The sequence below is a fragment of the Actinomycetota bacterium genome (genome assembly GCA_016700055.1).
GTDB lineage: Bacteria > Actinomycetota > Acidimicrobiia > Acidimicrobiales > Ilumatobacteraceae > Kalu-18.
This window is the reverse complement of record CP064997.1, coordinates 1,143,385-1,200,429: the sequence shown is the minus strand read 5'-3', so window position 1 is coordinate 1,200,429 and position 57,045 is coordinate 1,143,385. Positions and strand designations below refer to the sequence as shown.

Genomic DNA, 57,045 nt, shown 5'->3' with positions numbered 1-57,045 from the left:
GGGCGCTCCAGGACGAGTCGGGAATTTCCACTACGGCGATAGGTAGAATACCGGCCGTGGCTGCGAGCGGCTCACCCTCTCCCTCCCAACTCGACCCGGGAGCCTTCACCGCCACGGTGTCGGCGATCACCCACGCGTTCGGTGACCCCACGCGCCGGGCGATCTACCTGTTCGTGCGGGAGCACTCCCATGCCGACGCCACCGCCGCGTCCGGCGATTCAACGGGGGTGACCGCGGCCCAGGTCGCCGAGACGTTCGGCCTGCATCCGAACGTCGCCCGCCATCACCTCGACAAGCTCGCCGCCGGGGGCCACGTCGAGGTCGCCGTCGCCCGCCTCGCCGGCGGTGGCGCCGGACGGCCGTCGAAGCACTACACCGCGGTCGGCGAAGACCCCGCCCGTGAGTTCCCCGTGCGCAGTGACGACCTCGTGCTGTCGCTGCTCGGCAAGGCGCTGGCCCTGCTGCCGAGCGCCGCCGCCGAGGCGATGGCCGAAGATGTCGGCCAGGAGTACGGCCGAGCGATGGCGGCCGGGTTGACCGGGGCCGACCTCGCCGCCGGGCAGCGCAACCTGCGCTCGGCGATGCAGGCAGTCGCCGACGCCCTCACCGCGCATGGCTTTGCCGCCCACACCGACCAGCGCCACGATCAGCTGCGGATCGTCAACCAGCACTGCCCGTTCGGCAACGTCGCCATCGAGCATCCCGTCATCTGCGCCGTCGACCGAGGGATGGTGAAGGGCATGCTCGCCGCGTTGTACGGCGATACCGACGTGAGCACGCAGATGTCGCGCCCCCAGGGCGACACGTTCTGCGCGACGGCCGTCTGAGGGGTCCCCCGCCGGTAGCGTTCGCGTCGTGGACGTTCGCATCGGCATCACGCACGCAGCTCGTGAGATCGCCCTCGAGGTGGGCGAGGACGGGCGTGAGGCCGCCGTCGCGGCCGTCGAGGCGGCGCTTGCCGGCGCCACCGACGTGCTCTGGCTCACCGACAAGCGGGGCCGCCGCACCGGGGTCACGGCGGCGAAGATCGCGTACGTCGAGCTCGGCGCCGTCGACGGAGACCGCCGCATCGGCTTCGGGAGCTGACTCTGGACCTGCTCGCCCGTCGGCTGCTGTTCGTCACCGGTAAGGGTGGCGTCGGCAAGACGACGGTCGCCGCGGCGCTCGCCCAGCTTTCCGCCATCTCGGGCCGGAGCACCCTCGTGTGCGAGATGGACGCGAAGGGCTCGCTCGCCGCCGCGTTCGACCATCGGCCGTTCGATTTCACGCCTCGCCAGGTGATGCCGGGGCTGTCCGGGATGGCGATGAACACCGAGGACTCGCTCCGTGAATACCTGCGCCTCTTCGTGCGCATCCCCCTCGTCGCCCGCATCGGCCCGCTCGCCCGCACGTTCGACTTCGTGGCCGACGCCGCGCCCGGCGTGAAAGAGGTGCTCTCGGTCGGCAAGCTCGCCTACGAGGTGCGTGAGCGCCACTACGACCTCGTCGTCGTCGATGCCGAGGCGAGCGGGCACATCGTCGGTCAGATCACCGCGCCACGCGCGATCGCCGAGCTGGTCCACGTCGGGCTGATCCGCGAGCAGACCCAGTGGATGAACGACCTGCTCGAAGACCCCGCCGTCACCGGGGTGGTCGTCGTCACGACACCCGAGGAGATGCCCGTCACCGAGACGATCGAGCTCATCGGGAGATTGCGCTCGCAGACGCGGGTCGCGCTGTCGGCGATCGTCGCCAACCGCGTGCTGCCCGAGCTCTTCGGCCGTCGCGACGAAGAGGCGTTCGCGCGCCTCGGCGAGGAACCGGCGCGCCAGGTGCTGCGCGACGCCGTCGGCGACCAGGTCGACGCCGTGCTCGACGCAGCACGCCTGCTCGTCGCCAGGCGGCGCGGAGGGGCCGAACACCTTGAACGCCTCGCGTCCGAGCTCGCCGGGGGGCCGCCGGTGCTGTTCGTGCCCGAGCTGTTCACCAGGACCACCGGTCCGCGCGCCGTGCAACAGGTGGCCGAGGCGCTCGCCGCCGAGCTCGACATCGAGGGCGGCGCGGCTGGAGTGGCGAGCTGATGGCGCGGCGATCACGACCAGCGGTGGCGGCCGGGCTCGACGAGCTGCTCGCCGCGAAGGAGATGGTGCTCGTCTGCGGCTCCGGCGGGGTCGGCAAGACCACGGTCGCCGCCGCACTCGCCGCGCAGGCGGCGATCGAGCTCGGCGGCCGCGTGCTGGTGCTCACCGTCGACCCCGCCAAGCGGTTGGCCAGCGCGATGGGGCTCAAGTCGTTCGGCAACGTGGAGACGCGCGTCTCGCTGGAGGGCCTGGTCGAGGACGGGCGCCAGGTGCGCGGCGAGCTGTGGGCGGCGATGCTCGACACGAAGGCGGGCTGGGACGAGCTGATCCGTCGGCATGCACCGGACGCGGCGACGCGCGACGCGGTGCTCGCCAACCCGCTGTACCAGAACATCACCGGGCGGTTCGTCAACAGCCACGACTACATCGCGATGGAACGGCTGCACGAGGTGCATCGCAGCGGGTCGTATGACCTCGTCATCGTCGACACTCCGCCGTCGCGCAACGCGCTCGACCTGCTCGACGCGCCGGCGCGCATGGCGGAGTTCTTCGGCAGTCGCCTGCTGCGCTGGCTCACCGTGCCGTACCGCAGCCGGATGCTGACGCTCGCCTCCAAGCCCTTCTACCAGATCGCCGATCGGGTGCTCGGCTCGCACTTCCTCGAGGACATCGCCGAGTTCTTCATCCTGTTCCAGCGGATGGAGTCCGGTTTCGTCGAGCGCGCCCGGGAGGTGGAGCTGCTGCTCACCGACCCCCGCTCCACCTTCGTCGTCGTCAGCACGCTCGAGGCCGCCCCGGCGCACGAGGCGTGCTACTTCGTCGACGAGCTCGACCGCCGGGGCCTGCCTCTCGGCGCCGTGGTGCTGAACAGGGTGCTGCCCGACGCGATCCGCGCCCCTGGCGCGACGCGGGCGGCGAGGGAGCTGGCCGCGGCGCTCGACGCGGGATCGCTCGCCGCCGACGCGGCCCGGGCGGCCGGCATCGACGCCGACGCCGCCGAGCGCATCCTCACCGAGGTGGCGGCGCGCTTCCACGACGTCGCGGTGGTCGCGAAGGGCGAGGCGGAGCGGCGCAGCGAGCTCGCCTCCCTCGCGCCGGTCGTCGCGTCGGCCCCTGCGCTGCCGAGCGACGTGCACGACCTCGAGGGGTTGTTGGTGCTCGGCGATCATCTCTGGCGGGGGTGAATTCAGGCAGACTGAGCGCCCATGGCCACGCTCGTCGAGCTCCTGCGTCAGCACACCGACCTGTCCCGCGAAGAGGTCGAGCACGTCCAGGCGCTGACGAGCGAATGGGGCATGTTGGCCGATCTCAGCTTCGCCGATCTGTTGCTGTACGTCCCGACGACCGATGCCCGCTGGCTGGTCGCCGGGCAGGTGCGCCCGGCCACCGGGCAGACGATCTACACCGCCGACTGGGTCGGGAGCTGGGCCAACGAGTCGGAGAAGCCGCTGCTGTCACGCGCCCGTGAAGAGGGCGCGATCGTCGAAGGTGAGATCGAGGTCGAAGACCGCGCCGAGCCGGCGCGCATGCTTGCCATCCCGGTGCGCTTCGCCGGCCGCCCGATCGCCGTGCTGACCCGCGAATGGTCGACGCGCTCAGGACGCCAGCCCGGTGAGCTGGAGCGCACGTACCTCGCCCTCTTCCAACGGTTCGCGGCGATGATCGCCGAAGGGCTGTTCCCCTATTCCGGGCGCACCGCCGACTCCAGCGCCGCGCCGCGCGTCGGCGACGGCGTGCTCGTGCTCGACGACGACGCGAGGGTGCGGTACGCGTCGCCAAACGCGGTATCCGCCCTGCACCGGGTGATGATCGGCGCGAACGCCGTCGGCGAGACGCTGGCCGAGCTGGGGTTCAACGACAGCCCGGTCCGCCAGGCGTTCGAGCGCCGCGAGCCCGTGATCGAGGAGTTCGACCAGACGGCCGAGGTCACCTTGTTGACCCGCTGCCTGCCGATCCTGTCCGGGGGGGCGGTCACCGGCGCAGTGATGCTGCTGCGCGACGTCACCGAGCTGCGCCGGCGCGACCGCCTGCTGCTGTCGAAGGACGCCACCATCCGCGAGATCCACCACCGGGTGAAGAACAACCTGCAGACGATCTCGTCGCTGTTGCGCCTGCAGGCCCGGCGGCTGTCCTCGCCAGAGGCGAAGGCCGCCGTGCAGGAGTCCGTCCGGCGCATCCGCACCATCGCGCTGGTCCACGAGACGCTTTCGCGCGACCCCGGCGAGAACGTGGCGTTCGTCGAGATCTGCAGACCGCTGATGCGCCTCGCCGAGGAGAGCCTGCAGAGCCCGGACCGCCCGGTGCGGTTCGTGCTGCACGGAGACGGCGGCAGGCTGCCGGCAACGATCGCCACCCCGCTCTCGGTGGTGCTCACCGAACTGCTGCAGAACGCCGTCGACCACGGCTTCCCCGAGGGCAGCGACGGCGGCACGGTGGTGGTGCAGCTCGACTCCGGCGACGACGAGCTACGTGTCCGGGTGGTCAACGACGGCCGGGGCCTCGAACCCGGCTTCGACCTGAACGACGCGACGAGCCTCGGCTTGTCGATCGTGCGCACCCTCGTCACCACCGAGCTCAACGGCACGATCGAGATGAGGGCCGGTTATCCGGACGACTTCGTCGCTGCCGGGATGGACGAGCACCGCCGCGGCGACGGCGCGGTGGTCGACGTGCGCGTGCCGGTGTGAGCGCGCGGGCCTCAGCCTGCGGCGCGAGCGCGAGCCACCATGCGGCGGCGGATGTTGCGCCGCTCCTCTTCTGACATCCCGCCCCAGATCCCCGAGTCCTGGTTGGTGTCGAGCGCGTACTGCAGGCAGTCGTCGTGCACCGGGCACTCGGCGCACACCTCCTTCGCGCGTTCGATCTGCACCAACGCCTGACCCGTGGTGCCGACCGGGAAGAACAGGTCGGGGTCGGTGTCGCGGCAGATGGAACGGGTCCGCCAGCCGTAGTCGGCATTGGCGAGCGCGAGCATGGAAGCGAGGATCGTCACGGTGGGGCTCCCGAGTAGGAATCGAGGCGGACGCTGGATTGTGACTGCGTTCACGTTCTCCGCTGCACAACGGCGCGGAAAATGTTCTTGCAGGCTGCAACGAAACCTAAGATGACCGAGCCCGACCTCGCAAGGGGCTAGGGGCACATTTTCCGTGACATTGACATCTTGTGAAGACCGTGTCCGTACACAGCCCCCAGATCATCGCTCATCGTGGCGCGTCTCGCGCCGAACATGAGAACACGATCGCCGCGTTCCGGCGGGCCGGCGCCCTCGGCGCCGATGCCGTCGAGCTCGACGTTCGCGCGCTGGCGAGGTCCCCTCGTCCGCTGGCCCCGCCGCTCGTCGTGCACCATGACGCCTTGCTGGCCGACGGGCGTGCTCTCGGCGATCTCGGCGCCGGCGACGTACCTGCGCACGTGCCGACGCTCGACGCGGCGCTCGACGCCTGCTCGCCGCTGTGGGTGAACGTCGAGATCAAGAACGCCGAGGGTGAAGCAGGTTTCGACCCGACGGACGGCATCGCCGACGCGGTGGTGGCCGCGCTCCGCGCCCGGCCCGAGCCGGCGGCGACGTGGCTGATCTCGTCGTTCCGCATGGAGACCGTGGATCGGTGCCGCGCGGTGGAGCCCGAGATCCGCACCGCTTGGCTCACCGTCGGCGGCCCTGAGCTGGCGACCCGCCGCGGCATCGACTCGGTCGTCGAATTGGTGCGTGAGCGTGGGCACCAAGCGCTGCACCCGTTCTACGCCTACGTCACCGCCGAGCTCGTGCACGCCTGTCACGACGCCGGGCTCGCCCTCAACGCGTGGACCTGCGACGAGCCCGAGCGCATGCAGGAGATGGCCCGGTGGGGGGTCGACGGCATCTGCACGAACGTGCCCGACGTGGCGCTCGCCGCACTCCGCCGGCCGGGCGGGTCCCGCGCCGAGGGGCCTCAGGACTGAGCAGGCCCCCACGGCGGCAGCGTGCGCGCCGGGAAGGCGAGGCGCACCGCGTCGGGAACGTGGTGCAGCTCCAGCCGCTCGGTCTCGCCCAGGTAGTCGCCGTCCACCTGGTAAGGGAACCGCCGCTGCGAACCGGTGACCGGCTCGATCGACACGCTGCGCACGTCTTCGTGCAGGGCGAGGTGCGCGTTCGGTCGCACACCCCCGCCGCGCAGTGCTCCTGCCAGCGAACCGAGGATGGCGGTGGCCCGCATCGTGTTGAACGTCACCACGACGAGCGCCCGGTCGAGAGTGGCCGCGGGGGAGAGGTCGAGCGGGCGGTTGCCGAGGAAGGTGTACGGGCTCGTGTTGAGCACGATGGAGAAGTAGCCGTCCTCCACCACCTCGCCGTGGTCGGGCACGACGCGAAAGTGCGGTGAACGGCGGTCGTACGTGCTCAGCCAGGTCTTCAAGGCCGCCCAGACGAAGAGCGGATGCCCCGCCCAGCGCTTCATCGACGCCCGCTTCTCGACGGCCTTCACCACCGCCGCGTCGTAGCCGACGCCGGTGTGGAAGCAGAAGAAGCGGCCGTTGACCCGCCCGAGCCCCGTCGGGCGGATGGCGTCGGGGGCATTCAGCCCGACGACGAGCAGCCTCGCCGCGGCGACGGGATCGTTCGGCATGCCGAGGGTTCTCGCGAACACGTTCGTGCTGCCGCCGGGCAGCACGCCGAGAGCGGTGTCAGTGCCGGCGACCCCGGTGGCCACCTCGTTCAACGTGCCGTCCCCGCCGTATGCCACGACCAGGTCGACGCCGCGGCGGGCGGCGTCCTGGGCGAAGCGGGTGGCATGGCCTCTGCGGCTGGTCTCGACGATCGCCACGTCGTGCCCGCGGGACAGCACCTGATGCACGACCACCGTGTTGCGGGCCGTCACCGACGAAGCGAAGCTGTTGACGACCAGGACTATCCGCAAGGTGGCCGACGGTACTAGAGCGGGTTGGGTGCCACGACGGCCGGTCGGCAACAATGCTTCTCATGAACGTGATCGTGTGCGTGAAGCAGATCCCCGATCCGGCCGAGCCGGGCGCGTTGGATCCGGCCACCAACACGCTCCAGCGCTCCGGCAAGCTCATCCTCGATGAGTCCGACAGCTACGGGGTCGAGATGGCCCTGCAGCTCGTCGATGCCGCGGGCGGGGGCGAGGTGAGCCTGGTGTCGATGGCGCCGAACGGCGAGGTGTCCGGGATGCGTACGGCGCTCGCCATGGGCGCCGCCAAGGGCGTGCTGGTTTCGGACCCGTCCCTGCAGGGCTCCGACGCCCTCACCACGGCGAAGGTGCTCGCGGCCGCCGTGCAGCGCCTCGGCGGTGCCGACCTCGTGATCGCCGCCACCGAGTCGAGCGACGGCTACACCGGCACCGTTCCCGAGCAGATGGCCGAGGTGCTCGGCCTTCCCTCGGTGACGTTCGCGAAGAAGGTCGCCATCGAGGGCGCCACGTTGAAGGCCGACCGCCAGACCGAGGCCGGCTTCGACGAGGTCACCTGCGCCCTGCCGGCGGTGATCAGCGTCACCGCGGGCGTCGTCGAGCCGCGCTACCCGAGCTTCAAGGGGATCATGGCCGCGAAGTCGAAGCCGGTCGACACCGTCACCGCCGCCGACCTCGGTGTGAACCCTGTCGGGTGGGACGGTGCCGGGCAGAAGATCACGAACGTCGGCCAGGCCGAGGCCCGCGCCGCGGGCGAGATCATCGAAGACGACGGAGAGGCATTCGGCAAGATCGTCGAGTTCCTCGAGAACATGAAGGTCATCTGAGGAGCGAGCAGACCATGGCGATCAACAACATCTGGGTGTTCGCGCAGGTCGCGAACGGAGCCCCCACCTCGGGCACGCTCGAGCTGCTCACCAAGGCCCGCTCGCTCGGCGGCACCGTGTCGGCGTGGGTCGGCGGCGACGCCGCAGCCGCCGCGGGTGCACTCGGCGAATACGGCGCGTCGAAGGTGTACGCCACCGGCGATCTCGCCGGCAAGCTGCCCGGCGCGGCCGTGTCGGCGGCGATGAAGGCCACCATCGACGGCGGCGACGCCCCCGACCTGGTGCTGTTCCCGCAGACCTACGAGGCCCGCGACGTGCTCAGCCGGCTGTCGGTGAAGCTCGACAAGACCCTGCTCACCAACAACGTCGAGCTCTCCGTCGACGGCGACTCGGTCAGCGTGACCACTCCGATCTTCGGCGGCAACACACTGGTCACCACCACCTTCACCGGGTCCGGGCCGCACCTCGCCGCGTTTCGGCCGAAGAGCTTCACCCCCGAGCCCGGCGGTGGCTCCCCGGCAGAGGTCGTCGCGGTGGCGGTGCCCGAGCTCGGTGCCTCCGGCTCGGCGACGGTCACCGCGGTGCACGTCGAGGAGACGACCGGCCCCAAGCTGGACGAGGCCGACGTCGTCGTCGCCGGTGGCCGTGGCCTCGGCGAATCCGAGAAGTTCGCGCTGATCGAGACGCTGGCCAAGCTGCTGAAGGGCGCGCCGGGCGCGTCGAGGGCGATCGTCGACGCCGGTTGGGTGCCGTACAGCTACCAGGTCGGCCAGACCGGCAAGGTCGTCAAGCCGAGCCTTTACATCGCCGCCGGCATCTCCGGCGCCACCCAGCACATGGTGGGCATGAAGGGCGCGAAGAACATCATCGCGATCAACAAGGACAAGGAAGCGCCGATCTTCGGCATCGCCGACCTCGGCATCGTCGGCGACGTCCACAAGGTGCTGCCCAAGCTGATCGAGGCACTCCAAGCCCGCTAGCCAACCGGTCGAAGCAGTCCGCTCAGGCGGCGTCGTGCGCGCTCACCGCGACCGTCAGCCCGTCGGCGGGGTCGTGCGCGGCCAGCTGTAGCGCCCATCCGAGGCTCGCCTCGCCGGCGTCCCACCACCACCACGTCAGCTCGCCGGCGAGCTCACCGAGCTCTTCCGCGGCGACCGGCCAGTGCTGCGCGACCCCGCCGATCGCAGCGAGGGTCCACCAGGCCGCGAACCGGCCGAGCGCGGCACCCCGTCTGCGGCCGTGGGCGCCACCCGACGCACCGGCCCAGGCGAGCCAGGCGAGGGCTGCCGCGGGCGGGAGCCGGGCCGCGCGGGTGCCGGCGGGCAACCCCAGCGCGCCCAGCGCGTCGGCAAGGCCACCACCCTCGACCGCGACCACCTCGACGCGCCCGTTCGACGACGCCGTCCACGGCTCCAGCAGCTGGCGCACGGCGGCATGCAGCTCGTCGTCGTCCACCCGCTCGGCGCCGGCACCGGCGACCGGCTCGACCGCCGCGAACTGCGCGGCCGGCGGCAGAGGCGGCGAGGGGAACTCGGCGCCCCCGGTGGTGTACTCGGCCAGCGCATAAGCAGGTTCCCACGGCGCCAGCGCGTAGGGCAGGTCGAGCACGTCGGGCAGGCCGGTGCCGTCGACGGTCTCGCCGCGCAGCACGCACTCGTGGGCGACGAAGGCCGCCCGGGGGCCAGGTGGCAGGTGTGGCGCGAGATCGCTCCAGCGGTGGTGCTGCGCGACCACCTCGGTGAGTGGGCCGATCGCGAACCGGCCGCTCCCCTCGTCGACGACGCGTGCGGCCCACTCCGCCGGCGCGAGCAGCGCGAGGCGGTACTCGGCGAGCGTCGCCGCCGGCCACAGCTGGCGACCCGTGTGCACGGCCCAGCGCGCGCGGTCGCGCAGGCGCAACAGCCCCTCCCAGTCGCGGTTCGTGCAGCGGGCGTCGACGAGGTGCACCAGCGCGTCGAGGTCGGCGCGGGCGACGAGGTCGTCGAGGGGTTCGTCTACACCATCGGCCACGGGTACCTGCGGCCCGCGGAGTCGATCGGGAACACCGGGTGCTCGAGCACCAAGCGTGCCCTCTCGCGCATCGCGGCCACCTCCTCGTCGTCGAGCAGCGTGCACATCGCGAGCGGCGCAGCGTCGGCAACCTGGCGTACTGCCGAGAGCAGATCCGCGGGGATCGGCTCGCCGCCGAACTCCCAGATGACGGTGCGCAGCTTGAAGTCGCTGGAGAAGCAGAGCCCGTTGTCGATCGCCCACACCTTGCCGGCGGTGTCGACCAGGCAGTGGCCGCCCTTGCGGTCGGTGTTGTTGGCGACGAGGTCGAGCACCGCGATCGCGCGGAGCTGATCGTGCAGCTCGGGCCGCTGCTCGTACATCGTGAAGTAGTGCTCCTCGAACACCGCGTCGACGAACCACTGCAGTGAGCCCTCGCCGAGGGGACCGTCGCGCAGCACGGTCGGCGGCACTGCGTGCAGCCCCATCGCCTCCGACAACAGGTACGCGGCGACCTCGCGCTTGTGCAGCCCCGGGGGGAAGTCCCACAGCGGGCGTTCACCGCGCAGCGGCTTGTAGATCGCCTGGCAGGAGCCCTCGCCGAGCGTCAGGCCGACGAGGAACGTCGCGTTGGAGGCCCACGGCATGCGGCCGACGAGCTCGATCTCGCCCTCGCGAAGCAGCGTCGTCGGGTCGAGCGTCATCGCCGGTCGTCCTCAGTTCATCCGCGGGCAGTGGTGGCCGTCGGGGTCGATCGGCAGCCCGCAGAAGATGCATCCGGGTCGCCCGGCGGCGACCACCTGCTCCGCCCGTTGGCAGAACGCCAGCGCCTGAGCCGCGGTGATCCGCACCCGCACCCGCCCACGGTCCACCTCGGCCTCGCCGGACGTCGCGCCGCCGGCGAGCGGTGTTCCCGGTTCCTCGTCGTCCTCGTCCTGCGCGTCGTCGTCGAGGTCTCCCGGGACGAGCTCGTCGAGCTGGACGACGAACTGGTCGGAGTCGGGGTCGAACCCGAGCCCGATCGAGCCGAGCGTGAACGCGGCGACGAGGGGCTCGGAGATGGTGCTCGCGGTGACGCTCGTCGGCCCCGGTGCGGGCTGCAGGTCGCCGAGGATCCGGCGTAGGTACTGCGCTATCGCGGCCACCTGCTGCTTCTCGCATTTCACGGCGACCACCCGCTCGTCGTCGCTGGCCTGCAGGTAGAAGGTGCGCTGGCCGGGTTCGCCGACGGCGCCGGCGGTGAAGTCGAGGACCTCGGCGAACTCGAAGTAGACGCTCATCGCCACCGCCTCACGACGGCGCCAGCTCGACGAGCGAGCCGCCCGTGGAGTTGACCGCGAGCACGATCGGGCCACTCGAGGTGTAGGCGATGGCCGAGATCGAGCACGTGCTGATCACGATGCGCTGGAACAGGTCGAGGTGCGTGCCGAGGGCGTGCGCGACCGCGGCCTTGATCGGGTCGGCGTGGGACACGCACACCACCGTCTTTCCGGGGTGGGCCTCACGCAGCCGATCGAGGGTGGAGACCATGCGCAGCTGCATCTCGACGAAGCTCTCCCCGCCGGGGAAGCGGAACGTCGAGGGGGCACGCTGCACGGTCGCCCATTCCGGCTTGCTCATCAGCTGCTTCAGCGGCCGGCCGGTCCACTCGCCGAAGTCGCATTCCGACAGGCCGCTCACGACGCTCACCTTCATCCCCCGTGCGGCGGCGATCGGCGCCGCCGTCTGGCGGGCCCGCTCGAGCGGCGAGGCGTACACCGCGTCGACCTCGGCCAGCTCGGCGATCCGCTGCGCAGCCCGCCGGGCCTGCTCGTGGCCGGCCGCGGCGAGCGACAATCCCCTCGCCCGCCCCGGCAGCACCTTGCCCGTCGTCGGTGTCTGCCCGTGGCGGACGAGGAGCAACGTCGTCGGGGGTGACGGGGAGGATCGCTTCGTCGCCATTCCTGATGCCAACCTAGTGGCCGATGCCGTCACCTCGTCCACCGCTCGGCGACCTGGCCGGGCAGGTGGCCGCATGCCGCACCTGCCCACGTCTCGTCGAGTGGCGGGAGCTGGTCGCGCGCGAACGCCGGGCCGCGTTTCGCGACGAGGTGTACTGGGGGCGCGGCGTCCCGGGCTTCGGCGATCCCGACGCACGCGTGTTGGTGCTCGGTCTTGCTCCTGCCGCGCACGGGGCGAACCGCACCGGGCGCGTGTTCACCGGTGACCGCAGCGGTGACTGGCTGTACCGGGCGATGTACCGGGCCGGACTGGCGAACCAGCCGGAGTCGGTGTCGGCCGACGACGGCCTCGCGCTGCGCGGGGCGTGGGTGACCGCCGCGGTCAAGTGCGCCCCTCCCGCCAACCGCCCGCTCCCCACGGAGCGCGCCGCGTGTTCGCCGTTCCTGCAACGTGAGCTGGAGCTGCTCACCGGTCTGCGCGTCGTCGTCTGCCTGGGGGCGTTCGCGTACGAGGTGATGTGTGCCGAGCTCGGCGTGCGCCCCCGGCCGCGCTTCGCCCACGGGGCCGAGGTAGAGGTCGCCGAGCACGGTCTGACCCTCGTCTGCTCGTTCCACCCCAGCCAGCAGAACACGTTCACCGGACGGCTGAACGAGGCGATGCTCGACGCCGTGTTCACCCGGGCCGTGGCGCTCGCCTGGCCCGGCGTCGGCGGTCCCCCGTGATGTCTACCTACCGGTCGGTAGGGATTAGTGTGGGACACGTGACCCCGCAGGAAGTCCTCACCGAGCTCGAGCCCGTCGTCGGCGAGCTGCTCGAGCGTCATCTGGCCACGGCGAAGGAGTGGTTCCCCCACGAGCACGTGCCCTACGGGCGCGGGCGCGACTTCGACCACGATCACGTGTGGAGCGAGGCCGACACCGACATCGGCGGTGGCGAACTGTCCGACGGCGTGCGCAGCGCGCTGTTCGTGAACCTGCTCACCGAGGACAACCTGCCGTACTACTTCCGCGACATCGAGCGGATGCTCGGCAGCGACGGCGCGTTCGGCGAGTGGACCAGGCGGTGGACCGCGGAAGAGGGCCGCCACTCGATCGCCATCCGCGACTACCTCACCGCGACGCGCGCCGTCGACCCGGTGGTGCTCGAGCGGGCCCGGATGGCCCAGGTGTCCGGCGGTCAGGTACCCCAGCCGATGAGCGCCCTCGCCGGCATCGTCTACGTGTCGCTGCAGGAGCTCGCCACCCGGATCGCGCATCGCAACACCGGCAAGCTGATCGGCGACCCCGCCGGCTACGACGTGATGGCCCGGGTGGCTGCCGACGAGAACCTGCACCACCTCTTCTACCGCGACCTCACGGCGGCCGCGATCGAGGCCTCGCCGTCCGACCTCGTGATCGCGATCGAGGCCGTGGTGCGGACGTTCGCGATGCCCGGCACCGGCATTCCCGACTTCGAGCGCCACAGCGCGGCGATCGCCGCCGCCGGCATCTACGACGTGGCGATGTTCCACGAGCAGGTGCTCGTCGCGGTGGTGATCAAGCAGTGGCGCATCCCGGAGCTGACCGGGCTGACGGCCGAGGCGGAGACCGCGCGTGACGCGCTGCTCTCCCGCATCGAGCGGGTGGGCAAGTTGGCCTCCAAGATGGCCGCCCGCCGCGAGCGCGCCTCGGTCTCCTAGGAGGGTCTCCTGGGAGCGACTGAGCCGCTCGCTCGGTCTGGTCTCAGGCGGGACCGGGCTCAGGCGGGGCGGCCTTCTTCTTCGGCGGGGGCACACCCACCGCGGGCGCCCTGTCCGCGAACTCGGGCCACCGGCGGCGGCTGACGATGGACAGCGTGCGCAGCAGCTTCATCGCCGTCGCGTCCTCCTGCGCCGGGCGGGCGACGATCGAGCCGTCGGCGATCATGCGGTTGACCACCTCTTCGCCGAGCTCGGTGCGCACGATCGTCAGCGTCCAGTCGTTGTCCTCGCCGATGCCGCCGGTGGATACGTCGGCGTGTTCGGCGGAGAAGTCGGGGCAGCACTTGCAGCCCTGACGCGTCCACTGGTGGCACTCCTTCAGGTCGATCTCGTGGTACGAGCCGTCCTTCATCCAGATCTGGAACACGCCCTTGATGTTCATCTTCTGCATCTCGGACTTGCGCAGCCCGTACTTCGCCTCGAACAGCTCGGGGAAGATCGAGTCGTCGAACGTCTTCGAGCAGAGCAGGCCGATGTTGAAGAGGAACGGCCTCGACACCTTGCCCGCCTTGCGGTTCCACATCACCGGCGGGGACGACGTCTGGCAGCCCATGCCGACGAGCGCGAGTCGGCTGTGGCCGGCCGTCCTCGCGTCGCGCAACGCGAGCGGGTTGGCGCAGTACGTGTAGCGGCTGCCGGCCGTAGCCAGGATCTCGTCCTTCGTCGACACCACCGCCGGCTTGGCCTTCCACGCGTCGTCGGGCTCGACCCCGCTGACGAGCGCGGCGTCGATGTAGTCGTGCTCGCGCAGCCAGATCAGCATCGCCGAGACGAAGCCACCGTCCTGGCCCATCTGGTGCACCATCGAGTCGCTCGCCCGGGTGAGCAGCAGCTGACGCCAGATCCCGCCCATCTCGTCGGGCTCGCGCTCGCGACCGAACAGGTGGACGTCGGCGGCGGGCTCCCACGAGCGGAACCGGGGACAGGCGCGGGTGCACGTGGTGCACCCCTTCTCGCCGTGGATGCAGTTCGTCGGGCCGAGCTCTTCTTCTAGGTGGAACGGCAGGTACTTGCCCTCGGAGTGCTCGTAGCCGATCACGTCGTGCGGGCAGGTGACCACGCAGCCCGCGCAGCCAGTGCACAACCCTGTCGTGATCACCTCGGCGTACAGCTCTTTCCACTGCGCGGTCCAACGCTCGGCCTTGGCCGGCGCGGACCCGGACGTCGTCGTGGGGGCCATGGAAGCCAATCTACGCTGAGCCCTCCGACGGGCCAGGTGCCGGTTCGTCGCGGGCCGAGAAGACGAAGGGGGCGCGATGGGGATCATCGGGGAGCGGGTGGTGCGCACCGAGGACCCGGCGCTCGTCACCGGCCGGGCTACCTTCGTCGACAACCTCGACCTCGCGGGCGCTGCCCACGTTGCGTACGTGCGCTCCACCATGGCGCATGCGCGCCTCGCGGCCATCGACACTTCGGCCGCTGCCGAGATGCCCGGCGTGCTCGCCGTCCTCACCGCCGCCGACCTCGCCGCGGACGGAATCGGGCCGATCCCGGTCGACATGCCGATGCTGCCGTCGACGATGCCGCGGTACGCGCTCGCAGTCGACACGGTGCGCTTCGTCGGCGAGCTCGTCGCCGCCGTGGTCGCGAATACACGGGCCGAGGCGGTCGACGCGGCCGAGGCGGTCGTCGTCGACTACGAGCCGCTGCCCGCGGTGATCGACCCCGAAGCGGCCGAGCGAGGTGACGTGCTGCTGTTCCCGCACCTCGGCACGAACGTCTGCTTCGACCTGCCGTCGCAGGGATCCGCGGTGTCGTTCGACGACTGCGAGGTGGTCGTGCGGGCGACGATCGTCAACCAGCGTCTCGCCCCCTGCCCGCTCGAAGCGCGCGTCGCGGCCAGCCGGTGGGAGCCCGCCGACGAGCACGGCGAGCGCCGCCTGACCCACTGGCAGGCGAGCCAGGGCGCGCACCCCGTGCGCGACCGGCTGGGCGAGTGGTACGGCCTGCCGCCCGAACGCATGCGGGTGATCACCCCCGACGTCGGCGGGGGGTTCGGGGCAAAGGCGTTCAGCTACGCGGAGGACATGCTGCTGCCGTGGCTGGCTCGACGCGTCGACCGGCCGGTGCGCTACACGGAGAGCCGCAGCGAGAGCATGACCGGGCTCGGTCACGGCCGGGGGCAGGTGCAGCGCGTGGAGATCGGCGGCACCCGGGACGGCCGGGTGCTCGCCTACCGGCTGACGGTGCTCCAGGACGCCGGGGCGTACCCCCGCCTCGGCGCGTTCTTGCCGTTCCTCACGGCGCGCATGCTGACCGGCACGTACGACATCCCCGCGGCCGACCTCACCGCGCGGGCGGTGGTGACGAACACCGTGCCGATCGTCGCGTACCGCGGCGCGGGTCGTCCGGAGGCGGCGGCGGCGATCGAGCGGGCGATCGACATGTTCGCCGCGGAGATCGGCATGGATCCGGCACTCGTGCGCCGGCGCAACCTCGTCGGCGCGGAGCGGTTCCCGTTCACCACCGTGACGGGCACCACCTACGACAGCGGCGACTACGCCGGCGCCTTGGACCGGGTGCTCGCCGCCGCCGGGTACGAGGAGTTGCGCGCTGAGCAGGCGGCACGGCGCGAGCGCGGCGACGCCGTGCAGCTGGGCATCGGGCTCTCGGTGTACGTCGAGATCACCGCGTTGAGCGGCGGCGGTGAGCTCGGCGCGGTGCGGGTGGAGCGCTCCAACGACGGCGACGTGCGGGTCACCGTGGTGACGGGTACGACGCCGTACGGGCAGGGTCACCGCACCACGTGGGCGATGCTCGTCGCCGACCGGCTCGGCGTGCCGATGGAGTGCATCGAGGTCGTCCACGGCGACACCGACCTGGTCGCCCGGGGTGACGTCACCGGAGGCTCGCGCTCGGCCCAGCTCGGGGGTACCAACGTGTGGCGCGCGGCCGGCGTGGTCGCCGAACAGGCCAAGGCCGTGTCGGCACGCCTGCTCGAGGCCGACGCGGCCGACGTGGTGCTCGAAGCCGGCCGGTTCCACGTCGCCGGCGCCCCTTCGATCGCCCGCACCTGGGCCGAGGTGGCGACTGCCGCCGCGGAAGGCGGTGACGACCTGTCGGGCGAGGGCGACTTCGAGCAGGCCGGCGGCACCTTCCCGAGCGGCGCCCACGTCGCCGTGGTCGAGGTCGACACCGAGACCGGCGACGTGCGCCTGCTGCGCCTGATCGCGGTCGACGACGCCGGCCGCATCCTGAACCCGCTGCTCGCCGAGGGCCAGGTGCACGGCGGCCTCGCCCAGGGCGCGGCGCAGGCGCTCTTCGAAGAGGTCGTCTACGACGCGGACGGGAACCCGAAGACGGCGAACTTCGCCGACTACGGGTTCCCCTCGGCCGCCGAGCTGCCCTCGTTCGAGACGGTCCACATGGAGACGCCGTCGCCGCTCAACGACCTCGGCGCGAAGGGCATCGGCGAGAGCGGCACGATCGGGGCCACCCCGGCGGTGCAGAACGCGGTCGTCGACGCGCTCGCCCACTTCGGCGTGCGTCACGTGACGATGCCCTGCACCGCCGAGCGCGTGTGGCGCGCGATCCGCGCCACACGCGTCGGCTGACGCCTGCCAAGGCTTCTGCCTCGACGTCGGGGATCAGACTGCGTCGGCGCCTTCCTCACCGGTGCGGATGCGCACCACGCGCTCCACGCCGGTGACCCAGATCTTGCCGTCGCCGATCTTGCCGGTCGCCGCCGCGGCGCGGATCGAGTCGACGATCCGGTCGGCGTCGGCGTCGGCGCACACGATCTCCAGGCACGCCTTCGGCACGAAGTCGATCTGGTATTCGGCGCCGCGGTAGGTCTCGGTGTGGCCGCCCTGGCGACCGAACCCGCGGACCTCGCTGACGGTGATGCCCTGGATGCCGGCAGCCTTCAGCGACTCCTTCACCTCGTCGAGCTTGAACGGCTTCACGATGGCGGTGATGAGCTTCACGGCCTGGCTCCTCCTGCATTCGAAACGGTCTGGACTGTGCGGTGCGTGGATGCTGCGTAGATCATGTCGTCCCCGATCACGGCTGGTACGCCGATTCGGCGTGCTGGCTCTGGTCGAGGCCGAGCAGCTCGTCGTCGCTCGTCACCCGCAGCCCGATCGTGCGATCGATCACGAGGGCGAGCACGTACGAGACGACGCCGGAGAAGACGAGCACCGACGCGCTGGCCACGATCTGGTCGACGAGCAGGTCGGTACCGCCGCCGAAGAACACACCGTCGGCGCCGATGCCGGTCGCCGAGGCGTCGGCGAAGAAGCCGAGCAGGATCGACCCGAGCAGGCCGCCGACCAGGTGAACGGCGATCACGTCGAGGCTGTCGTCCAGCTTCAGCTTGCGCTTGATGCCGAGCGCCAGGTAGCAGACGACGCCGGCGGCGAGGCCGATCGCGATCGGCGCCATGCCCCCGACGAACCCGGCGCACGGCGTCACCGCGACCAGTCCGGCGACGGCACCCGACGCGGCTCCGAGGGTCGTCGCGTGGCCGGCGCGGATCCGCTCGATCACGAGCCAGCCGATCATCCCGGCAGCGGCGGCGAGCTGGGTGTTGACGAGTGCCTGCGCGGCCACACCGTCGGCGCCGAGTGCCGACCCGGCGTTGAACCCGAACCAGCCGAACCACAGGATCCCGGTGCCGAGCATGGTGAGGGGCAGGTTGTGCGGTGGCATCGGCTCGTTCGGCCAACCCCGCCTGGGCCCGATCACCGCGACCACCGCGAGGGCCGCGATGCCGGCGTTGATGTGGATCGCGGTGCCGCCGGCGAAGTCGAGCGCCCCCCGCTTGAACAGCCAACCCTCGGGGCTGAACACCCAGTGGGCGGCGACGCTGTACACGAGCACCGACCACAGCCCGATGAACAGCGCGTAGGCGCCGAACTTCAATCGGTCCGCGGTGGCACCGGTGATGAGCGCGGGGGTGATGACGGCGAACATCATCTGGAACGCGATGAACGCCATGGACGGGATGACGAGCGCTCCGCCGTAGCCGGGCAGGTCGCCGGCGGCGGCGGGCACGTCACCGAGGAACGCGAAGTCGAAGTTGCCGATCCACTTGTTGCCACCGCCGAAGGCGATGCTGAAGCCGATCGTGGCCCAGAGGATGCTGATCAGGCCCATCGCGAACACGTTCTGCATGAGCATGCCGAGCATGTGCTTCGCGCGGACCATGCCGCCGTAGAACAGTGCCAGGCCGGGTGTCATGAAGAGCACGAGGGCAGCAGATATGAGCACCCAGGCGGTCGCGCCCGAGTCGATCTCCATTGGGGTTCTCCTCTTGGTCAGGGGTTGGTAGGGGCAAGAAGGAAGGTACGAAGGCGCGATTACCCGAACGTTTCGTCGAGATGAAGCGATTGCGCGACGGTGGGCCCGGCCGGGGGGTGGCCGGGCCCACCGCACGCCCGCTGGAGCGGTGCAGCTCGAAGACGTCAGACCGCGTCGGCACCCTCCTCGCCGGTACGGATGCGCACGAGCCGGTCGATGCCCGTGATCCAGATCTTGCCGTCGCCGATCTTGCCGGTGGCGGCCGCGGCCTTGATCGCGTCCACCACGGCGTCGACCGCGCCGTCGTCGACGACGAGCTCGACCTTCGCCTTGGGGATGAAGTCGATCTGGTACTCGGTGCCGCGGTAGGTCTCGCTGTGGCCGCCTTGGCGGCCGAAGCCGCGGACCTCGGTCACGGTCATGCCGGCGATGCCGATGCCCCGCAGGGCGTCTTTCACTTCGTCGAGCTTGAACGGCTTGACGATGGCGGTGATGAGCTTCACGTTCGTTCTCCTTCTGTCTCGTCGGGCCGGTCAGTTCTTCACGAACTCGGGGTAGGCCATGACACCCATCTCGGGGAGGTCGAGGCCCTGGATCTCGTCGTCGGCCGACGAGCGGATGCCGCCCTTGCCCAACTTCTTCGAGATCATGTCCTGGAACTTGAAGAAGCCGAACGCGATGCCGAGGATCACGGTCCACAGCACGACGACTCCGAGCACCTGGGCGCCGAGCTGGCCCCAGTCGCCCTTGATGATGCCCTCGATGCCCTCGCTGTCGGACAGGTTCCACCCGGCGCCGTAGCTCCCGTTGGAGAAGATGCCGACCGCGATGACGCCGAACGTGCCGCACACCCCGTGCACGCTGATCGCGCCCACCGGATCGTCGATCTTCAGCTTGCGCTCCACGAAGAACACCGACTCGATGACGAGCACGGCGGCGATGACACCGATGACCGCGGCCGCCCAGGGGGCGACGAACGCGCACGGGGCGGTGATCGCCACGAGGCCGGCGAGCATGCCGTTGGCCATCATGCCCGGATCGGGCTTGCCGGTGCGGGTCCTGATCCAGAACATCGCCGCGATCGCTCCGAAGGCACCGGCGATCGCGGTGTTCGCCGCGACCGTGGCGAACTGCACGTCGGTGGCGGCGAACGTCGAGGCGGCGTTGAACCCGAACCAGCCGAACAGCAGGATGAACGTGCCGAGCAGGGCCATCGGGATGTGGTGGCCGGGGATGGCCCGCGGCGTGCCGTCGGCCGCGAACTTGCCGATGCGTGGCCCGAGCACCTTCGCCCCGGCGAACGCAGCGACTCCGCCGACGGCGTGCACCACACCGGATCCGGCGAAGTCGACGTAGCCGGCGCCGAGGCTCATCGACTCCCACGTCTGCGACAACCAGCCGCCGCCCCACGTCCAGGCCGCGAACAGCGGGTAGTACACCGCCCCGCAGAAGAAGCCCCAGATCACGAAGCTGCCCCACTTCCAGCGCTCGGCCATCGAGCCGGTCGGGATCGTGGCCACGGTGTCCATGAACGCCACCATGTACAAGAAGAAGCCGAGCAGCGCCGGCGTGACCCCGCCGCCGGACATCGCCCAGCCGCCCTTGTTCAAGAACACCCAGGAGCCCTCGCCGAGCAGCGGGCCACCGATCGGCACGTCCAGCCCGAAGGCTGAGTAGCTGAAGTTGCCGAACGCCAGCGGGAAGCCGACGAAGAAGAAGCCGATGAAGCCGAGGCCGAAGATGGCGAAGTTCGTGCTTGCCACGTGTGTCGCGTGCTTGGCCCGGCAGAAGCCGGTCTCGACGAGCGCGAAGCCGGCCTGCATGAAGATCACGAGCATCGCGCCGATCACGATCCACAACAGGTTGGTGGCCGTGGCGAGCGAGGCGACCGGGTCGGGCTCGTCCTGCGCGAGGGCGAGCCCCCCGCCGGCGACGAGCACCGAGGCCGACGAGAATGCGGTGGCGACGAGGACGCGGACGGCGAAGCGACGCCGCCGTGGTGGGTCGACCGCGGCCTCGCCGACGTCTGCTCTGTATCCGATGTTGAGCACTGGAATCCTCCGTGTTCGGTATGGGCGAATGAGGGGTTCGGCGGAGACGTTGCGCCGCTGCAAGGTCTCCGCCGGCGACGGTAGGGGCGTCGCGTTTCCTCGTCGGAGACGCCGTGTTGCGGCTTCGTGGCGAGTAGGTGTGCCTGACGACGCGGAGCCGCGCAGGGTCCAAGTGGGGGGCTCGGGTCGGGCGCGGGACGCCCCCGGGCCGGTCGCAGCAGCCGACCCGGGGACTGCCCCTACCGGGGAGGAGGGCTCCCCGTCGCGGACGGCTCAGCCGTCGCGCTCTCTCGGCATTGCCGGTGGATCGGTGCGCACCGTACGCAACTGCGGTTTCCGCGGCGCTGCGGCGATGTTGCGAGTTCGTGGACGGATCGTGCGCGTGAGGGAACGCTCAGGCAAGGCTCGCGGCGAGCGAGGTGTAGAGCTCGTCGAGCGCTTCTCGCTGCCACCTCGGCTCCGGGTGGCGGGCGGCTGCCAGCAGGTAGGCCACCCGCGCGGTCTCGGCGTCGCGCAACAAGGCGGTGAGGCGTTCGAGCTCGGAGTCCGAGACGCTCTCCGGAGGGCGGATCACGTCGAGCAGCGCGTCGGCACCGTGGATCGCGGCCATCAACAGGTCGGCATCCGTCGGGCGCAGCCGCTGCGCGAGCGTGTCCGCCGCCGCGGCGTCGCCACCTTCGTCGGCGACGTCGTGGACGAACGCGGCGAGGATCAGCAGGTACGGGCGCTCGAGTGCGGCGTATTCGGCATCGAACGCGGCGTCACGGCCGGGGTGCGCGGTGATCTCGTTGACCACGTCGACGGTAGGGAACTCGAGCGGGTGGTTGGGGTCGAGCTCGGTCGGGTCGGCGCGGCGCCGGTGCACGGCCGTGGCCACCTCGGGCAACGTCCGCTCGAGCACGTTCGTCACCTCGAGCAGGCGCCATGTGCGCGCCGTGCCGTGGTGGAGCAGCGAGACGAGGGCGTCGGTGTTCCCGGGACGCCACTTCAGCGGGTCGTTGGCCGGATCGTCGAGCCATTCGAGCAGCGCGTCCGACGGCCGGGCAGTCACCACGAGCGCTCCCGCGCGCAGCGCGAGGGGCACCACCATGGCGCTCGGGGGTCTGCCGTTCAGCACCACCTCGTCGTGCTCGACCGTGAGCCACCCTTGCGGTGGCTCGCTGCCCGCCTCGATCGTCGTGACCGGCGGGGCCACCTCCGGTGACGGCCGGGCGAGCTGCCAGCGCAGCAGCGGCGGCGTCATCAACGTGGTGACGAGGATGACGATCAGCAACGCGCCGTAGAGGTCGTCGTCGAGCACGCCGCTCGCCAACCCGATGGAGGCGAAGATCAGTCCCACCTCACCGCGCGGGATCATGCCGATGCCGATCAGCAGCTTGTCGACCTTCGCGCCGGCGGCACCGGCCGCCGCGACGAGCTTGCCGACGACGGCGACGAGCGTCAACACGGCGGCGAGGCCCAGCACCGCGGGCTCGGCCATCGCCGAGAGGTCGGCGTTGATCCCGATCGACGCGAAGAACACCGGGATGAGGACGTGGCCGACCGGGCTCAGCTGGTGGTCGACCCGCTCGTGGAAGCGTGTCCTCCCGAGTGCGAGGCCGGCCATGAACGCGCCGATGATGAAGGCCAGCTTCGCCGAGTTGGCGAGCGCGGCGAAGGCGAGCGTCAGGCACAGCGCGGCGATGACGAGCGTCGTGCTCGATCGCGCCCAACGGTTGAGGTAGTCGAACAACCTCGGCACGACCAGCACCGCGGCTACACCGGTTGCGGCGAGGAACAGCATCGCGATGCCGATCGTCGACAGCACCGTGCCAGCGCCGACCGTGCCCTCGGTGACCACCTTCACGACGACAGTCAAGATGACGAGCCCGAGCACGTCGTCGGCGACCGCCGCGCCGAGCACGATGCGTGACTCCTTCGACGACAACGCCTTCAGGTCGCCGAACACGCGGGCGGTGATGCCGACGCTCGTCGCGGTCAGCGCGGCGCCGATGAAGATCGACGTCTTCGCCGCCTCGCCGAAGCCGAGCGCGACGGCGAATCCGGCGAGGAACGGGACGGCGACCCCGATCACGCCGACGAGCAGCGATGCCCTGCCCACCTTGCCCATCTCGGCGAGGTCCATCTCCATGCCGACCTGCAGCAGCAGCAGGATCACGCCCAGCTCGCCGAGCAGCACGAGCATGCTCGCGGTGTCGGCATCGGCGATCGGGTCGACGAGGCCGAGCACAGAAGGGCCGACGATCATGCCGGCGACGATCTCGCCGACCACCGCCGGGATCCGCACCCGCTCGGCGAGCTCGGCCGCCAACTTCGCGGCGAACAGCACGACCAGCAGGTCGAGTAGCACCAGCCCGATGTCGAAACCCTCCGTGGCGGCGAGCACGTGGCGACCCTAGGTGTCGAGCAGTGCCGCCGCGCGAGGGGTGTCCGCCGCGGTGAGCATCCATCCCCGTCCGCGCACGGTCTGGATCGCCTCGCCGCCGAGTGCCCGGCGCAGCGTCACCAGCAACGAGTCGCAGCGCCGGTCGTTCAGGTCGCTCAGCCCCGCGCGCCGAGCGATCTCGCGGCGGCCGACGACACGCCCGGAGCACTCGACGAGCACCACGAGCACGGCCAGCTCGTTCGCGCCGAGGCGCTGCTGCAACAAGTCCGCCATGTGGCCCGACCGTACGCGGCGTTGGTTTCGCGGTGGTTCACGGTGCGTTAACGGGATGTGAAGCGAGCAGAGCGCTGCCGGCTGGCCTTGACTTGACCCGCGGGTCGAGAATGGCGGCATGGACCTCAAGTACCCCGCCGCCGCCGAAGAGTTCCGGGCGGAGATCCGCTCCTGGCTGGAGGACAACCTGCCCGCCGGTTGGTTCGAGCCCGGGTTCGAGCTCGGCCCCGAGGAGCGCAAGGTGTTCAACGAGGAGTGGACGGCGAAGCTGTTCGCCGGTGGCTGGATCTGCGCCACCTGGCCCGTCGAGTACGGCGGCAAGGGTCTCTCGACGATGCAGGGCGTGGTGCTCGCCGAGGAGTTCGCCCGGGCCAAAGCGCCGCTGCGTGCCGACTTCTTCGGCGACACGCTCGTCGGGCCGACGATCCTGCAGTGGGGCACCGAGGAGCAAAAGCGCGAGTTCCTGCCGAAGATCCTGAACGGCACGATGTCGTGGTGTCAGGGGTTCAGCGAGCCGAACAGCGGCTCCGACCTCGCCTCGCTGAAGACGACCGCAGTGCTCGACGGTGACGAATGGGTGATCAACGGCCAGAAGGTGTGGACCACCCAGGGTCACCACGCCGACTTCTGCTTCCTGCTCACCCGTACCGACCCGGAGGCGCCCAAGCACAAGGGCATCTCCTACATGCTCGTGCCGATGAAGCAGGCCGGCGTCGAGGTGCGCGGCATCGTCCAGCCCGACGGCACGGCCGAGTTCTGCGAGGTGTTCTTCACCGAGGCCCGCTGCCCGAAGGACTACGTCGTCGGCGGCGTGAACAACGGCTGGAAGGTGGCCAACTCGACGCTCGCGTTCGAGCGGGGGATGAGCGCGACGACCGGGTACCGACGGTTCGAGGAGGAATACCGGCTGATGGTGGCCGCCGCGCGGGCGAACGGGCGCATCGACGACCCGCTCGTGCGCCAGCGTCTCGCCGGCTACCACACGTCGATCCAGATCCTGCGCATCAACGGGCTGCGCTCGCTGACGGCGACGCTGAACGAGCGCCGCGACGCCGGTGTCGCTGCGCTCGGCGCCTCGAACAAGATGTTCTGGTCCGAGATGCACCAGCGGGCGATGGAGCTCGCGCTCGACATCTACGGAGCGGACGCGATGCTGAGCGATGCCGGCCCGGACGGCGGTTCCTGGCCGGGCACGGGGCGAGACCGCGGCCGCGACGGCTACCCCGTCAGCCCGATGGTGTCGGCGTTCTTCTTCAGCCGCTCCGAGACGATCTGGGGCGGCACGAGCCAGATCCAGCGCAACATCGTCGGCGAACGCGTCCTCGGCCTCCCGAAAGACCCCCAACCCCCGCAACCGTGATCTCCCCCCTCCGTTCTCGGTCGGATGAGTCGCGCTATGTGTCACAAATCCGACCGAGAAACTGGCTCAGCGCCAGCCGCGGGAGCGCAGCAGCCGCTCGAGCGTGGCGGTCACGCGCTGGGGGAAGCGGGTCACCATGCGCCACGTGAAGTGGGGGACGATCCACCCCTGCAAGTCGAAGAACGTGTCACGGGCGGCCTGGCGCTCGAACTGATCGAGCGAGTGGTACTTGGCCCAACCGTCGACCTCGCCGCCCACTCGGTAGGGGGGCCAGCCGACGTCGATCAGGTACGGGCCGATCTGCACCTGCACCTCGGGTTCGGGTAGGCCCGCCTCGGAGAGGATTCGCAGCAGTCGGGCCTCAAGCACGCTGTCGGGTGGGCGATCGCCGAGCGTCCAGTCGGCGAGCACGGCACGCAACGGGCCGATTCCTGCTCGCCCCTGGCGGGAGTGGCGCCGCACCGCTGCTTCCAGCTGGTCGCGGGTGACGAGCCCGGCAACGACCATGCGCTCGGTCGCCGGGCGGACGGCCCACGGCGCGACGGCCCCGAGGTCGAGCAGCGTCCGGCTGGGCGGGGTGACGGGGATGCCGCGCTGCTCGACCGCGAGGAGCTGGAGGTGGTCGACGGGTCGGTGCGCGAACACGCCGTCGAGCGTCCTCGCGGCTGGTCGGCCGCGCAGCATGACGTCGACGGGTGTGCCCGCCGGCGGGTCGAAGCTGTCCCACAGCCAGGCGGCCGAGCGAGCGCCGGCAACCGAGCGTGGGCCGGCGGCGAGCACCGCCGCCATCACCGCGCGCTCTGCGGTCGGCGGGGAGCCGACGAACGCGGCCACGCCCTGATGAACCGGAACCAGGACGCCGCCCTCGATCAGGCGGTACCACGTGCGTCGCGACATGCCGAGGAGGTCGGCCTGGTAGATCGCGACGAGGCCGTGCTGGCGCTCGGCAACCGTCGACAGTCGTTTGATGTCCACACCGGTGTGTGAGCCGAGACCGACGGTGACCGGCAGTCCTTCCGTTCTCGGTCGGATGAGTCGCGCTATGTGTCACAAATCCGACCGAGAACGCGGGTGTCAGGTGGACGAACGGCGGGCGGAGAGGTAGGCGAGGCTGGCGGCGCGGCTCTCCGGGTCGGACATCGCGAACGCGAGCGCGTCGGCGTCGGCAGCATTGCGGCCGGTGCCGGCGATCTCCTCCATCACCGCGTTCACCTGCTGCTTGGTCGTGCGCAGCGCGTAACCGGGCTTGCCGGCGAGCGACGCCGCCAGGCTGGCGACCTCGTTCGTGAGGTCTTCGGCGGCGACGACGCGGTTGACGAAGCGCAGCGCGAGGGCTTCGTCGGCGCCGAACGGACGACACGTGAGCACGAGTTCCTTCGTCACCGCCGGGCCGAGCTCCCGCACCAGGCGGGGGATGCCACCCCACGCGAGCGGAATCCCGAGGTCGACCTCGGGGATCGAGAACCGCGCGTCGTCGGCCGCGATGCGCAGGTCGCACGCCGCGGCCAGCACCAAGCCACCGCCGACGCAGTGGCCTTGGATCGCGGCGATCGTGAGTGCGCGCACGTCGGTGAGTGCCTCCGCGGCCAGTCGCCCGAGCTCGGCCGTCTCACGCGGGCTCACCCCCGGCTCCGGTCTCGTGAAGTCGTCCAGGTCGAACCCGGCGGAGAACGCGCGCCCCTCCCCGCCGACGACGACGATCTTCAGCTCCTGCTGTTCGTCGAGCCAGCGGGCGGCGAGCACCACCTCACGCAACACAGTGCGTGACAGCGCGTTCAGCCGCGTCGGACGGGCGAGCCACAGCTCACCGACGGCGCCGTTCGCGGTCACGCGGATGGTCTCGAACTCCGGAGCGTCAGTCACCCCCACATTCTCGGTCGGATTTGTGACACATAGCGCTACTGATCCGACCGAGAACGCGAAGGGGGACGATCGATCGAGTTGTCCGATTTCCGCTAGGAGACCTTGACCGGGAGCGCCAGGATGGGGGGCGTGACGACGGGGGTGGACGACAGCGTGCTGGAGCGAGCGGCTCGCTCGCGTGACCCTCGCTTCGACGGCTGGTTCGTGGTCGCAGTGACGAGTACGGGGATCTACTGCCGGCCGTCGTGCCCGGCGACGCCGGCCCGTGCCGACCGTCTGCGCTTCTACCCGACCGCGGCGGCGGCGCAGCTCGGAGGGTTCCGCGCCTGCAAGCGCTGCCGACCCGAGGCCACGCCGGGCTCACCGCAGTGGCGCGTCCGCAGCGACGTCGTCGCCCGGGCGATGCGGCTCATCGCCGACGGTGTCGTCGAACGGGAAGGCGTCGCCGGCCTCGCCGGCCGCCTCGGCTACAGCGAGCGCCACCTCACCCGCATCATGACCGCTGAGCTCGGCGCAGGTCCGCTCGCCATCGCTCGCGCCGAGCGTGCTCACACCGCCCGGCTGCTCATCGAGAGCACCGCGTTGGCGTTCACCGACATCGCTTTCGCGGCCGGATTCGGGAGCGTGCGCCAGTTCAACGACACCGTGCGCGCCGTGTTCGCGGTCACGCCGACGGCGTTGCGCGATGCCGGACAAGCGCGAGCACGCAACGGCCGCCACGATCCGCGGGCCGCGCCCGACCACGGTGCAAACGGCCAGCCAGCGGCGATCCAGCTGCGGCTGGCGATGCGTCACCCGTTCGACGCCGCGGGGCTGTTCGCGTTCATCGGCCGGCGCGCGGTCCCTGGCGTCGAGGCCTGGGACGGCACCGCCTACTCCCGCACTCTCGATCTGCCGCACGGCCACGGCGTCGTCACGTTGACACCTGCTCTCGCCGGCAACATGCGCGTCGTATACGCGCGCCTGGCAGTCGCGCAGATGCGCGACCTCGCCGCAGCCGTCGATCGCTGCCGTCGGCTGCTCGACCTCGACGCAGACCCCGAAGCGATCGACGCCCACCTCGGTGCGCATCCGCTGCTCGCCCCCCTCGTCGCCGCCAGACCGGGGCTGCGCTCACCCGGCAGCGTCGACGGCGCCGAGCTCGCCGTACGGGCCGTGCTCGGTCAGCAGGTGTCCGTCGCCGGTGCGCGGACGCTCGCCGCCCGGTTGACCCGAGCGGCGGGCGAACCCCTCGACCAGACCCAAGCCGCGTTCGACCCGAGCCTGTCGCACGTGTTCCCGACGGCGAGGGCGCTCGCCGAGCTCGACCCCGCGTCGCTGCCGATGCCGCGCGCACGCTCGTGCACGCTGCAGCGCCTCGCCACGGCGATCGCGCAAGGTGTGCTCGTCGTCGACCCCGGCGCCGACCGTGAGGCGCTCCGCGCCGCGCTCCTCGCGATGCCTGGCATCGGGCCGTGGACGGCGTCGTACGTGCTGATGCGCGCAGTCGGCGACCCTGACCAATTCCTGCCGACCGACCTCGGCGTGCGCCGCAGCCTCGATCGCCTCGGTACCGACAGCTCACCGGCCGGGGCAGCCCGACTTGCCGAGGGCTGGCGGCCGTGGCGCTCGTACGCGCTGCACCATCTTTGGGCAGGACTCGACCAAGAGCCGACACCACGGCAGACGCCCGACTGAGAGGATTCGATCCACATGCTGCTCCACCGAACCGTGCTCGACACACCAATCGGGCCGCTCACGATCATCGCTTCGGACATCGGCGTGCGCGCCGTGCTGTGGCCTGGCGACGACGCGGCCGGGCGCGTCACGGTGCACGACGAGGTGCGTGACGCCGACGACCGCGACGCCGACGACCGCGCGCACGCGGTGCTCGCCGCGGCCACAGCCCAACTCACGGAGTACTTCGCCGGGACACGTACCGAGTTCGACCTGCCCCTCGATGCCGAAGGCACGCCGTTCCAGCACGCGGTGTGGGACGTCTTGCGCACGATCCCGTACGGCACGACGATCAGCTACGGCACCCAGGCGCGCGAACTCGGCGACGCCCGCAAGGCGCGTGCCGTCGGCTCCGCCAACGGTCGCAACCCGATCTCGGTGATCGTCCCGTGCCACCGCGTCGTCGGGGCGGACGGTTCGCTCACCGGGTTCGCCGCCGGGACGGACGTGAAGGCGTGGCTGCTCGACCACGAGCAACGGATCCTCGCCCGCAGCCGCTGACGCGCCCGCAGCCGCTGACGGCCGCAGCCGCTGACGGCCGCAGCTACCTCGGTCAGCGCTTGCGCTTCGCGGCCGCAGCTTGCTCGCGTCGAGCTCGGGCGGCATCGCGGTCGGCCTGGTGACGGGCCTTGCGCTCGGCGCGCAGACGCTCGCGTTCGGCGTCGTCGGCGGCGTCGATCCTCGGTTCGGGGGCGACCGGTCGCTGCTCGGCGGGTGGCAGCTTCACGACGTCGTCGTGTTTCAAGAGCCGGGTGAGCAGCGGCGCGGCGACAGCCTCGCCGGTGACCACCGAGGCGAGCATCAGCCGCGTCGTCGCCAGCCCGTGGCGCTCGACGAGCCCGGGGATGACGCGCTGCAGCTCGTCCTCGCTCGGGTTGTCGCTCGCCTCGCCGAGCTGCTCGATGCAGTCGGCGAGGCAGCGGTCGCTGACGACGAGTGCGATCCGTTCCAGGTCGCCGTTCATCCGGCCGCGCTGGGCCGCCGACCGTACGGCCGCCAGCCGAGATGCCGTCGCCGGCTCGGTCCCGTCGGCAGGGGCTTCGTCGGCGCGCCATCTCGCGATGTGGTCGACGGCGTCGGCCGCGTCTTCCTCGAGCGCGTCGAGCAGCGACGTGAGCTCGTCGTCGGAAAGCGCGTTGAAGGCCCGGTCGAGCAGCGACAGCGCGGCGAGGCGGTTGCGGACCTGGTTCACGAGGGCGACACGCTAACGGCGGACAGGCTCGACCGCGTGCCGCGCCTCAGGACGAGCCAGACGACCCGATCGCCACAGCGCGCCGAGCGTGACGAGCCCGACCAGCACCAACTCGACTGCCGAGGCGACACGCATGCCGGCGACCCGGCGGTCCAGCACGGCGTCCAGCTGGTGGAGCGAGATGTTGTGCACGGCGACGAAGCACACCAGCGTGGCGACGGCAACGGCGACGGGCAGGTAGCGGCGCCGCCGTGGCGGGATTCGCCAGATGGCGACGACCACGGCGACGGCCCACGCGATCGCGATGATGCCGACGGCCACGGCCTGCACCGCCCGCCGGGTGTCGTACCAGCCTTGCGAACGGGCCTGATCGCGACCGGCGTCGGCGAGCGCCCCGCCGAGGTCCAGCGCGTGGCCGATCGCCAAGAACGCGAGCAGTGCCGCGGTCCAGCTCCAGAAAGCGGGCCACAGGTACGAGAAGTCATCGGCACCGAGCGACGCGCGTTCGCGGTGGCGGGTGTACATGCAGGCCAGCGCCGCGAGGCCGTACGCGCCGACCAGGACCCAATCCGCATCGAGCCCGCCGCTCATGGCGGCACGCTATCGGCGGCAGATCGGCGCTGAAGCCGGCCACCCGCAGCGCCCCGGTGATGGCCGTGCTCGGCGTCCCCTGCTGTGATGGGGAATGATGAACCCCTCCAGCGAGCGACTCGTCAGCACGCCGTTCGTCGTGGTGACGCTCGCCACCGGCGTGTTCTTCATCTTCGTCGGCATGGCAGCGCCGGTGCTGCCGAGGTTCGTGGAGGAAGAGCTGGGCGGCGGGGGGACCGAGATCGGGTTGACGATCGCGGTCTTCTCGTTGGCGGCGATCGCGGTGCGCCCGCTCATCGGCTGGCTGGGTGACGTCGCCGGTCGCCGGGCGTTGATGGTCGGCGGAGCGCTGCTCGGTGGGATCGGCGGCGGGTTCGTCGGGCTGGCTCCGAACATGGCCGTGCTCCTCGCGCTGCGGGCCGTGTCCGGCATCGGCGAGGCGGCGGTGTTCGTCGGCTCGGCCACCCTCGTCGCCGACCTTTCGCCTCCGGATCGCCGCGCAGAGGGGGCGAGCTACTTCTCCGTCGCCGTGTTCGGTGGCGTCGGCATCGGCCCGATCGTCGGCGAATGGGTGCTCGGCGACGACCGCTGGGTGCGGGTGTTCGCGATCGGCTCGGTGTTCTGCGTGCTCTCCGCGGCGATCGCGATGTTCGCGCCCGGTCGGCCCGTGACCCTCGCCGCCGGTGCCGATGCGGGCACCGATGCCGGGGCAGCGGTGGGCGGGCCGCCGCGGCGCGGCTTCCACAGCGGGGCGTTCGGCCCAGGGGTCGTGCTCGCGTCGGGCATCGGCACCATGGCGGCGTTCATCGCGTTCATCCCGACGTACGCCGACGACCTCGGCATGGGCGGCGTGGCCGGCGTGTTCGTGGTGTACAGCATCGTCAACCTCTCCGTGCGCGTCGGGTTCGCCCGGCTGCCGGAGCGCCTCGGGCTCGCGCGCACGGCGGCGGCCGCGCTGACCGCGCTCGGCACGGGGGCAGCCATCGCGGCGCTCGTGCGGTCACCGGCCGGCCTCTACGCCGGCACGGTCGTGCTCGCCCTCGGCACCGCATTGCTGTATCCCGCCCTGCTCGCGGCAGCCGTCAACCCCGTCCCGGAGAACGAGCGGGCGCAGGTGATCTCCACGTTCACGATGTTCTTCGAGATCGGCACGATCGCCGGCGGACTCGTGCTCGGGCCGATCGTGGCCGCGACCACCGAACGGGCGGCGTTCGTCGGCGGGACGGTGTTCGCCGTGACCGGGATCGTGCTGTTGCGTACATGGGTGTTGCCCCGTGTGGCGCGCGCCGAGCTGCGCGTGTCGAAACCGTCACACTCGGACTAGACATCTGCCCCATGTCGTTTCGTTCCCGGCTGCTCTTCGCGCCGCTCGTCGTGGGCGTTGCCGCCCTCGCCCCGTGCACGGCCGCGCTCGCGCACATCGACCCGGAGCCATCGGAGGCGCCAGCGGGCAGCCTGCAGTCGATCGGGTTCACCGTCGAGCACGGCTGCGACGGCTCGCCGACGGTGCAGCTCGACATGCTGCTGCCCGAGGCCGTCCTGCAGCCTGTGGCGGAGGCGCCGTCGGGCTGGACGGGTTCGATCGCCGACACAGCGGAGGGCGCCGTCGTCACGTTCGTCGGCGGACCGCTGGCCGACGACGTCGAGGGGACGTTCCGGGTGCAGATGCTGCTGCCCCGCGCCGCAGGGTCGACGCTGTACTTCCCGTTCGTCCAGCGCTGCGAGCAGGGCGAGATCCGCTGGATCGACATCCCGAGCGACCCGTCGGCCGACGAGCTCGACGAGCCTGCTCCTGCGCTGCTGCTGACCGCCGAGCTGCCCGGCACGACCGACCCGCCGCCGGCGACCACCGCGGCGCCCGAGACCACCGCCGCGCCCGAGACCACCGCCGCGCCCGAGACCACCGCCGCGCCCGAGACCACCTCGGCGCCCGAGACCACCTCGGCGCCCGAGACCACCGCCGCGCCCGAGACCACCGATGCGCCGCTCGCCACGTCCCCGGTGCCGGACACGTCCGCAGTCGACGACGGCGACGGCTCGTCGAGCACCGGGACGATCGTCTTCGTCGTGGTGGGTCTCGTCGTCGCGCTCGGTGCAGCGGTGCTGTGGCTCCGGTCGAGGCGTTCGGGCGGGAGCGCGTGACCCTGCGCAGGATCCTCGTCGCATCGGGCGCGGTGCTCGCCGCCGTCCTCGCGACGCTGCTCGGCCTCGCCTCGCCGGCGAGCGCCCACGCCACCCTCGACAGCACCAGCCCACCGGCCGAGAGCGTCCTCGACGTCGCGCCGGCCGAGATCGTGCTCACGTTCACCGAGGCCGTCGACCCGGTGCCGGGCTCCATCCGCCTGCTCACCGCGGACGGCTCCGAGATCGACATCGGCGCGATCACCCAGGACCGCGGCAGCGACACGCTGTCGGCCACGGTTCCCGAGATCGGGCGCGGCACTCACGTGGTCGTATGGCGGGCGGTATCGGCTGATTCGCACCCGATCAGCGGCGCCTTCACGTTCGCCGTCGGCGAGCGCACCGATACTGCGCCGGGTCTCGTCGAGGGAGCCCTCGGCGAGGGCAGCTCGTCCGACGCCGGTGAGGTGCTGCTCGGGGTCGGCAGGTGGGCGAGCTTCGCCGGCATCGCCGTGCTGCTCGGCGCGCCCGTGGTGCTCGCCGTCGTGGCACGCGAGCACGCGCGGTCGAGGCGAGCACGGCTCCTGGTCGGCGCCGCCATGGAGGCGGCCGTGCTCGGGACCGTGCTGATGCTCTTCGCGCAGGCCGCGGTGACCGATTCGACGTTCGGCGACGTCGTCGGCACCAGCTCGGGCCGGTGGTGGCTTTGGCGCCTCGGCGCGATCGTGGTGGCCGGCGCGCTCGCTCTGGCGGGATCCCGAGCCCGTGAGGCGGCCACGTCCACCGCGTTGCGCGTCGGCGGCCACCTGAGCGCGGCGGCGCTGCTCGTTGTGACCGCGGCCGGCGGCCACGGGATCAGCGGGCGATCCGTGGCCGGCGGGTACGTAGCCACCGTCGTCCACCTCGCGGCGATGGCGGTGTGGCTCGGCGGAATCGTCGCCCTGGTCGTCTGCGTGCCGCGGTCCTCGCTGTTCGCGTCTGCAGCCAGGTTCTCGCCGTTGGCGATCGGCTCGGTGGTCGCCCTGGCAGCCACGGGTGCGGTCAACTGGTGGCGCCAGGCCGGGTCGCTCGACGCCGTCTTCGACACCACGTACGGGCGGTGGTTGCTCGTCAAGCTCGTCCTCGTGCTCGGCGTGGTCACGCTGGGAGGCGTCAGCCGCTGGCTCGTGTACGCCCACCCTGGCGACGCCGGGACCGATCCGGCGATGCGCCGGGTGCTCGCGGCCGAGGTGGTCGGCATGGCGCTCGTGCTGGCGGCGACGGCCGGGCTGGTGAGCGCGGTGCCTCCGGTCGACCTCGTCGTCGGGCCGGCCAGCGCCAGCGCGGTGCAGGGCAACCGCATCGCGCAGGTCGTGCTCGACCCCGCCGTCGCGGGTGGCGCCGAGCTGCACGTGTACATCTCCGGCGGCGGGGGAGCGCTCGACGCCGCCGACGAGATCACGGTCGAGGCGAACCTCGCGGCCCAGGCGATCGGGCCGCTCGAGATCCCCGTCGTCGACGCTGGTCCCAACCACGTGCGCTCGTCCGACGCAAACCTGCCTGTCGCCGGAACCTGGACGTTCACGGTGACAGCCAGGTACGGCGAGTTCGAGGAGGTCGTGTTCACCACCGACCTCGTGGTCAGATGAGTGGTCCGATGAGAGGCAACTGAGATGGACGACGTGGAGCTCGTGGAACGCTGCCGGCAGCTGGCCCCGGTGCTCGCCGACCAGGCCGAGCTGGGCGAGGAGCTGCGGCGCATCCCCGACGCGGTGCTGGAGCGGATCGTCGACGCCGACATCTTGCGCGCGGTCGTACCTGCCTCGCTCGGCGGCGGAGCGGCGTCCCTGCGCGCTCTCTGCGACGGCACCCGCGAGCTCGCTCGGGGTTGCCCGGCCACAGCTTGGACCACGTCGTTCCTCATGTTGCATGCGTGGATGCTGAGCAGGTTCCCCGTCGAGTCCCACGACGAGCTGTTCGCCGAAACGGTGCCGACTGCGGCGGCGCCGCTCGCCCCGACGGGCAGGTTCGCGGCTGCCGACGGGGGGTATCGGGTGTCGGGTCGCTGGGAGTGGGCCACCGCCGTGAACAACTCGGAGTGGTGCATCGTGCACGGCTTCGACGAGACCGTCGAGTTCGGGACCCGCTTCGCGGTGATCCCGGTGTCCGAGCTCACCGTCGAAGACTGCTGGTTCACCTCCGGCATGCGCGCAACCGGCTCGAACGTGGTCGAGGCCGAAGACGTCTTCGTCCCGGCTCGCCGCACGGTGAACGGCGACGAGCTACGGGGGACCGGCGCCGGCGTCGCCGACGACCAGCTCGCTTCGCTCCCGTTGCTGTCGGTCCTTGCTCTCGTCGCATCGGCGCCCGCGGTCGGCGCCGCCGAGGCCGCGGTCGATTCGTATCGCGGCCGCGTCGCCGAGCGGATCCTTGCCTACAGCCTCGGCGAGAGGGCGGTCGACCAGCCCCTCGTCCAGGCCCGCCTCGCCGCGCTCACGAGCGAGCTCGAGACGATGCGTGCCGGCTGGCACGGCGCGATCGACGAGCTGCAACGGGTCGCCGCGCACGCCCCGCCCGACGACTTGCTGCGGGTCAGGACGCGGCTCGCAGCCGCCGCGGCCGTGCGGTCCAGCCGTCGGATCATCGGGGAGGTCGGGGAAGGGGCAGGGGCGAGCGTCTACGCCAGCAGTCACCCGATCCAGCGTCTCCAGCGTGACGTCGAGACCCTGAAGGGCCACGTCGTGTTCGACTGGGACCGCACCACCGAGCTCGCCGGCCGGGTGATGCTCGGCCATCCACTGCGTCCGACCGACATGGCGTAGGGCCCCCCTCAAGTTCTCGGTCGGATTTGTGACGGCGAATTCAAGCGGTGGTCGCGACAAGCTCGGCGAATCGTTCGGCTGGAGTATCCCATGCGAGGGTCTTGCGGGGGCGTCCGTTGAGGAGCGCAGCGATGTGGTCGAGATCGTCTTGGGTGTGCACGGACAGGTCGGTGCTCTTCGGTAGGAATTGGCGCACGAGCCCGTTCCAGTTCTCATTGCTGCCACGTTGCCATGGCGAGTGCGGGTCGCAGAAGTACACGTCGACGCCGGTGGCGACACTGAATGCTTGGTGACTGGACATCTCGGTTCCTTGGTCCCAGGTCAGCGAGCGGACCAGCTGGGTTGGAAGGCGGGCGATGTTGGCTTCGATCCGCTCGTTGACATGGGCAGCGGTGCGAGCGTCGAGCTTGATCAGCATCCCCATCCGTGTGCTCCGCTCGACCAGAGTTGCCACGGCGCTGTTGCCGTTCTTGCCGATGACCAGATCGCCTTCCCAATGCCCGGGGATCGCCCGGTCCTCGATCTCGGCGGGCCGCTCAGAAATGTTGACCATGTTCGGGATCCGACCCCTGGTGTCCGGCGTGCGCGAGTGCGGCCGGCGGGCCGCCCGCCCGGACCGCAAGCAGGCGGCGAGCTCTTTGCGCAGCTCGCCTTTGGCCTGGATGAACACCGCCTGATAGATCGACTCGTGCGACACCCACCACTGTGACTGATCAGGATGATCTCTGCGGAGACGTTCAGCGATCTGCTCGGGTGACCAGGTACGTTCACGAATCAAGGCCTGCACCTCGAGCCACAGCCACGGTCGTTGCTCGGTCCATGATGGCTTCGGACGTAATGCGGCCTGATCGGCATGCTCCTGGGCGACGAACGCCCGATAGTGATGGCGACCGCCACAACGAGCGATCTCCCGACCGATCGTTCCCCGATGACGACCCAACCGGATAGCGATCGCGCTGTTGGTCTCGTTGCGTTCGATCCCGACCCGGATCTCCTCACGTTCCTCCAACGTCAAGGCATCGTCGCGGAGCTTGCGATCACGTAACACCGTCACAGCTTCCTCGGCAGCGCGCAGCTCCAACGTGCTCTTGGCGACACCGGCGATCGCAGCAGCTTCAACCCAGGTCGCACCCCGAGCCAGAGCCCTCAACCCTGGGAACACCACCGACAACCGCAACCTCGGCCGGCCAATCTGAGCCATGCGACACCTCCTCAATCAGGAGCTGTCGCGCTCACCCCTTGAACTCGCCGACACATAGCGCGACTGATCCGACCGAGAACTGGAGGCGAGTTCGGCTCGAACGACCTCGTCGTGCTCGCCGAGCGACGGGCCGACGTCGCGCACCGAGCCCGGTGTGCGTGAGAAGCGCGGCACGATCCCGGTCATCGGCAGGTCGAAGCCCGCACGCGCCCGGCGGCGCAGCACCATGTCACGGGCCGCGTAGTGCTCGTCGCTCAGCATGTCCGACGCGGTGTAGACGCGTCCGGCGGGCACGCCGTGCTCGGACAGCAGCTCGAGCAGCGCACCGGCGTCGACGGTGCGGGTCCAGGCTGCGATGGCGGCGTCGAGCTGCTCGGCGTTGGCGCCGCGCGCCGAATGGTCGGCGTAGCGGTCGTCGTCGGCCAGCTCGGGCCGGCCCATCGCGGTGCACAGGCGCCGGAACACGGCGTCGGCGTTGCCGGCGATGAGCACCTCGGAGCCGTCGGCGGTCGGATACGCGTTGGCCGGGGCGACCCCGGGGAGCGTCCCGCCGGAGCGGTCGCGGACGACGCCGGCGACCGCGCAGTCGGCCATGGTGGATTCCATCAGCGAGGCGACCGCCTCGTAGATGGCGACGTCGACCTCTTGGCCCCGACCGCTCGACCGGCGCTCGTGGAGCGCCGCCAGCGCGCCCATCACGGCGTGCATGGCGGCGAGCGAATCGCCGAGGCTGATCCCGCAGCGTGCCGGCGCCCGATCGGGGTCGCCGGTGGTGTGGCGGATTCCGCCGACCGCTTCGCCGATCGACCCGAAGCCCGCCTCCCCGGCCCGCGGTCCTGTCTGGCCGAACCCGGAGACGTGGACGAGGACGAGCCCCGGGTTCGTCCGGGACAGCGCTGCGTAGTCGAAGCCCCACTCGGCCATCCGCCCCGGCCGGAAGTTCTCGATCACGATGTCGGCGGCGTCGATGAGCTCGCGGACGAAGGCCCGGCCGTCGTCGGTGCGCAGGTCGGCGGTGACCGATCGCTTGTTGCGGGCGATCGTCGGCCACCACAGGCTGTCGCCGTCGGCGGTGGTCACGCCCCATCCCCGCATCGGGTCGCCCTCGACGGGGTCCTCCACCTTCACCACGTCGGCTCCGTAGTCGCCGAGGAGCTGGCCGGCGAAGGGACCGGCGATGAAGTTGCCGAGCTCGACGACACGGACTCCGGCGAGCGGCCCAGCTGGTATCGATTGCATGCAAATCATGCTGCCAGCCGCGCCGATGGCAGGGCAACTGACGTCAAGCGCCTTGTTCGTAGGACTTTCGAGTCGTGCGAACTTGACGGAGGCCTGCCGTGTTGCACACAATCGCGCGATGGCCGAGTTCGAACTCCGAGGCATCAACCACCTCGCCCTTGTCTGTAGCGACATGGGGCGCACCGTCGACTTCTACGAGGGCGTGCTGGGCATGGCACTCACGAAGACGATCAACCTGTACGGCGGCGGTCAGCACTTCTTCTTCGACTGCGGCAACGGCGACTCGCTCGCGTTCTTCTGGTTTCCGAACGCGGCCGAACCCGTGCCGGGCGTCAGCGGTCCCCGGGTCCGGCCCGACCAGGGCGATCTGGCCTCCGCGCATGGCTCGATGAACCACGTGGCCTTCGACGTCGCGCCGGAGCGCATCGACGAGTACGTCGGCAAGCTGCGCGCCGCCGGCATCGACTGCACCGAGGTCGCCAACCACGACGACTCCGAGTTCGGGATCGCGAAGGACATGCACGAGGGCGTGTTCGTCCGGTCGATCTACTTCCTCGATCCCGACGGCATCCTGCTCGAGTTCGCGGCCTGGACGCGCCAGCTCGGCCCCGACGACGTGCGCCACGAACCCATGCGCCTCGACGACGCGGAGGTCTCGTGATGCCCCGGCTCCACCAGGTCAGCCGCGCCGAGTCCGACGCCCCCATCGTGACCGCCATGTACAACCTGCTGTTCGGCGATCGCGATCCCGTCGCCGAGCCCGGCACCGCCACGGGGACGCCCGGCGATTGGTGGTGCGCCTTCGCCAACTCGCCGGCCGTGCTCGAGCACGCGGTGCAGGGGTTCGGTCTCTACCAGAGCACCGCCCGCCGCCTCGACCCGGTGCTGCGGGAGCTCGGCCAGACCCGGGTCGGGTGGGCTGCCGGCAGCCAGTTCGTCTTCTCCCAGCACTGCAAGTCGCTGCGTGGGCTCGGCGTCGACGAGGACAAGATCGCTGCGGTACCGCACTGGGCGGCGAGCGAGCTGTTCTCCCCGGTGGAACGGCTCGTCCTCGCCTACACCGACTGCCTCGTCTACGACCTCGGTCGTGTGCCCGACGGGCTGTTCACGGCCTTGCGTGGGCATCTCGACGACGTCGAGATCCTCGAGCTGACCTACATCACCACGCTCTACCTCCACCACGCCGTCATGTCCCGGGCGCTGCGCACCGAGTGGGACGACGTCGACGAGCGGATCACCGAGGTGCGGCTCGAGGGCGCCGAGGACCGGTTGCTGCGCATCTCGCGCGACTGAGCCTCCGGCGATGGCGAACGACACCGAGCGCGTCTACCAGGCGTTGCGGCGGCGCATCATCGAGGGCGTCGAGCCGCCGGGCGCCCGCCTGATCGAGCATCGTCTGGCGGAGACGTTCGCCTGCTCGCGCACGCCGGTCCGGGAGGCAGTGCGTCGCCTCGAGTCCGAGGGGCTCGTCGTCGTCGAGCCGAACTGCGGCGCCGAGGTCAGGCCGCTCTCCGAGGTCGACATCTCCGATCTGTACGAGGTGCGCGCCCGCCTCGAGGCGTACGCCGCCGAGCTCGCCGCCGTGCGCGGCGAACCGCAGGAGCGCCACGCGCTGCGCGATGCATGCGCGGCCTTCGACGCCGCCGCGGGCGCCGTGCGCCGCGCCCGGCGCCAGCCGTCGATCGAGCTGGTGCGAGACCTCGAGGCGGCGAACGGCCGCTTCCACGGCCTCGTCCTGGCGATGAGCCGCCATGCCCGGGTCCAGGTGCTCGTCGCGGCCGCAGTCGACGCACCGCTCGTCTTCCGGGCATTGCAGCGCTTCACGCCCGACGAGCTGGAGCGGTCGTGCCTCTTCCACGACGCCATCGCCACGGCCATCTGCGCGGGCGAACCGGCTCGGGCCGGTCGGCTGATGACCGAGCACGTGCTCCAGGGCAGAGACGCTCTACTCGCGCAACTGTCCGCGGCGGGCGGCGTCGGCGAGCTGTTCGCGGTCGGCCGATGACCAGCACCGCCGCCACCCCCACCACCAGCAGCCCCGCGACCAAGTCCCGGAAGACCCCCATCCTGCGGGACGTGACGCTGCGCGACGGCCTCCAGGACGAGTTGCCGATCGGCACCGAAGCGAAGCTCGCCATCTACGAGGCGCTCGTCGCCGCGGGCGTGCGCGAGCTCGAGCTCACCTCCTTCGTCAGGGCCGACCTGGTCCCGGCGATGGCCGACGCCGAGGCGCTCTGCGCAGCGACTGCCGCCGTCGCTGGAGGGGTCACCCGGTGGGGGCTGGTGCTCAACACCCGCGGCGCCGAGCGGGCTCTCGCCGCCGGGCTCGGGCACCTCCAGTTCGTCGTGTCGGTCAGCGACACGCACTCGCGGCACAACGCGGGCCGCAGCACCGACGAGGCGCTCGACGACCTGACCACCGTCGTCGGGTTGGCCTCCGCGGCCGGAGCCGTGGTGGAGGTGACCTTGGCGTGCAGCTTCGGCTGCCCGTTCGAGGGGCAGATCCCGGTGGCGCGGGTGACAGCCCTGGCTGGCCGCTGCGTCGAGGCGGGGGTGGCTTCGATCGGGCTGGCGGACACGATCGGAGTGGCGATCCCGTCCGAGGTGCGGCGTCTGGTGGCCGAGATCGCCGACCTCGCCAGCGGTGCCGGCGTCGCAGTCGGCGTGCACCTCCATGACACCCGCGGCCTGGGCGTCGCCAACGCGCTGGCCGCGATCGAGGCCGGCGTCGACCGCATCGACGCCAGCGTGGGCGCGCTGGGTGGCTGTCCTTTCGCTCCCGGAGCGTCTGGCAACGTGGCTCTCGAAGACCTCGCTCACGCGCTGGCAGCTGACGGCGTAGAAACGGGCGTCGACGTGGCGGGTCTCGTCGTGGCAGCCGAGGTGGCGTGCGGTGCGGTGGGGCGGCCGGTCGGAAGCCATGTCGGAGTCGCCGGGCCACGCTTCGCGACAAACCCGACCGCTTGAGGCCGCCGCGGGCTGCATGATGGAGCGGTGGCGACACTGAAAGAACGGCTCCATCAAGACCTCACATCAGCGATGAAGGCGCGCGACGAGCTCGCCACCTCGACGCTGCGCATGGCTCTCGCGGCGATCACCAACGCCGAGGTCGCCGGCGACGAGGCCGTCGAGCTGTCCGACGAGCAGGTGGTCGGCGTCTTGGTGGCCGAGGCGAAGAAGCGCTCCGAGGCAGCCGAGGTCTACGAGTCCGCGGGACGTGACGCGCAGGGCGCGAAGGAGCGCGCTGAGCTCGCGCTCATCACCACCTACCTCCCCGCCGCGCTCGGCGACGAGGAGCTGTCGGCGATCGTCGCCGACGAGGTCGCGCGCGCCGCGGCGCAGGGTGTGACGGGCCCGAAGGCGATGGGCCAGGTGGTGAAGGCCGTGCGCAGCCGCGCGGGTGCCGGCGCCGATGGGGCGCGCATCGCCGTGCTCGTCAAGTCCGCGCTCGGCTGATCGCCCGTGTCCGCCGGCCCGGCGGCCGGCTACAGCTTGCGGATCTCGGTCGTCGGGCGCTCGGGTGTGGCCGACGGGTAGAACCAGCGGAACCAGATCCGGCCGCGGGGGTGCCCGGCGGTCGACACCCAGTTCGGGTGCCCGGGGTCTCGCGCGGCGACGACGATCTCCCACGACCCGTCCGGCTCGTAGGCCACCTGACCGCCGTTGATCGTCACCCGCTCGTAGTCGTAGTTGAACGTGTGCATGAACTGGTTCCACAGGCACATGTTCCAGAACGCGCACTCCGGGGAACGGCCGCGCAGCACGAGCGCCTCGTCGTCGGCGAGGTCGAAGCTGCCCATCGCGTACGCGGCATCGCCGGCCGCCCAGCCGAACGTCTTGCTCGGCACCGGGTACGGCTCGTCGACGTGGTTCGCCTGGCCGAGCGGAAGCGGGACCATCGCCGCCTGCTCCTCGAACCAGGTGCGGGCGGCCCGGAACCGGCGAGCGAGATCGGCGTCGTCTTCGCGGAACGTCCCCGGGTCGTCGAGGCACTCGATCTCCCAGGCCACGCGCCGGCCGTGGCGCGGCTCGGTCAGGTAGTCACGCGTGATCGCGCAGACGGCGTCGGGCTCCAGACGCAGCCAGGCGCCGGTGTGCCCCGGGGGCGGCTCCGCGGGGGAGAGCGTCAGCTCGAACCGGCCGTCCGGCCCCATCTCGACCAGCCGGTCGTTGACGGTGCCGACGATGCGCTCGGAGTAGCGGCCGTCGTCGGGCCCGCCGTACACGGTCAGCGAGAAGTAGGCCGCGTCGCCCGCCACTGCGCGAACGCGGTAGGTGCGGGTGGGGTCGATCGGCGCGTACTGGTAGTACGCGTCGGAGTTGTCGCCACCCCACTTCTTGTACGGGCCGACGATGTCTACGAAGCGGGGCCGGCGGCTGTCGCTCCACACCTGGGTGTCGAGCGCGACCTGGAGCATCGAGAACATCCAGCGGTAGCCCTCCAGCACTTGCTGGTCGTCCGCCGGCGCGTTCGGACCCTCGAACAGCTTGCGCTCCGCCCCGGCGAGAGCCTCGAGCAGGGCACGCACCTCGGTACCGGTGGCGAACTCAGGGTTGTGCGGCTCGGTGCTCATCTCTTCGGCCCACCTCCAGCCGGGCACCCTAGGAGATGTCGGTTACCGTGCTCGCCGTGAACGGGGGAGCCGGAATGGCAGGGGTGGGATCGCGGTGACCGAGCGACCGCCGTTGCTGCGCATCGACGACCTTGCCGCGCCGCAGTTCTCCGCCGAGGTGGCCGAGATCCGCGACGTCGTGGCCGCGCTCGCCGAGGGGGTCGAGCTGGAGCCCGACGCGGTCATCGCCGAGGCCAGGGCGCAGACCGGTCTGAGCGAACTCGCCGCGGACGACGCCTATCACGAACGGCTCGCCGTGGTGCTGCGGTCGTTGCGCGACGAGGCCAATCTCGGTGCGTTCGGGCGGTACAGCATGTTCTCCACGTTCACCGGTCTGGTGAAGAACCGGCTGCTCGTCACCGACCTGCTGGCGCGCCATCCCGAGATCCACGACGTCGACATCGCGCGACCGATCGTGATCTGCGGCCTACCCCGCACCGGCACCACCCACCTGCACAACCTGATGTCCGCCGACCCGAACCTGCGCTCGCTGCCCTACTGGGAGAGCCTCGAGCCGGTGCTCTCCGACGCCGAGCGTCCCGCTCCCGGCGAGCCCGATCCGCGGCGGGCACGCTGCGACATGGCGGTCGGCATGATCGACGCATCGATGCCGCTCTTCAAGCGGATGCACGAGATGACCACCGACCACGTGCACGAGGAGATCCAGCTACTCGCCGTCGACATGTCGACGATGCTGTTCGAGTCGATGGCGTACGTGCCCACGTGGCGGGCGTACTACGAGTCGCACGACCAGACCCCGCACTACGAGTACCTGCGCACGCTGCTGAAGGTGCTCACGTTCCTGCGCGGCGGCGAGCGCTGGGTGTTGAAGTCGCCTCAGCATCTGGAGCAGATGGTCCCCCTCGCGCGGACCTTCCCCGACGCGACGTTCGTGGTCACCCACCGCGACCCGGTGTCGGTGGTGGTGTCGATGGTGACCATGCTCGCCTACGGGGCGCGGATGTCGGCCGCCGTCGTCGACCCGGTCGCCATCGGGCGGGAGTGGGCAGACCGGCTGGAGAAGATGCTGCGCGCCGCGGTCCGCGACCGTGATTCGCTGCCCGCCGCGCAGTCCACCGACGTGCTGTTCCACGAGTTCATGGCCGACGACTTGTCCACGGTCGAGCGCGTCTACGAACTTGCCGACCAGCCGCTCGACACCGGCTCGCGCCAGGCGATGGCCGACTACATGGCCGATCACCCCCGTGGCCGCTTCGGCGCGATCGACTACGACGCGGCCCAGCTCGGCCTCGACCGCGGCGAGCTGAGGGAGCGCTTCGCCTTCTACACCGACCGCTTCGCCGTCCTCCTGGAGGACTGACGCTCTGCCCGAGCGGGCCGGTCCGTAGGCTCGTGTCCGATGCCTGACGACCTGCCCGACGACGACGTGGAAGTGCTGATCCGGTACGTCCGCGACAGCGTCGTCGGCGGCGACGAGATGGTCGAGGGCCCGTACGGCCCCCGTCCGGTGGTGTACGCCGACTACACCGCGTCGGGTCGTTCACTCTCGTTCATCGAGGACTACGTGCGCGATGTCGTCCTGCCGCTGTACGCGAACACGCACACCGAATCCTCCGGCACCGGCCGCCAGACCAGCCACTTCCGTGAAGAGGCGCGCCAGATCATCCGTCGCAGTGTCGGTGCCACCGACGAACACGCCGTGGTCTTCTGCGGCAGCGGCGCCACGTACGCGGTCGACAAGCTCGTCGGCGTGCTCGGCCTGCGGCTGCCGTCGGCGCTCGACGACCGCTACCACCTGAGCGACGCGATCGCCCCTGAGCAGCGCCCGGTCGTCTTCGTCGGGCCCTACGAGCACCATTCCAACGAGCTGCCCTGGCGCGAGTCGATCGCCGACGTGGTGACCATCAGCGAAGACGCCGACGGCCACGTCGACCTCGCCCACCTCGAATCCGAGCTCGTTCGCCACGCCGCGCGCCCGCTGAAGATCGGCTCGTTCTCCGCCGCGTCGAACGTGACCGGCATCCTCACCGACACCGCCGCCGTGTCCACGCTGCTGCACCGCCACGGTGCCCTGTCGTTCTGGGACTTCGCGGCAGCCGCGCCCTACGTGGCGATCGACGTCGGCTCCCCCGCGGGTGGCGCCGATCTCGACTACTACGACGCGATCTTCCTGTCGCCGCACAAGTTCATCGGCGGGCCGGGTACACCGGGTGTGCTCGTCGCCCGGCGTGAGCTGTTCGCCAACCGGGTGCCGGTGGTCACCGGTGGGGGGACCGTGGCGTACGTGAACCCGACCGAGCACGACTACCTGCCCGGCGTCGAGCAGCGCGAGGAGGCCGGCACACCCGCGATCGTCGATTCGATCCGCGCCGGGCTGGTGTTCCAGTTGAAGGACGCGGTCGGCACCGATGCCATCCGCCGTCGCGAGGAGTCGTTCGTGCAGCGCGCGATCACCGAGTGGGGCGAGCACCCGAACATCGACATCCTCGGCAACCGCCGTGCCGCCAGGCTGTCGATCGTGTCGTTCGTCGTGCGCCACGGTGAACGGCACCTGCACCACAACTACGTCGTCGCCCTGCTGAACGACCTGTTCGGGATCCAGTCCCGCGGTGGCTGCTCGTGCGCCGGCCCGTACGGTCACCGGCTGCTCGGCATCGATCTCGAGCGCTCACACGAGTTCGAGCGCGAGATCACCCGCGGTTGCGAGGGGATCAAGCCCGGCTGGGTACGCGTCGGATTCAACTACTTCATCGACGAGGACACGTTCCGGTATCTCGTCGACGCGGTCTCGCTCGTCGCCGACGCCGGTGCAGAGCTGCTGGCGCACTACCGCTTCGACCCCGACAGCGGGTTGTGGACCCACCGCGACGGGGCCGGAGCACCGCCGATGAGCCTCGCCGACGTCAGCTACGCGTCGGGCGCGATGGCGTACCCGTCGCACCGGCGCCGGGCACCCGAGGGTGTGCTCGCGCAGGTGCTCGACGAGGCCCGCCGCCTCGTCGACGCAACCCGTGCTTCGCCGCTGCGGGCTTGCGAACCGCCGTCGACCAACGCCGACTTCGAGCACCTGCGCTGGTTCCCGTACCCCGCGGAAGCCGGTTCCGCCGGTTGAGCGGAGGGTCGGCAACGGTGGGTCAGCTCGCCCCGCGCTGCAGCACGACGGCGGTGATCGTGCGCAGCACGATCCTGACGTCGTGGAAGATCGACCAGTTGTCCACGTAGTAGAGGTCGAGCCGCTTGTAGTCCTCGAACGAAGTGCCACTACGACCAGACACCTGCCACAGACCGGTGATACCCGGCAGCACACGCAAGCGCTCGTGCACCTCGGCATCCCAGCGCGCGACCTCGCTCGGCAGCGCGGGACGCGGGCCGACGACGCTCATCTCGCCGCGCACGACGTTCCAGCACTGCGGGATCTCGTCGATCGACAACTTGCGCAGCACCCGTCCGACTCTCGTCACCCGCGGGTCGTCGCTGATCTTGAACAGCGGACCGTCCATCTCGTTCAGCTCGCGCAGGTCGTCCAGCTGCGATTCGGCACCGTCGACCATCGTGCGCAGCTTCATGATTCGGAAGCGACGCCCGCCGAGGCCGACGCGTTCTTGGCGGAAGAGCACGGGTCCGGGCGACTCGATCTTGATCGCCAACGCAGCGATGGCGACGAACGGGGCGGTGAGAGCGAGAACTGCGAGGGCGGCGGCGACGTCGAAGACCCGCTTGCCACGTCCCCGCCAGCCGTCGCGCACCGTCGGCTCGATGTAGATCAGGGTGCGTCCGTCGATGGCTTGCGGGCGCATCCGCGTGACGTCGATGTCGCGCAGGGTCGACGAGAGGGCGACGTGGAGCCCGGCGTCGGTCAGCTGGCGCGCGAGGCGGTTGACGACCGCGGGTTCGACGGAGGCGAGCGAGACCATCGCCCCGGTGCAGTCGTGCTCGGACATGATCCGTTCGGCGTCGTCGATCGGCCCGAGCACGCTGCACCCGCCCCGTTCACCGAGGTCGTCGTCTCCGAGGAAGCCGACGACCAGGTAGCCGAGGTGAGGGTTGCGCTGCAGCGAGTGCATCATGCCGATCGCATGGGCGTCGGTGCCGATGATCACGATTCGCCTGCTGATCCGTCCGCTGCTGCGCAGGCGGTTGAAGGCGGCTCGGGCCAACGCGCGCTCTACGAGCAGCACCAAAGTGACGAACACGTAGACGCTGGCCACCCAGAAGCGGGAGAGGTTTGAGTACTTGAGCGCGAAGGCGACGGCCACCATGGCCCCCAGGCCGATCGCACTCGCGCTCATCAGCCGGCCGACCTCCTCGGTCGGACGCTCCACCGCGCGAGCAGCGAAGGTCCTCTTGGCCGCCAGCGCGCCGAACCAGAACGGCGCGCTGAGCATGGACAGCAGCAGATGGTCGAGTTGGATGTGGTGGGGAACCGGGCGCAGCAGCGCTTGGGAGCCGAAGGCCAGCATCATGCCGACGCCGATCGCGACTGCGTCCGCGACCATCAGCCGCCGGCGCAGGCTGCCCGGACCGTACACACGGGTCGGCGCCGGAGAAGGCGGAAGTGCCCGCTGGCTGCCTTCAGCGACGGTGCCCGGCGATGGCGCCGGCACCGCAGCGGCCGAGGGCCACGTCGGCGGAGCGAAGGACTCCGTAACCACCGGCGCGGGATAGGACGGACCGATCGATCGTCGGGAACCCCTACTCGCTCGCACCGGTCCTTCCTCCACCCGTCCCAGGCGCCACCGAAATCGGTTTGGCCCGGAAGGGTGAAGGTACTCTGAATAGGGCCTTTAGTCACTCAAATATCTCACACCGAGCGATATTTGTAGCCTATTCCCGTCGAATTCTCACTCAAAGTGATGGTTCTGGTGCATCGCGTGCGAATTCGAAACACATCGGTAAGCGTGCTCCATCGTCGGTGCCACGGGAGTACGCTCGCCAGCTACGTCGACTCGATCCCACGCGCGGCCCGGTCAACATGTTACGATTTGATGACGGGCGGTGTCCGGGCGGCACGAGTGCCGGCCGGAGACAGTCGAAGCGGAGGTCATCGTCTATGAAGAAGTTCGGGTCAACAGTCCGGGGAGGGAACCGACCGAGGTGGGTCGGGTTCGCCGCCGTGGCGTTCTGCGCCCTCCTCGTCGGTGCTTCGTGCACGGTTCCGCCGCGGCCTCGGCCGCCGGGGGCTCAGGCCACGCAGGGGGCCACTCGGTTGCCGAACCCGTGGACACCAACCCCGCCGCAGGTTCCCCAGTCCCCCGCGCAGGGTGGAGCCACCGCTGGAGCACCGGGTGGTTCGGTGACGCCGGTGGGGAGCAACTTCGATGTCGGTCGGTTCTTGGTGGCTGATCGGGTTCCGGAGTCGTCGGCGCGGGAGCCGTCGGGGAACTTCCGGGCGATCTGTGAGTACTCGCACCTGGCCTACGACGACCCGATCGTGTACCCGGGTCAGGCAGGCCAGTCGCATCTGCACATGTTCTTCGGCAACACCTTGGCCAACGCGAACTCGACGTACGAGTCGCTGCGCACGACTGGTTCGAGCACCTGCCACGGCGGGCCGATCAACCGCTCCGCGTACTGGATGCCCGCGCTGATCGACGCCTCCGGCAAGGTGGTCACCCCCGACTACCTGATCGTCTACTACAAGGGTTCGATCGGTGCCGGCGCCCAGTACCAGGCCCAGATCCGGGCGATCCGCTCGATGCCGGCAGGGTTGCGGATGATCGCCGGCTACGACATGGCCAACCCTTCGACACCGACGCACTTCTCGTGGGCGTGTGAGAGCGGTGGGGCGAGCTCCCAGCAGATCCCCAACTGCGGTTCCGGTGTGCGTGGGCGTCTCGTTGACGTTCCCTACGTGTTGGGACGGCCGCAACCTCGACAGCGCGAACCATCGCAGCCATCTCGCCTACCGCAGCGCCGATCCTCACACCGGGCACCTGTCGTGCCCGGCCACGCATCCGGTGATGCTGCCCGAGTTCACGTTGGGGCGTGGTTCTCCCACGACGGCAACTCACGCAACTGGCACCTGGACTCCGACCAGATGCCGGGGATGACCCACGCCAACGGGTCCACGTTCCACTCCGACTGGTTCGGAGCGTGGGACCCAACCATCCAAGACACCTGGGTCGCCAAGTGCATCAACGGCATGCTCAACTGCCAAGGCGGCCAGATCGGCAACGGTCAACGACTGCTCGACCCCCCCGACTACACCGGACCCCACACCATCGCCCCACCCCTCAACTGACCCGCGTCGGGTCCCTCGTCCGGACGGGTGTTCGGCCGAGGGACCCGACGACGGTTGGGGTACTAGCCTCCGCCACGACTATGGCGGACGGTGAAGCGGCACTTCGGCAACGGCGAAGCCGCGCTGAAGGACTCGCGTCGGCGAGCGCGGAGCTCCTACTTGCGGCTGCGCTGAGCGTTCTACCCCTCGTCTGGCGCGCCGTCGTCGGAGCGGGGCGCTTCCCCGCCGGCGACGCCTGGGCGTACGAGCGGATCTTCGACACGTTCCACCGCACCGGCGACATCGTGCTCGTCGGCTGGAACGACCTCACGCTGGTGGGCGTGCTGCCGGTGACGGAATGGTGGGTGAGCCTGGTCGGTTACGGCGACTACCAGCTCTACCTCCTCGGGGCGTTCATGGGCTTCGTCGCCTTGCTCGGGCTGCGCGACCTGGTCGGTTCGCTCGGTGTCCGCCGACGCCTGCTGCCCATCGCCGTGGTCGGCACCTACACCGGGTTCGTCGGGATAGCAGGCACCTACCTGGCCGACACGTTCTACTTCGCGGGGGCACTCTGGTCTGTGGCCCTCGCGATGCGCATCCTCACCGCGCCGCGGCTGACGAGGCGGACCGAGGTCATCCTCGCCGTCGTCGGCGCCCTTTGCGCCGCATATGCCTTCTCCGTGCGCCAGCATGCGGCCGCTACGGCCGTCGCCGTCACCTTCGTGCTCTGGACGGCCCGCCGGGGAAGGAGTGTGGCTTGGTGGTGCTACGCGAGCTGCTTCCTCGCCTTGGCGCTGCCGCTCTACATCTGGCGGCGCGGTCTGGCCAACGGCGGATCCGAAATGCTCGTCTTTGCTCCGCGCTCTTCGATCGCGGCCCTTTACGGGGCGCTGGTGACGTTCGCCCTCGTGCCCCTGCCGTTCCTCTTCGGCCAGCCCCGCCGCTGGCTGCGAACCTTGCCGGCAGCCCCGTACTGGTGTCTGGTGCTGATCGGGCTGGTAGCTGCCCCGTTCTCGCCCACTCGCCCGCTGCTGACCGAACCATCGCTGGTCGGTGAGCTGATCGAGGAAGGAGGCACGGTCAAGTGGGTGCTGGCCTTCGGGCTCTTGCTGACCACCCCCTGGTCCCTGCGGCTGGCCTGCCAGGCCCTTTGGTCGGGGCTGGCGCGCCCCTGGGACGGCAGATCGAAGCTCACCAACCTCTCGTTGCTGCTCCTCCTGACAGGCGGTCTGGTGGTGGCCAGCTCGGTCGTCACGGCCGCGTACTACACCCGCTACACCCTCGTCTCGGCGGCTCTGCTCGTCGCCCTGCTCCAGGTGGCGAACGAGCTGGGCGCCGACGTGAGGGATCATTCGTCGATCGCTGCACGACCGACCACCGGGCGCACCGCGTGGCTCTCCGTAGTCGGAGTCCTGATGGCGGCGTTCTTCGCGTACTGGGAGCTCGACCGCTCCGCCTCGTCCGTGCCGGCGCTCACCGATGCCGCCGCCGTCGCGCACTGTGCAGGCATTCCACCCGAACAGATCGACGGTGGGTTCGTCTGGGACGGCATGCACAGCACGGGAGTCGTCGATTCGAGTCGTCAGCACGTCGCCCCCGAGGACGGTCTTCCCCCTACCGAGAACCAATCGGTGTTCGTCGAGATGAACCGCCGGGCGGTCGTGCTGGCGTCACCGCCCGAAGACCTGTCCGGCTTGGCCGTGTTCGGCCCGTTCCACTCCGGCGGGATCCTGCCCGGGTCACGCACCGAGCTCTGGTTGATCACGCGCACCGAGGATGCTGGTGCCGTCGCGGAGTGCGCCCCTTCCGGTTAGGCCGCTCGTCCAGCCGGCCGAGGATCAGCGGCGGGGACGGTCGAGCTCCGCGGCGAACAACGCCGCGAGGTCGGCCACACTGGAGGCGTTGTCGTGGTCCCTGCGCACGGCTGCGATGCCAGCAGATGCCAGGCGCTCTCGCGTCGCCTCGTCGGTGACCATCTTCTCGATCGCGCCGGCCAGCTCCTCCACGTCGCTCGCGGCCACGCTGAGCGCGGTGACATCGTTGCGGGCGAGCTCGGGTATCCCGCCGACGTTGCTGCTCACCACGGGCACACCGAGGGCCATCGCCTCCATGATCGACACCGGCAGACCCTCGGCGAACGACGGGAGGCAGAAGATGTCGGCCGCCACGAGGCGCTCGCGCACCTGCTCGGGCTGAAGCTCGCCGGTGAATCGAACGTGGACTCCGAGCCGGTCGGCCTCTCGTGCCAGATCGGATCGGAACGGGCCGTCTCCGACGAACTCGAGCTCGATCGGGCATCCCCGATCGGCGAGCAGCCTCGCCGCCCGAAGCAATGTGACGTGGCCCTTCTCGGGTGACAATCGCGCCACCGTCAGCACGTGGGGCGGTCTCGCCAAGGCTCGCTCGGGACGAGGGACGAACTGATCGAGGTCCAGACCGCACCGGACGACGTGAAAGCGATCCCAGTGCGTGGGAGCGGTGACGCGGCACAGCTGCGATCTGGTGAAGTCGCTGATGCAGACGACGAAGTTCGCGGCGGCCGCCTTCAGATCAAGCCGGGCAAGGCGTTCGTCGACGAAATCGTGGAACCCGTGGATGGTGAAGCTCCACGAGCACTGTGCCGGGGCGGTCGTCGCCGTCAGCTCGGACGTGAACCACGCCACCGAAGCCGGGGACAGCCCGAAGTGGGCGTGGACGTGGCGTGCGTCTTGCCGGCTGATCTCGTCGGCCACGACCGTGGCGTACAGCAGGTGGCCGAACCTGGTCACGAGCAGCGACGTGTCGTGACCTGCCGAACGAGCGACTCGCGCCAGCAGGCGCCCTATCGCCACCGGGTGGCGAACCAGGTGCTGGCCGAGCCGCTTGGCCAGCGCGAGTCGGGAGAACCGGTCGAGATAGACGGTGCGCTCGCTCTCCCGCCGGGCCCAGTCGCTCTTCAGGTCGTCAGGTTCGGGAGAGTTGAGGGCGATGGGGACGACCCGCCATCCGGCTCGCTCCATCGCGGCGATCTCGTTGGAGATGAAGGTCATCGCGACCTTGGGATGGTGGGTCAGCACGTACGCGACCACTCGCTCGGACGAGGTCACGGTGGTCATCCCCTAATGGTGCCTGACGCGAACGCCGAACCTACCGACCATCGTGCCGAGGCCGTGCAACAAGGACGCGAGGGCGAACCTCCACTCGGGAGGCTCGCGGTGTCGGAGTCGAGCGAAGGGTCGGATGATCGCCCGACGCACGGCGTTGCCGCCGGCCAGGAACATCCGGTTCGGAGTAGCGAGGCCGCCGAGGATCGCCGTCACGTAGGAGCTGTTCCCGTGCCAGTAGAAGCGCCAGAGCTGGTAGCGGTACGTCGTGCGTTCGATCGGCGTCAGCTCTTCGACGACCGCATCAGCGGCGAAGACGATCTGCATGCCTGCGCTCCGTGCGTGGCGGTAGAACACCGCGTCCTCGCCCCCGGTGGTGCCGAGGCCGTCGAGGAACCTGATCTCTGGATGGGCGCGGATCCACCTCGCCGAGATGAGCGCGTTGTGGGTGGCGGCGATCGGGGCCGGGTCACCGTGCGCCGGGTAGTCGAACTCCAGGAACGGCTGAGCGGTGATCCAAGGCGGTGCGTCGGGCGGTGTCACGCACTTCAGCGGGCCCGTCACCACATCGGCGCCGGTGCTCTCCTGCATCGCCAACAGGCGCGCGACCCAGTCGGGGGCCACCTCGCAGTCGTCGTCGGTCATCACCACCCAGTCGGCGAGAGGGCTGGCCGCATCCAGCCCCATGTTGCGCGCCCGGGAGATGTTCTGCGTGCCCGCGGCGACGTAAGTGACGCCGAGGGGGAACCGGTCCGCGAACTCCCGCGCGACAGGTTCGGCCTGCTGGTCGGGGCTGTCGTCGACCACCACGGCGCCCAAGCTGCTGCCTGCTGGCAGCGAGCGTTCGTTCGCCAGGAACGACTCGAGCAGCTTGCCCAGCCCGTCGTTGCGACGATAGGTGCACACGGAGAGCAAGACCTTCGTCTGGGGGTGGGAGGGAGGGATCACGCGGCATCACCCGGATAGCAGATCGAGAAGCGCCGTATGCTGGCATGGCGCCGGCGGGTACGGATCGATGCAGCCCTTGTGGAGCGTGCCGACGGAGGGAGAATAGTGGGTGAGCGGGTGAAGCGCATCGGTCTTGTCGGCGCCGGGTACATCTCGGACCTGCATCTCGGCGCAATCACTGCCCTTCCCGGACTGAGCGCCGTCGCGATGTGTGATCGCTCTCCCGGTCGGGCGGCGGCCAAGGCCCACCGTCACGGAGGCCTGACGACCTACACCGACCTGTCCGAGATGCTCGAGCGCGAGTCGCTCGATGCGGTGCACGTGCTGACGCCGGCAGAGACCCACGAGAACGTCGTCGAAGAGGTGCTGCGCGCCGGACTCGACGTCTTCGTCGAGAAGCCCTTCTGCGTCGACTCGACCGCCTGTGAGCGCCTGACCGAACTGGCCGATGCCGGCAACTTGAAGCTCGGCGTGTCGCACAACATGTTGTTCGACCGCAACTACGTGCGGTTGCGGGCCGATCTGTCCGCAGGCCGCTTCGGGCGCCTCGACCACGTAGACGTCGTGTGCATCCGGCCGTTCGCGCCGCTGCGCAGTGCTCCCCCAGGGAGCTGGTTGTTCGGCTCCCCGGGCAACGCGTTGATCGAGCTCGGCCCGCACTCCGCCGGGCTGCTGCTCGACCTCACCGACGACCCCGACGAACTCGCCGTGGTCACCGGTGACACGATCACGACTGCCGGTGGCAAGACGTTCCATCGCCGGTGGGACGCGGTCGGGATGAGCGGGACCACCGGTGTCCGGTCGTGCTGGGGCTTCGGCGACGGCTTCCCCGAGTTCGTCGTCCACGTCCGGGGGCGAAGTGGCTCGGCAACGGTCGACCTGCAGAACGGCAGCTACACCTTCGCGACACCTGGCCGGCAGATCCCTGACATCGACGGGTTCTTCTCGTCGGCTCGCTCGGCAGGTCGGGTCACGCTGAGCTCGGCCCGCACGCTCACCTCCTTCCTCCGGGGGCGCCTCGGCGACGACCGCGCGGGCGGCTACTTCGAGCGCAGCATTCGTGATGCGATCGCCGCCTTCCACGACGTCGAGCACGCCGCAGAGCTCGACCCGCGCATCTCGCCGACCTTCGGAACGCGCATCGTGGCCCTGCTCGAAAGGATCGCTGCCGGCGACCCGCACGCATCGGCGACAGCCGGGTCATCGCCGCCGGCTGGTTCTCCGCAGCGTTCGGCACGTGCGCCGGCGCCTGCCCCCCGGGCCGCCGACGTTCTCGTGGTCGGGGGGATGGGCTTCATCGGGCGGGCGACGGTGAAGAGCCTCGCCGAGTCAGGCTCGACCGTGCGAGTGGCCAGCCGCAGCGCGCCCGCCGAGCGCTCCCTCTTCGGCCATCCGGGGGTCGAGGGTGTGCCGGCGGACTTCACGCGCCCAGACGACGCTTCCCGCCTGCTCGAAGGCGTGCCCGTCGCCGCTCACCTCGCCTTCGGGGCCGGTTCCACCTGGCCCGACGTGCTGAAGTACGACGTCGAACCGACGCTGCGCTTCGCCGAGACGGCCGCGGCGATGGGCGTGCGGCGCTTCGTCTTCGCCTCGACGATCGCCGTCTACTGGGCTGGCAGGAGAGCGGGGACGATCGACGAAGCGACGCCTGCCGACGCCGGGATCATGCGTGTCAACCCGTACGCCCGCGGCAAGGCCGTGGTCGAGACGAAGCTGCGCGAGCTGTCCGCGCGCACAGGTATGGAGGTCCTGATCGTGCGGCCGGGCATCGTCGTCGGGGTAGGCGCGAATCCCGTCCACTGGGGTGTCGGCGCGTGGCCCCATCCGACGGTCTGTGCGCTCTGGGGTGACGGCCAGGCCCCGCTCCCGTTCGTACTGGTCGACGACTGCGGCCAGGCGATCGCATCGTGCCTCACCAGTTCGTCGTCGCTCGCGCCGAGCTACAACCTCGTCGGCGACGTGCTGCTCACCGGCAGGCAGTACCTGGACGCCATCGAGCGGGCCGGCGAGGTGCGCATCTCGCGTGTCGACAACCGGCCGACGAGGTACTTCCTGGAGAACAGCGCCAAGTGGGCGGCCAAGCGGCTGAGTGGCAACCGCTCCGTACCGAGGCCGAGTTGGCACGACGCCGACGGAAGGACCCTGCGCGCTCACTTCGACAACTCCGCCGCCAAGCGCGATCTCGGGTGGAGCCCGCTGGCCGATCGGGAGCGCTTCGAGCAGATCCTCACGGACATGGCCGCGCAGTGGTTCGCGTGATGCCCGGGCCCGCCGACCTCTCGCTGTACTACTTCGCCGGCGACTTCGTCGACGTGCTCGAGCGCTTCTCGGCCGGACGGGCGCAGATCTATCGCACCCACGACGAGGTGGCGGCGATGATCGTCGACCTCGTCGGCGACGGTCTGAAGTTGCGGGTGACCAGCTTCGTCACGCCCACTCCCGCGATCCGCCACCCGCGTGACGGCGTCGAGGTGATCGACCTCGGGGCTGCCGGCTGGGGTGATCGGGGCTTGCTGAAAGAGGCCGTGTCCCGCGACGACGCCCGCAAGATCGTCGCCGGGTTCCCGAACGTCGAGCTGCTCCGCGCCGTACGTCGCTCTCCCGCCAGAGCCTTTGCCGTCCTCGCGTCCAGCTATAACGAACGGGGTTGGCGGGCGCGGCTGCGCACCGCCCGCCTGGTACGGCTGCTGAACGACGACCGCTTCGAATGGGTCTCCAACCACGGACTGCCCTCCACGATGCAGCTCGCCCGCATGGGAGTGCGCATCGACAAGCTCGTCCCCTGGGACATACCGCACGAGCTGTCGCCAGATCGCTACCCCGCCAAGCAGCTGCGCGCCGACGCGAGCGAGCCACGGGCGGTCTACGTCGGGACGATCCTCGAGGCCAAAGGGGTTTCCGACCTCATCCGCGCCGTGGCCCTCCTGCGTTCGCGGGGGATCGAGTTGCGGTCGACCTTCCTCGGAGAAGGCGAGGTAGAGGCGATGCGCTCGCTCGCCGCGTCGATGGGTGTCGACGATCTCGTCGAGTTCCTCGGTGTCGTCGACAACGTCGAGGCGCAGCGGTACATGCGGGATGCAGATGTGGTCGTGGTGCCGAGCCGGCACGAGTACCCGGAGGGCTTCCCACTCACCATCTACGAGGCGATCGCCTCGCGGACCCCGCTCGTGTGCAGCGACCACCCGATGTTCGTCCACCACCTGATCGACGGCGTGACCGCGAGCACGTTCCGCGGCGGCCGGGCCGACTCGCTCGCCGCGGCGCTGGAGCGCACCCTTGGTGACCCCGACCTGTACGCGCGGCTCTCCGAGGCGGCTCCGGCGACGCTGGCCTCGCTGGCAGGGTCGGGCGACTACCGGTCGATGATCCGCGAGTGGGCGCTCTCCGACGGGCGATCGGAGTGGCTCACGGAGCGTGCGCTCAACCGGCGCTCCGCCTAGATCTCCATGTGATCGGGCAGGAGTTGCTCTTCCGGCCCGTCCGGAGCCGGAAGCTGCCCGCGATCGCGACGGCGTTGGCGGGAGACGAGCAATGCCCAGCCCGCAGAGCTCGTCAGCGCCTCCGAGACGTAGGTTCCGATCACCGCTCCTTGCCAACCGAGCGTTGGGACGAGGGCGAGGTAGACGAGCACCGTCGCGAGGGCCCCGACGACACCGAGCATCGTGCGGACCTTGTTCTCGCCGAGTCCGAGCAAGCCCATCACGGGGATGTCCGCCAGGCCGCGCGCCAGCGGGAAACCGCAGAGCCAGACCGAGATCTGGGCCGCCTCCTCGAACTTCGGACCGACCAGCAGCTCGGTCAACGGACGGGCCAGGACTATCGCGACACCGCTCACGATCCCGTAGATGCTGGTCGGGACGAGCAGCTTCAGTGCCTTGTCGAGGTGGCTGCGCGGTCGGTCGTCGCGGCGAAGGAACCACCGATTGGCGGCGAGGTTGACGGCGTGCAGCGGCAAGAACGCGAACGACACCACCCGGTAGGCGGCGCCGTACTCGCCCACCTCCACCTGCGGGCGGGTGGCGGCGAGGACGAACTTGTCGCCTTGGTCCTGGACGACGTTGGTCGACATCGACGTCGCGTAGAGCCGCGCGAGCTGGGACGCCTCCTGCGGCGTGGCGGGTGTCTGGTCGGCGCGATCGTCACACCGCAGGCTGGTCGCCAGGGCCCTGCGGGAGACGCCCCAGAGGATCAGCGCCGCCAGGAGGTTCACGATCGCGAGGTTGACGACCGAGACCGCGTCCAGTGCGGCGAGCGCGAGCACCCCGCAGACTCGGCTGACGGGCAGCACCGCCCGCGCTCGGGTGGACGACCGCGGCCCCGCCAGGGAGAAGACGGTGCTGAGGTTGGTCTCCGCGCGTCCCGTCACCAGCAGCTCGGTGGAGAAGATCACGAGTGCTGCCAGAAGGGCGTCCACGCCGAAGATGGCGAGGGCGACGCCGACGGCGATCGGCAATGCCGGAGCGGCCAGCCACAGAGTGTGACGGCGTGTCGTGCGCAGCACCGACTCGACCGTGCGGTTCGCCCGGAGCAGGAGTTGCACCAACGCCGAGGTGGAGCCCGCCCAGACCCACAACGTGGAGAACCCGGAGATGACGTACAAGGTGGTGTACAAGCCGTAGTTCGCCGGTCCGAGCCTGCTCGCGACGATCGGAAAGATCACGAGTGCCGATGCCGACAGCAAGAGCTCGTACCCGAGCGTGGCGACGACATCGCGCGCGGGCTTGAC

The 57,045-nt window shown here is 70.4% G+C and carries 53 protein-coding genes (1 of these 53 only partly in view); 29 read left to right on the top strand and 24 right to left on the bottom strand.

Features of this window, described 5'->3' with window-relative positions:
- Positions 1–56 precede the first annotated feature (56 nt).
- The 5 genes from IPM43_05690 to IPM43_05670 are packed head-to-tail and all read left to right on the top strand — an operon-like array spanning position 57 to position 4,747.
- Positions 57–827 (top strand): helix-turn-helix domain-containing protein, encoded by a 771-nt coding sequence (locus tag IPM43_05690; GenBank protein ID QQS25856.1) that lies wholly within the window; start codon positions 57–59, stop codon positions 825–827.
- Between the two features lie 28 nt (positions 828–855).
- Positions 856–1,086 carry a DUF3107 domain-containing protein gene (locus tag IPM43_05685; GenBank protein QQS25855.1) on the top strand — a complete coding sequence of 77 codons (231 nt, stop codon included), beginning with the start codon at positions 856–858 and terminating at the stop codon, positions 1,084–1,086.
- Between the two features lie 2 nt (positions 1,087–1,088).
- The gene (locus IPM43_05680; GenBank protein ID QQS26345.1) at positions 1,089–2,060 is read left to right on the top strand and encodes an ArsA family ATPase; all 972 of its coding nucleotides are present in this window, start codon (positions 1,089–1,091) and stop codon (positions 2,058–2,060) included.
- Positions 2,060–3,244 (top strand): ArsA family ATPase, encoded by a 1,185-nt coding sequence (locus IPM43_05675; GenBank protein QQS25854.1) that lies wholly within the window; start codon positions 2,060–2,062, stop codon positions 3,242–3,244. The genes IPM43_05680 and IPM43_05675 overlap by 1 nt, the downstream gene beginning before the upstream one ends.
- A gap of 21 nt (positions 3,245–3,265) precedes the next feature.
- Entirely contained in the window at positions 3,266–4,747 is a 1,482-nt protein-coding gene (locus IPM43_05670) for a histidine kinase N-terminal domain-containing protein (GenBank protein ID QQS25853.1), read from the top strand.
- Positions 4,748–4,758: 11 nt separating this feature from the next.
- Here IPM43_05670 and IPM43_05665 read toward each other — a convergent pair whose 3' ends face one another.
- Positions 4,759–5,034, bottom strand: coding sequence for a WhiB family transcriptional regulator (locus tag IPM43_05665; protein ID QQS26344.1), 276 nt, complete (start codon positions 5,032–5,034; stop codon positions 4,759–4,761).
- A gap of 188 nt (positions 5,035–5,222) precedes the next feature.
- On the opposite strand from IPM43_05665, the gene IPM43_05660 reads away from it, so the two are divergent.
- Complete coding sequence (locus IPM43_05660; GenBank protein QQS25852.1) at positions 5,223–5,999, top strand: glycerophosphodiester phosphodiesterase; 777 nt, start codon at positions 5,223–5,225, stop codon at positions 5,997–5,999.
- Here IPM43_05660 and IPM43_05655 read toward each other — a convergent pair.
- Positions 5,990–6,952, bottom strand: a complete 963-nt coding sequence (locus IPM43_05655) for a diacylglycerol kinase family lipid kinase (GenBank protein QQS25851.1) — start codon at positions 6,950–6,952, stop codon at positions 5,990–5,992. The two genes, IPM43_05660 and IPM43_05655, sit on opposite strands and share 10 nt — an antisense overlap.
- 62 nt (positions 6,953–7,014) lie before the next feature.
- Between IPM43_05655 and IPM43_05650 the strand changes: the two genes are divergently transcribed.
- Both IPM43_05650 and IPM43_05645 read left to right on the top strand, forming a co-directional pair.
- A complete protein-coding gene (locus tag IPM43_05650) occupies positions 7,015–7,791 on the top strand; it encodes an electron transfer flavoprotein subunit beta/FixA family protein (protein ID QQS25850.1) in 777 nt (258 codons plus the stop codon).
- Between the two features lie 14 nt (positions 7,792–7,805).
- A complete protein-coding gene (locus tag IPM43_05645) occupies positions 7,806–8,771 on the top strand; it encodes an electron transfer flavoprotein subunit alpha/FixB family protein (GenBank protein QQS25849.1) in 966 nt (321 codons plus the stop codon).
- A 22-nt stretch (positions 8,772–8,793) separates the two neighbouring features.
- On the opposite strand, the gene IPM43_05640 is transcribed toward IPM43_05645, so the two are convergent.
- Genes IPM43_05640 through IPM43_05625 form a run of 4 tightly spaced genes read right to left on the bottom strand, consistent with a single transcriptional unit; the run spans position 8,794 to position 11,721 of the window.
- Positions 8,794–9,801, bottom strand: a complete 1,008-nt coding sequence (locus IPM43_05640) for a hypothetical protein (protein ID QQS25848.1) — start codon at positions 9,799–9,801, stop codon at positions 8,794–8,796.
- On the bottom strand, positions 9,786–10,484 hold the full coding sequence (locus tag IPM43_05635) for an SCO1664 family protein (protein ID QQS25847.1): 699 nt from the start codon (positions 10,482–10,484) through the stop codon (positions 9,786–9,788). Before IPM43_05635 ends, IPM43_05640 begins: the two co-directional genes overlap by 16 nt.
- A 12-nt stretch (positions 10,485–10,496) precedes the next feature.
- Positions 10,497–11,060 carry a DUF3090 family protein gene (locus IPM43_05630; GenBank protein ID QQS25846.1) on the bottom strand — a complete coding sequence of 188 codons (564 nt, stop codon included), beginning with the start codon at positions 11,058–11,060 and terminating at the stop codon, positions 10,497–10,499.
- Positions 11,061–11,070: 10 nt separating this feature from the next.
- Positions 11,071–11,721 (bottom strand): MSMEG_4193 family putative phosphomutase, encoded by a 651-nt coding sequence (locus IPM43_05625; GenBank protein QQS25845.1) that lies wholly within the window; start codon positions 11,719–11,721, stop codon positions 11,071–11,073.
- A gap of 23 nt (positions 11,722–11,744) precedes the next feature.
- Here IPM43_05625 and IPM43_05620 point away from each other — a divergent pair, with 23 nt between their 5' ends.
- Together IPM43_05620 and IPM43_05615 are read left to right on the top strand one after the other, a co-directional pair.
- Positions 11,745–12,443 (top strand): uracil-DNA glycosylase, encoded by a 699-nt coding sequence (locus IPM43_05620; protein QQS25844.1) that lies wholly within the window; start codon positions 11,745–11,747, stop codon positions 12,441–12,443.
- Complete coding sequence (locus tag IPM43_05615) at positions 12,443–13,399, top strand: acyl-ACP desaturase (protein QQS25843.1); 957 nt, start codon at positions 12,443–12,445, stop codon at positions 13,397–13,399. Before IPM43_05620 ends, IPM43_05615 begins: the two co-directional genes overlap by 1 nt.
- Before the next feature lie 43 nt (positions 13,400–13,442).
- Here IPM43_05615 and IPM43_05610 read toward each other — a convergent pair whose 3' ends face one another.
- On the bottom strand, positions 13,443–14,639 hold the full coding sequence (locus tag IPM43_05610; protein ID QQS25842.1) for a Coenzyme F420 hydrogenase/dehydrogenase, beta subunit C-terminal domain: 1,197 nt from the start codon (positions 14,637–14,639) through the stop codon (positions 13,443–13,445).
- 76 nt (positions 14,640–14,715) lie between these two features.
- On the opposite strand from IPM43_05610, the gene IPM43_05605 reads away from it, so the two are divergent.
- The gene (locus IPM43_05605; GenBank protein QQS25841.1) at positions 14,716–17,013 is read left to right on the top strand and encodes a xanthine dehydrogenase family protein molybdopterin-binding subunit; all 2,298 of its coding nucleotides are present in this window, start codon (positions 14,716–14,718) and stop codon (positions 17,011–17,013) included.
- 33 nt (positions 17,014–17,046) lie between these two features.
- Here the strand turns inward: IPM43_05605 and IPM43_05600 are convergent, their stop codons facing one another.
- From IPM43_05600 to IPM43_05575, 6 genes are all read right to left on the bottom strand, one after another.
- Positions 17,047–17,385 carry a P-II family nitrogen regulator gene (locus IPM43_05600; GenBank protein QQS25840.1) on the bottom strand — a complete coding sequence of 113 codons (339 nt, stop codon included), beginning with the start codon at positions 17,383–17,385 and terminating at the stop codon, positions 17,047–17,049.
- Positions 17,386–17,461: 76 nt separating this feature from the next.
- Positions 17,462–18,700: an ammonium transporter gene (locus IPM43_05595; protein QQS25839.1), complete on the bottom strand. Its 1,239-nt coding sequence runs from the start codon at positions 18,698–18,700 to the stop codon at positions 17,462–17,464.
- A gap of 164 nt (positions 18,701–18,864) precedes the next feature.
- Positions 18,865–19,203 carry a P-II family nitrogen regulator gene (locus IPM43_05590; GenBank protein ID QQS25838.1) on the bottom strand — a complete coding sequence of 113 codons (339 nt, stop codon included), beginning with the start codon at positions 19,201–19,203 and terminating at the stop codon, positions 18,865–18,867.
- A 30-nt stretch (positions 19,204–19,233) separates the two neighbouring features.
- The gene (locus IPM43_05585; GenBank protein ID QQS25837.1) at positions 19,234–20,751 is read right to left on the bottom strand and encodes an ammonium transporter; all 1,518 of its coding nucleotides are present in this window, start codon (positions 20,749–20,751) and stop codon (positions 19,234–19,236) included.
- Between the two features lie 394 nt (positions 20,752–21,145).
- Positions 21,146–23,137, bottom strand: coding sequence for a cation:proton antiporter (locus tag IPM43_05580; GenBank protein QQS25836.1), 1,992 nt, complete (start codon positions 23,135–23,137; stop codon positions 21,146–21,148).
- Positions 23,138–23,146: 9 nt separating this feature from the next.
- Positions 23,147–23,410, bottom strand: a complete 264-nt coding sequence (locus tag IPM43_05575) for a helix-turn-helix domain-containing protein (protein ID QQS25835.1) — start codon at positions 23,408–23,410, stop codon at positions 23,147–23,149.
- A 118-nt stretch (positions 23,411–23,528) separates the two neighbouring features.
- Between IPM43_05575 and IPM43_05570 the strand changes: the two genes are divergently transcribed.
- Positions 23,529–24,770, top strand: a complete 1,242-nt coding sequence (locus tag IPM43_05570) for an acyl-CoA dehydrogenase family protein (GenBank protein QQS25834.1) — start codon at positions 23,529–23,531, stop codon at positions 24,768–24,770.
- Between the two features lie 66 nt (positions 24,771–24,836).
- On the opposite strand, the gene IPM43_05565 is transcribed toward IPM43_05570, so the two are convergent.
- Positions 24,837–25,745: a hypothetical protein gene (locus IPM43_05565; GenBank protein QQS25833.1), complete on the bottom strand. Its 909-nt coding sequence runs from the start codon at positions 25,743–25,745 to the stop codon at positions 24,837–24,839.
- Between the two features lie 99 nt (positions 25,746–25,844).
- Complete coding sequence (locus IPM43_05560) at positions 25,845–26,633, bottom strand: enoyl-CoA hydratase/isomerase family protein (protein ID QQS25832.1); 789 nt, start codon at positions 26,631–26,633, stop codon at positions 25,845–25,847.
- Between the two features lie 120 nt (positions 26,634–26,753).
- On the opposite strand from IPM43_05560, the gene IPM43_05555 reads away from it, so the two are divergent.
- The gene (locus IPM43_05555) at positions 26,754–28,310 is read left to right on the top strand and encodes a DNA-3-methyladenine glycosylase 2 family protein (GenBank protein ID QQS25831.1); all 1,557 of its coding nucleotides are present in this window, start codon (positions 26,754–26,756) and stop codon (positions 28,308–28,310) included.
- A gap of 18 nt (positions 28,311–28,328) precedes the next feature.
- Positions 28,329–28,850 carry a methylated-DNA--[protein]-cysteine S-methyltransferase gene (locus IPM43_05550; GenBank protein ID QQS26343.1) on the top strand — a complete coding sequence of 174 codons (522 nt, stop codon included), beginning with the start codon at positions 28,329–28,331 and terminating at the stop codon, positions 28,848–28,850.
- A 52-nt stretch (positions 28,851–28,902) separates the two neighbouring features.
- Here the strand turns inward: IPM43_05550 and IPM43_05545 are convergent, their stop codons facing one another.
- Entirely contained in the window at positions 28,903–29,541 is a 639-nt protein-coding gene (locus IPM43_05545; protein QQS25830.1) for a hypothetical protein, read from the bottom strand.
- Positions 29,542–29,553: 12 nt separating this feature from the next.
- Positions 29,554–30,132 (bottom strand): hypothetical protein, encoded by a 579-nt coding sequence (locus tag IPM43_05540; GenBank protein ID QQS25829.1) that lies wholly within the window; start codon positions 30,130–30,132, stop codon positions 29,554–29,556.
- 97 nt (positions 30,133–30,229) lie between these two features.
- On the opposite strand from IPM43_05540, the gene IPM43_05535 reads away from it, so the two are divergent.
- Genes IPM43_05535 through IPM43_05520 form a run of 4 tightly spaced genes read left to right on the top strand, consistent with a single transcriptional unit; the run spans position 30,230 to position 35,054 of the window.
- Entirely contained in the window at positions 30,230–31,456 is a 1,227-nt protein-coding gene (locus tag IPM43_05535) for an MFS transporter (protein QQS25828.1), read from the top strand.
- An 11-nt stretch (positions 31,457–31,467) separates the two neighbouring features.
- Entirely contained in the window at positions 31,468–32,274 is an 807-nt protein-coding gene (locus IPM43_05530) for a DUF1775 domain-containing protein (protein ID QQS25827.1), read from the top strand.
- Complete coding sequence (locus tag IPM43_05525; GenBank protein ID QQS25826.1) at positions 32,238–33,881, top strand: copper resistance protein CopC/CopD; 1,644 nt, start codon at positions 32,238–32,240, stop codon at positions 33,879–33,881. Before IPM43_05530 ends, IPM43_05525 begins: the two co-directional genes overlap by 37 nt.
- 24 nt (positions 33,882–33,905) lie before the next feature.
- Complete coding sequence (locus IPM43_05520; protein ID QQS25825.1) at positions 33,906–35,054, top strand: acyl-CoA dehydrogenase; 1,149 nt, start codon at positions 33,906–33,908, stop codon at positions 35,052–35,054.
- Positions 35,055–35,094: 40 nt separating this feature from the next.
- Here the strand turns inward: IPM43_05520 and IPM43_05515 are convergent, their stop codons facing one another.
- The gene (locus tag IPM43_05515) at positions 35,095–36,255 is read right to left on the bottom strand and encodes an IS30 family transposase (GenBank protein QQS25824.1); all 1,161 of its coding nucleotides are present in this window, start codon (positions 36,253–36,255) and stop codon (positions 35,095–35,097) included.
- A gap of 15 nt (positions 36,256–36,270) precedes the next feature.
- A complete protein-coding gene (locus tag IPM43_05510) occupies positions 36,271–37,494 on the bottom strand; it encodes a CoA transferase (GenBank protein QQS25823.1) in 1,224 nt (407 codons plus the stop codon).
- A 118-nt stretch (positions 37,495–37,612) separates the two neighbouring features.
- On the opposite strand from IPM43_05510, the gene IPM43_05505 reads away from it, so the two are divergent.
- From IPM43_05505 to IPM43_05485, 5 genes are read left to right on the top strand one after another with little or no spacing between them, the layout of a single operon-like run.
- Positions 37,613–38,155: a VOC family protein gene (locus IPM43_05505; GenBank protein ID QQS25822.1), complete on the top strand. Its 543-nt coding sequence runs from the start codon at positions 37,613–37,615 to the stop codon at positions 38,153–38,155.
- Positions 38,155–38,787 (top strand): carboxymuconolactone decarboxylase family protein, encoded by a 633-nt coding sequence (locus IPM43_05500; protein QQS25821.1) that lies wholly within the window; start codon positions 38,155–38,157, stop codon positions 38,785–38,787. Before IPM43_05505 ends, IPM43_05500 begins: the two co-directional genes overlap by 1 nt.
- A 10-nt stretch (positions 38,788–38,797) precedes the next feature.
- Positions 38,798–39,499 carry a GntR family transcriptional regulator gene (locus IPM43_05495; GenBank protein ID QQS25820.1) on the top strand — a complete coding sequence of 234 codons (702 nt, stop codon included), beginning with the start codon at positions 38,798–38,800 and terminating at the stop codon, positions 39,497–39,499.
- Positions 39,496–40,461: a hydroxymethylglutaryl-CoA lyase gene (locus IPM43_05490; protein ID QQS25819.1), complete on the top strand. Its 966-nt coding sequence runs from the start codon at positions 39,496–39,498 to the stop codon at positions 40,459–40,461. The genes IPM43_05495 and IPM43_05490 overlap by 4 nt, the downstream gene beginning before the upstream one ends.
- Before the next feature lie 27 nt (positions 40,462–40,488).
- Positions 40,489–40,950: a GatB/YqeY domain-containing protein gene (locus IPM43_05485; protein QQS25818.1), complete on the top strand. Its 462-nt coding sequence runs from the start codon at positions 40,489–40,491 to the stop codon at positions 40,948–40,950.
- 29 nt (positions 40,951–40,979) lie between these two features.
- Here the strand turns inward: IPM43_05485 and IPM43_05480 are convergent, their stop codons facing one another.
- Positions 40,980–42,068 (bottom strand): DUF1214 domain-containing protein, encoded by a 1,089-nt coding sequence (locus tag IPM43_05480; protein QQS25817.1) that lies wholly within the window; start codon positions 42,066–42,068, stop codon positions 40,980–40,982.
- A gap of 178 nt (positions 42,069–42,246) precedes the next feature.
- Between IPM43_05480 and IPM43_05475 the strand changes: the two genes are divergently transcribed.
- Both IPM43_05475 and IPM43_05470 read left to right on the top strand, forming a co-directional pair.
- Positions 42,247–43,428: a sulfotransferase gene (locus tag IPM43_05475; GenBank protein QQS26342.1), complete on the top strand. Its 1,182-nt coding sequence runs from the start codon at positions 42,247–42,249 to the stop codon at positions 43,426–43,428.
- Positions 43,429–43,467: 39 nt separating this feature from the next.
- Positions 43,468–45,180, top strand: a complete 1,713-nt coding sequence (locus tag IPM43_05470; GenBank protein ID QQS25816.1) for an aminotransferase class V-fold PLP-dependent enzyme — start codon at positions 43,468–43,470, stop codon at positions 45,178–45,180.
- 22 nt (positions 45,181–45,202) lie between these two features.
- Here the strand turns inward: IPM43_05470 and IPM43_05465 are convergent, their stop codons facing one another.
- Positions 45,203–46,564 (bottom strand): sugar transferase, encoded by a 1,362-nt coding sequence (locus IPM43_05465; protein QQS26341.1) that lies wholly within the window; start codon positions 46,562–46,564, stop codon positions 45,203–45,205.
- A gap of 806 nt (positions 46,565–47,370) precedes the next feature.
- On the opposite strand from IPM43_05465, the gene IPM43_05460 reads away from it, so the two are divergent.
- Positions 47,371–48,309 carry a DUF1996 domain-containing protein gene (locus IPM43_05460; GenBank protein ID QQS25815.1) on the top strand — a complete coding sequence of 313 codons (939 nt, stop codon included), beginning with the start codon at positions 47,371–47,373 and terminating at the stop codon, positions 48,307–48,309.
- 80 nt (positions 48,310–48,389) lie between these two features.
- Positions 48,390–50,102, top strand: coding sequence for a hypothetical protein (locus tag IPM43_05455; GenBank protein QQS25814.1), 1,713 nt, complete (start codon positions 48,390–48,392; stop codon positions 50,100–50,102).
- Between the two features lie 24 nt (positions 50,103–50,126).
- On the opposite strand, the gene IPM43_05450 is transcribed toward IPM43_05455, so the two are convergent.
- Both IPM43_05450 and IPM43_05445 read right to left on the bottom strand, forming a co-directional pair.
- Positions 50,127–51,383 carry a glycosyltransferase family 4 protein gene (locus IPM43_05450; protein QQS25813.1) on the bottom strand — a complete coding sequence of 419 codons (1,257 nt, stop codon included), beginning with the start codon at positions 51,381–51,383 and terminating at the stop codon, positions 50,127–50,129.
- Positions 51,384–51,386: 3 nt separating this feature from the next.
- Positions 51,387–52,319, bottom strand: coding sequence for a glycosyltransferase (locus IPM43_05445; GenBank protein QQS25812.1), 933 nt, complete (start codon positions 52,317–52,319; stop codon positions 51,387–51,389).
- A 117-nt stretch (positions 52,320–52,436) separates the two neighbouring features.
- Here IPM43_05445 and IPM43_05440 point away from each other — a divergent pair, with 117 nt between their 5' ends.
- The gene (locus IPM43_05440) at positions 52,437–54,578 is read left to right on the top strand and encodes a Gfo/Idh/MocA family oxidoreductase (GenBank protein QQS25811.1); all 2,142 of its coding nucleotides are present in this window, start codon (positions 52,437–52,439) and stop codon (positions 54,576–54,578) included.
- On the top strand, positions 54,578–55,759 hold the full coding sequence (locus IPM43_05435) for a glycosyltransferase (protein QQS25810.1): 1,182 nt from the start codon (positions 54,578–54,580) through the stop codon (positions 55,757–55,759). The genes IPM43_05440 and IPM43_05435 overlap by 1 nt, the downstream gene beginning before the upstream one ends.
- Here the strand turns inward: IPM43_05435 and IPM43_05430 are convergent.
- Positions 55,756–57,045 carry the 3' portion of a lipopolysaccharide biosynthesis protein gene (locus IPM43_05430; GenBank protein ID QQS25809.1) on the bottom strand. The gene runs 42 nt beyond the window's last position, so only the last 1,290 of its 1,332 coding nucleotides appear in the window; its start codon lies beyond the right edge, outside the window; the stop codon is at positions 55,756–55,758. The two genes, IPM43_05435 and IPM43_05430, sit on opposite strands and share 4 nt — an antisense overlap.

What these genes read in the sequence shown, in the direction of transcription:
- IPM43_05675 (QQS25854.1), top strand. Translation starts at nt 2,060, where the DNA reads ATGGCGCGGCGATCACGACCAGCGGTGGCGGCCGGGCTCGACGAGCTG.
- IPM43_05670 (QQS25853.1), top strand. Translation starts at nt 3,266, where the DNA reads ATGGCCACGCTCGTCGAGCTCCTGCGTCAGCACACCGACCTGTCCCGC.
- IPM43_05665 (QQS26344.1), bottom strand. Translation starts at nt 5,034, where the DNA reads ATGCTCGCGCTCGCCAATGCCGACTACGGCTGGCGGACCCGTTCCATC.
- IPM43_05650 (QQS25850.1), top strand. Translation starts at nt 7,015, where the DNA reads ATGAACGTGATCGTGTGCGTGAAGCAGATCCCCGATCCGGCCGAGCCG.
- IPM43_05645 (QQS25849.1), top strand. Translation starts at nt 7,806, where the DNA reads ATGGCGATCAACAACATCTGGGTGTTCGCGCAGGTCGCGAACGGAGCC.
- IPM43_05635 (QQS25847.1), bottom strand. Translation starts at nt 10,484, where the DNA reads ATGACGCTCGACCCGACGACGCTGCTTCGCGAGGGCGAGATCGAGCTC.
- IPM43_05630 (QQS25846.1), bottom strand. Translation starts at nt 11,060, where the DNA reads ATGAGCGTCTACTTCGAGTTCGCCGAGGTCCTCGACTTCACCGCCGGC.
- IPM43_05625 (QQS25845.1), bottom strand. Translation starts at nt 11,721, where the DNA reads ATGGCGACGAAGCGATCCTCCCCGTCACCCCCGACGACGTTGCTCCTC.
- IPM43_05620 (QQS25844.1), top strand. Translation starts at nt 11,745, where the DNA reads ATGCCGTCACCTCGTCCACCGCTCGGCGACCTGGCCGGGCAGGTGGCC.
- IPM43_05615 (QQS25843.1), top strand. Translation starts at nt 12,443, where the DNA reads ATGTCTACCTACCGGTCGGTAGGGATTAGTGTGGGACACGTGACCCCG.
- IPM43_05610 (QQS25842.1), bottom strand. Translation starts at nt 14,639, where the DNA reads ATGGCCCCCACGACGACGTCCGGGTCCGCGCCGGCCAAGGCCGAGCGT.
- IPM43_05605 (QQS25841.1), top strand. Translation starts at nt 14,716, where the DNA reads ATGGGGATCATCGGGGAGCGGGTGGTGCGCACCGAGGACCCGGCGCTC.
- IPM43_05595 (QQS25839.1), bottom strand. Translation starts at nt 18,700, where the DNA reads ATGGAGATCGACTCGGGCGCGACCGCCTGGGTGCTCATATCTGCTGCC.
- IPM43_05575 (QQS25835.1), bottom strand. Translation starts at nt 23,410, where the DNA reads ATGGCGGACTTGTTGCAGCAGCGCCTCGGCGCGAACGAGCTGGCCGTG.
- IPM43_05570 (QQS25834.1), top strand. Translation starts at nt 23,529, where the DNA reads ATGGACCTCAAGTACCCCGCCGCCGCCGAAGAGTTCCGGGCGGAGATC.
- IPM43_05555 (QQS25831.1), top strand. Translation starts at nt 26,754, where the DNA reads ATGGGGGGCGTGACGACGGGGGTGGACGACAGCGTGCTGGAGCGAGCG.
- IPM43_05540 (QQS25829.1), bottom strand. Translation starts at nt 30,132, where the DNA reads ATGAGCGGCGGGCTCGATGCGGATTGGGTCCTGGTCGGCGCGTACGGC.
- IPM43_05535 (QQS25828.1), top strand. Translation starts at nt 30,230, where the DNA reads ATGAACCCCTCCAGCGAGCGACTCGTCAGCACGCCGTTCGTCGTGGTG.
- IPM43_05530 (QQS25827.1), top strand. Translation starts at nt 31,468, where the DNA reads ATGTCGTTTCGTTCCCGGCTGCTCTTCGCGCCGCTCGTCGTGGGCGTT.
- IPM43_05520 (QQS25825.1), top strand. Translation starts at nt 33,906, where the DNA reads ATGGACGACGTGGAGCTCGTGGAACGCTGCCGGCAGCTGGCCCCGGTG.
- IPM43_05515 (QQS25824.1), bottom strand. Translation starts at nt 36,255, where the DNA reads ATGGCTCAGATTGGCCGGCCGAGGTTGCGGTTGTCGGTGGTGTTCCCA.
- IPM43_05510 (QQS25823.1), bottom strand. Translation starts at nt 37,494, where the DNA reads ATGCAATCGATACCAGCTGGGCCGCTCGCCGGAGTCCGTGTCGTCGAG.
- IPM43_05505 (QQS25822.1), top strand. Translation starts at nt 37,613, where the DNA reads ATGGCCGAGTTCGAACTCCGAGGCATCAACCACCTCGCCCTTGTCTGT.
- IPM43_05500 (QQS25821.1), top strand. Translation starts at nt 38,155, where the DNA reads ATGCCCCGGCTCCACCAGGTCAGCCGCGCCGAGTCCGACGCCCCCATC.
- IPM43_05495 (QQS25820.1), top strand. Translation starts at nt 38,798, where the DNA reads ATGGCGAACGACACCGAGCGCGTCTACCAGGCGTTGCGGCGGCGCATC.
- IPM43_05490 (QQS25819.1), top strand. Translation starts at nt 39,496, where the DNA reads ATGACCAGCACCGCCGCCACCCCCACCACCAGCAGCCCCGCGACCAAG.
- IPM43_05480 (QQS25817.1), bottom strand. Translation starts at nt 42,068, where the DNA reads ATGAGCACCGAGCCGCACAACCCTGAGTTCGCCACCGGTACCGAGGTG.
- IPM43_05470 (QQS25816.1), top strand. Translation starts at nt 43,468, where the DNA reads ATGCCTGACGACCTGCCCGACGACGACGTGGAAGTGCTGATCCGGTAC.
- IPM43_05465 (QQS26341.1), bottom strand. Translation starts at nt 46,564, where the DNA reads ATGGTCGCGGACGCAGTCGCGATCGGCGTCGGCATGATGCTGGCCTTC.
- IPM43_05455 (QQS25814.1), top strand. Translation starts at nt 48,390, where the DNA reads ATGGCGGACGGTGAAGCGGCACTTCGGCAACGGCGAAGCCGCGCTGAA.
- IPM43_05450 (QQS25813.1), bottom strand. Translation starts at nt 51,383, where the DNA reads ATGACCACCGTGACCTCGTCCGAGCGAGTGGTCGCGTACGTGCTGACC.
- IPM43_05435 (QQS25810.1), top strand. Translation starts at nt 54,578, where the DNA reads ATGCCCGGGCCCGCCGACCTCTCGCTGTACTACTTCGCCGGCGACTTC.